The 48,384-nt window shown below is 73.4% G+C and carries 46 protein-coding genes and 3 pseudogenes; 22 read left to right on the forward strand and 27 right to left on the reverse strand.

The features are described 5' to 3' along the window. The first annotated feature begins 145 nt into the window (after positions 1-145). Complete coding sequence (locus tag BN2279_RS02055; RefSeq protein ID WP_059006012.1) at positions 146-1,306, forward strand: MBL fold metallo-hydrolase; 1,161 nt, start codon at positions 146-148, stop codon at positions 1,304-1,306. A 96-nt stretch (positions 1,307-1,402) separates the two neighbouring features. On the opposite strand, the gene BN2279_RS02060 is transcribed toward BN2279_RS02055, so the two are convergent. From BN2279_RS02060 to bioB, 6 genes are all read right to left on the reverse strand, one after another. Next, on the reverse strand, positions 1,403-1,759 hold the full coding sequence (locus BN2279_RS02060; protein ID WP_059005951.1) for a DUF3140 domain-containing protein: 357 nt from the start codon (positions 1,757-1,759) through the stop codon (positions 1,403-1,405). Positions 1,760-1,839: 80 nt separating this feature from the next. Then, on the reverse strand, positions 1,840-2,499 hold the full coding sequence (locus BN2279_RS02065) for an HhH-GDP family DNA glycosylase (protein ID WP_059005952.1): 660 nt from the start codon (positions 2,497-2,499) through the stop codon (positions 1,840-1,842). A 19-nt stretch (positions 2,500-2,518) separates the two neighbouring features. Then, positions 2,519-2,716 (reverse strand): hypothetical protein, encoded by a 198-nt coding sequence (locus tag BN2279_RS02070; protein ID WP_059005953.1) that lies wholly within the window; start codon positions 2,714-2,716, stop codon positions 2,519-2,521. Between the two features lie 52 nt (positions 2,717-2,768). Next, positions 2,769-3,488 carry a dethiobiotin synthase gene (gene bioD, locus BN2279_RS02075; protein WP_234347287.1) on the reverse strand — a complete coding sequence of 240 codons (720 nt, stop codon included), beginning with the start codon at positions 3,486-3,488 and terminating at the stop codon, positions 2,769-2,771. A gap of 44 nt (positions 3,489-3,532) precedes the next feature. Continuing rightward, positions 3,533-4,846: an adenosylmethionine--8-amino-7-oxononanoate transaminase gene (locus BN2279_RS02080; RefSeq protein WP_059005954.1), complete on the reverse strand. Its 1,314-nt coding sequence runs from the start codon at positions 4,844-4,846 to the stop codon at positions 3,533-3,535. Beyond that, positions 4,839-5,903 (reverse strand): biotin synthase BioB, encoded by a 1,065-nt coding sequence (gene bioB / locus BN2279_RS02085; protein ID WP_059005955.1) that lies wholly within the window; start codon positions 5,901-5,903, stop codon positions 4,839-4,841. Before bioB ends, BN2279_RS02080 begins: the two co-directional genes overlap by 8 nt. A gap of 150 nt (positions 5,904-6,053) precedes the next feature. On the opposite strand from bioB, the gene BN2279_RS02090 reads away from it, so the two are divergent. The 3 genes from BN2279_RS02090 to rho all read left to right on the forward strand — a co-directional run bounded on the left by BN2279_RS02090 (position 6,054) and on the right by rho (position 9,436). Continuing rightward, positions 6,054-7,211 carry an 8-amino-7-oxononanoate synthase gene (locus BN2279_RS02090; RefSeq protein WP_059005956.1) on the forward strand — a complete coding sequence of 386 codons (1,158 nt, stop codon included), beginning with the start codon at positions 6,054-6,056 and terminating at the stop codon, positions 7,209-7,211. Between the two features lie 36 nt (positions 7,212-7,247). Next, on the forward strand, positions 7,248-8,066 hold the full coding sequence (locus BN2279_RS02095; protein WP_059005957.1) for an SAM-dependent methyltransferase: 819 nt from the start codon (positions 7,248-7,250) through the stop codon (positions 8,064-8,066). Positions 8,067-8,320: 254 nt separating this feature from the next. After that, complete coding sequence (gene rho / locus BN2279_RS02100; protein WP_059005958.1) at positions 8,321-9,436, forward strand: transcription termination factor Rho; 1,116 nt, start codon at positions 8,321-8,323, stop codon at positions 9,434-9,436. Here rho and ligD read toward each other — a convergent pair. Continuing rightward, positions 9,411-10,478: a non-homologous end-joining DNA ligase gene (ligD, locus tag BN2279_RS02105; protein WP_059005959.1), complete on the reverse strand. Its 1,068-nt coding sequence runs from the start codon at positions 10,476-10,478 to the stop codon at positions 9,411-9,413. The two genes, rho and ligD, sit on opposite strands and share 26 nt — an antisense overlap. 77 nt (positions 10,479-10,555) lie before the next feature. On the opposite strand from ligD, the gene BN2279_RS02110 reads away from it, so the two are divergent. Next, positions 10,556-11,635 carry an ATP-dependent DNA ligase gene (locus BN2279_RS02110; RefSeq protein WP_059005960.1) on the forward strand — a complete coding sequence of 360 codons (1,080 nt, stop codon included), beginning with the start codon at positions 10,556-10,558 and terminating at the stop codon, positions 11,633-11,635. On the opposite strand, the gene BN2279_RS02115 is transcribed toward BN2279_RS02110, so the two are convergent. Beyond that, positions 11,607-12,038, reverse strand: coding sequence for an HIT family protein (locus BN2279_RS02115; RefSeq protein WP_059005961.1), 432 nt, complete (start codon positions 12,036-12,038; stop codon positions 11,607-11,609). The genes BN2279_RS02110 and BN2279_RS02115 overlap by 29 nt on opposite strands. Positions 12,039-12,254: 216 nt before the next feature. Between BN2279_RS02115 and BN2279_RS02120 the strand changes: the two genes are divergently transcribed. Then, a complete protein-coding gene (locus BN2279_RS02120; RefSeq protein WP_059006014.1) occupies positions 12,255-12,767 on the forward strand; it encodes an NUDIX domain-containing protein in 513 nt (170 codons plus the stop codon). Positions 12,768-12,784: 17 nt separating this feature from the next. Here the strand turns inward: BN2279_RS02120 and BN2279_RS02125 are convergent, their stop codons facing one another. The 4 genes and pseudogenes from BN2279_RS02125 to BN2279_RS02140 all read right to left on the reverse strand — a co-directional run bounded on the left by BN2279_RS02125 (position 12,785) and on the right by BN2279_RS02140 (position 18,553). After that, the gene (locus BN2279_RS02125) at positions 12,785-13,894 is read right to left on the reverse strand and encodes a type III polyketide synthase (RefSeq protein WP_059005962.1); all 1,110 of its coding nucleotides are present in this window, start codon (positions 13,892-13,894) and stop codon (positions 12,785-12,787) included. Positions 13,895-13,970: 76 nt separating this feature from the next. Continuing rightward, positions 13,971-15,197, reverse strand: a complete 1,227-nt coding sequence (locus BN2279_RS02130; RefSeq protein ID WP_059005963.1) for a cytochrome P450 — start codon at positions 15,195-15,197, stop codon at positions 13,971-13,973. A 417-nt stretch (positions 15,198-15,614) separates the two neighbouring features. Continuing rightward, the gene (locus BN2279_RS02135) at positions 15,615-16,793 is read right to left on the reverse strand and encodes an ATP-grasp domain-containing protein (RefSeq protein WP_324612805.1); all 1,179 of its coding nucleotides are present in this window, start codon (positions 16,791-16,793) and stop codon (positions 15,615-15,617) included. Between the two features lie 237 nt (positions 16,794-17,030). Beyond that, positions 17,031-18,553: pseudogene (locus BN2279_RS02140) on the reverse strand (MFS transporter). 157 nt (positions 18,554-18,710) lie between these two features. On the opposite strand from BN2279_RS02140, the gene BN2279_RS02145 reads away from it, so the two are divergent. Next, on the forward strand, positions 18,711-19,079 hold the full coding sequence (locus BN2279_RS02145) for a tetratricopeptide repeat protein (protein ID WP_059005964.1): 369 nt from the start codon (positions 18,711-18,713) through the stop codon (positions 19,077-19,079). A 27-nt stretch (positions 19,080-19,106) separates the two neighbouring features. On the opposite strand, the gene BN2279_RS02150 is transcribed toward BN2279_RS02145, so the two are convergent. The 3 genes from BN2279_RS02150 to BN2279_RS02160 form a co-directional block, all read right to left on the reverse strand. Next, positions 19,107-20,969, reverse strand: coding sequence for a transketolase (locus tag BN2279_RS02150; protein ID WP_059005965.1), 1,863 nt, complete (start codon positions 20,967-20,969; stop codon positions 19,107-19,109). Between the two features lie 95 nt (positions 20,970-21,064). Next, entirely contained in the window at positions 21,065-22,237 is a 1,173-nt protein-coding gene (locus tag BN2279_RS02155; protein ID WP_059005966.1) for a baeRF2 domain-containing protein, read from the reverse strand. Positions 22,238-22,286: 49 nt separating this feature from the next. Then, the gene (locus tag BN2279_RS02160; RefSeq protein ID WP_059005967.1) at positions 22,287-22,829 is read right to left on the reverse strand and encodes a type 1 glutamine amidotransferase domain-containing protein; all 543 of its coding nucleotides are present in this window, start codon (positions 22,827-22,829) and stop codon (positions 22,287-22,289) included. A 224-nt stretch (positions 22,830-23,053) separates the two neighbouring features. Between BN2279_RS02160 and BN2279_RS02165 the strand changes: the two genes are divergently transcribed. Further along, positions 23,054-24,982, forward strand: a complete 1,929-nt coding sequence (locus tag BN2279_RS02165) for a Dyp-type peroxidase (protein ID WP_079031744.1) — start codon at positions 23,054-23,056, stop codon at positions 24,980-24,982. Positions 24,983-25,044: 62 nt separating this feature from the next. On the opposite strand, the gene BN2279_RS02170 is transcribed toward BN2279_RS02165, so the two are convergent. From BN2279_RS02170 to BN2279_RS02190, 5 genes and pseudogenes are all read right to left on the reverse strand, one after another. Next, positions 25,045-26,016, reverse strand: coding sequence for a TIGR03557 family F420-dependent LLM class oxidoreductase (locus BN2279_RS02170; RefSeq protein WP_059005968.1), 972 nt, complete (start codon positions 26,014-26,016; stop codon positions 25,045-25,047). A 191-nt stretch (positions 26,017-26,207) separates the two neighbouring features. After that, positions 26,208-26,822 (reverse strand): annotated as a pseudogene (locus BN2279_RS02175) (NAD(P)-binding domain-containing protein); the annotation flags it as partial. Between the two features lie 109 nt (positions 26,823-26,931). Beyond that, positions 26,932-27,759 carry an aldo/keto reductase gene (locus tag BN2279_RS02180; RefSeq protein ID WP_059005969.1) on the reverse strand — a complete coding sequence of 276 codons (828 nt, stop codon included), beginning with the start codon at positions 27,757-27,759 and terminating at the stop codon, positions 26,932-26,934. A 31-nt stretch (positions 27,760-27,790) separates the two neighbouring features. After that, positions 27,791-29,332 carry an MFS transporter gene (locus BN2279_RS02185; RefSeq protein WP_059005970.1) on the reverse strand — a complete coding sequence of 514 codons (1,542 nt, stop codon included), beginning with the start codon at positions 29,330-29,332 and terminating at the stop codon, positions 27,791-27,793. Between the two features lie 71 nt (positions 29,333-29,403). Further along, complete coding sequence (locus BN2279_RS02190; protein ID WP_059005971.1) at positions 29,404-30,159, reverse strand: ZIP family metal transporter; 756 nt, start codon at positions 30,157-30,159, stop codon at positions 29,404-29,406. Positions 30,160-30,309: 150 nt separating this feature from the next. On the opposite strand from BN2279_RS02190, the gene BN2279_RS02195 reads away from it, so the two are divergent. Genes BN2279_RS02195 through BN2279_RS02210 form a run of 4 tightly spaced genes read left to right on the forward strand, consistent with a single transcriptional unit; the run spans position 30,310 to position 32,894 of the window. Then, a complete protein-coding gene (locus BN2279_RS02195) occupies positions 30,310-30,828 on the forward strand; it encodes a hypothetical protein (protein ID WP_059005972.1) in 519 nt (172 codons plus the stop codon). A 1-nt stretch (position 30,829) separates the two neighbouring features. Next, on the forward strand, positions 30,830-31,303 hold the full coding sequence (locus BN2279_RS02200) for a phage holin family protein (protein ID WP_059005973.1): 474 nt from the start codon (positions 30,830-30,832) through the stop codon (positions 31,301-31,303). Next, a complete protein-coding gene (locus tag BN2279_RS02205) occupies positions 31,279-31,956 on the forward strand; it encodes a DUF3618 domain-containing protein (RefSeq protein ID WP_059005974.1) in 678 nt (225 codons plus the stop codon). Before BN2279_RS02200 ends, BN2279_RS02205 begins: the two co-directional genes overlap by 25 nt. After that, positions 31,953-32,894, forward strand: coding sequence for a YihY/virulence factor BrkB family protein (locus tag BN2279_RS02210; RefSeq protein WP_059005975.1), 942 nt, complete (start codon positions 31,953-31,955; stop codon positions 32,892-32,894). Before BN2279_RS02205 ends, BN2279_RS02210 begins: the two co-directional genes overlap by 4 nt. Positions 32,895-32,974: 80 nt before the next feature. Here BN2279_RS02210 and BN2279_RS02215 read toward each other — a convergent pair whose 3' ends face one another. After that, positions 32,975-33,145, reverse strand: coding sequence for a hypothetical protein (locus tag BN2279_RS02215; RefSeq protein ID WP_059005976.1), 171 nt, complete (start codon positions 33,143-33,145; stop codon positions 32,975-32,977). 123 nt (positions 33,146-33,268) lie between these two features. Here BN2279_RS02215 and BN2279_RS02220 point away from each other — a divergent pair, with 123 nt between their 5' ends. From BN2279_RS02220 to BN2279_RS02250, 8 genes are all read left to right on the forward strand, one after another. Continuing rightward, positions 33,269-34,513 carry a DUF4032 domain-containing protein gene (locus tag BN2279_RS02220; protein ID WP_059005977.1) on the forward strand — a complete coding sequence of 415 codons (1,245 nt, stop codon included), beginning with the start codon at positions 33,269-33,271 and terminating at the stop codon, positions 34,511-34,513. A 4-nt stretch (positions 34,514-34,517) separates the two neighbouring features. Beyond that, positions 34,518-34,802 (forward strand): DNA-formamidopyrimidine glycosylase family protein, encoded by a 285-nt coding sequence (locus tag BN2279_RS26980; RefSeq protein WP_079031745.1) that lies wholly within the window; start codon positions 34,518-34,520, stop codon positions 34,800-34,802. A 30-nt stretch (positions 34,803-34,832) separates the two neighbouring features. Beyond that, entirely contained in the window at positions 34,833-35,471 is a 639-nt protein-coding gene (locus tag BN2279_RS26985; RefSeq protein ID WP_234347292.1) for a zinc finger domain-containing protein, read from the forward strand. Positions 35,472-35,490: 19 nt separating this feature from the next. Next, entirely contained in the window at positions 35,491-36,468 is a 978-nt protein-coding gene (locus tag BN2279_RS02230) for an ATP-binding cassette domain-containing protein (RefSeq protein WP_059005978.1), read from the forward strand. Continuing rightward, a complete protein-coding gene (locus BN2279_RS02235; protein WP_079031746.1) occupies positions 36,465-37,304 on the forward strand; it encodes an ABC transporter permease in 840 nt (279 codons plus the stop codon). The genes BN2279_RS02230 and BN2279_RS02235 overlap by 4 nt, the downstream gene beginning before the upstream one ends. A 96-nt stretch (positions 37,305-37,400) precedes the next feature. After that, positions 37,401-37,847 carry an SRPBCC family protein gene (locus BN2279_RS02240; protein WP_059005979.1) on the forward strand — a complete coding sequence of 149 codons (447 nt, stop codon included), beginning with the start codon at positions 37,401-37,403 and terminating at the stop codon, positions 37,845-37,847. Positions 37,848-37,963: 116 nt separating this feature from the next. Then, a complete protein-coding gene (locus BN2279_RS02245; protein WP_059005980.1) occupies positions 37,964-38,911 on the forward strand; it encodes a Rieske (2Fe-2S) protein in 948 nt (315 codons plus the stop codon). A 5-nt stretch (positions 38,912-38,916) separates the two neighbouring features. Next, positions 38,917-39,414 (forward strand): MSMEG_6728 family protein, encoded by a 498-nt coding sequence (locus tag BN2279_RS02250; protein ID WP_059005981.1) that lies wholly within the window; start codon positions 38,917-38,919, stop codon positions 39,412-39,414. Between the two features lie 8 nt (positions 39,415-39,422). Here BN2279_RS02250 and BN2279_RS02255 read toward each other — a convergent pair whose 3' ends face one another. The 4 genes from BN2279_RS02255 to BN2279_RS02270 form a co-directional block, all read right to left on the reverse strand. Beyond that, on the reverse strand, positions 39,423-41,057 hold the full coding sequence (locus tag BN2279_RS02255) for a long-chain fatty acid--CoA ligase (RefSeq protein ID WP_059005982.1): 1,635 nt from the start codon (positions 41,055-41,057) through the stop codon (positions 39,423-39,425). Positions 41,058-41,157: 100 nt separating this feature from the next. After that, on the reverse strand, positions 41,158-42,927 hold the full coding sequence (locus BN2279_RS02260; RefSeq protein ID WP_059005983.1) for an SDR family oxidoreductase: 1,770 nt from the start codon (positions 42,925-42,927) through the stop codon (positions 41,158-41,160). After that, positions 42,924-44,849 carry a M24 family metallopeptidase gene (locus tag BN2279_RS31320; protein ID WP_079031747.1) on the reverse strand — a complete coding sequence of 642 codons (1,926 nt, stop codon included), beginning with the start codon at positions 44,847-44,849 and terminating at the stop codon, positions 42,924-42,926. The genes BN2279_RS02260 and BN2279_RS31320 overlap by 4 nt, the downstream gene beginning before the upstream one ends. 47 nt (positions 44,850-44,896) lie before the next feature. After that, positions 44,897-45,805 (reverse strand): metal-dependent hydrolase, encoded by a 909-nt coding sequence (locus BN2279_RS02270; protein WP_059005984.1) that lies wholly within the window; start codon positions 45,803-45,805, stop codon positions 44,897-44,899. Between the two features lie 80 nt (positions 45,806-45,885). Here BN2279_RS02270 and BN2279_RS31325 point away from each other — a divergent pair. Continuing rightward, positions 45,886-46,041, forward strand: a pseudogene (locus BN2279_RS31325) (TetR family transcriptional regulator); the annotation flags it as partial. A 158-nt stretch (positions 46,042-46,199) separates the two neighbouring features. Here BN2279_RS31325 and BN2279_RS29710 read toward each other — a convergent pair. Beyond that, the gene (locus BN2279_RS29710; RefSeq protein ID WP_234347293.1) at positions 46,200-46,364 is read right to left on the reverse strand and encodes a hypothetical protein; all 165 of its coding nucleotides are present in this window, start codon (positions 46,362-46,364) and stop codon (positions 46,200-46,202) included. Between the two features lie 347 nt (positions 46,365-46,711). On the opposite strand from BN2279_RS29710, the gene BN2279_RS02285 reads away from it, so the two are divergent. Next, positions 46,712-47,383: an AAA family ATPase gene (locus tag BN2279_RS02285; protein WP_059005987.1), complete on the forward strand. Its 672-nt coding sequence runs from the start codon at positions 46,712-46,714 to the stop codon at positions 47,381-47,383. A gap of 58 nt (positions 47,384-47,441) precedes the next feature. Here BN2279_RS02285 and BN2279_RS02290 read toward each other — a convergent pair whose 3' ends face one another. Beyond that, entirely contained in the window at positions 47,442-47,669 is a 228-nt protein-coding gene (locus BN2279_RS02290; RefSeq protein WP_059005988.1) for a hypothetical protein, read from the reverse strand. Between the last annotated feature and the right edge of the window lie 715 nt (positions 47,670-48,384).

The following is a 48,384-nucleotide window of genomic DNA, read 5'->3' on the forward strand; positions in this document are numbered from 1 at the left end:
AGTCACCAATGAGAGACTACACAGCATAGGCATACTGCAGAAAGAGAGATGGAGAAGAAAGCATGAGGCCTGTGTAGCTGGTGGTATTTTTTTAGACAAGCAGAAGACGGCATACGAGATTGCTGCCGGTCTCGTGGGCTCGGAGATGTGTAAAAGAGCCAGCTCCCCGTTCGCCGGGCTGCGCCCCGCCTCCTTCGGCGCCCGCCCCGAAGGCGACCGTCTGGCCCGCGTCCTGCGTTCGCCGCAGTACCGCGACGGAGCCTTCCGCAACGACCGCCCGGTCCACATGGCGACCCCGCGCGAGATGCTGCCGATGCTCCGCGCCATGCTGCGGCGCGAGGACCGGCTGCGCAGGTCGCCCGGGACCGCGCTGCCCCTCGTCCGCCCCGCCGCCCTCGACCCGGCGTCCGCGCCGGAGTCCGGTCTGCGGCTCACCTGGCTCGGGCACGCCACCGTGCTGGCCGAGGTGGACGGGCACCGGGTGTTGTTCGATCCGGTGTGGAGCGAGCGCTGCTCGCCGTTCTCCTTCGCCGGGCCCCGGCGCTTCCACCCCGTCCCGGCGGCGCTCGACGAGCTGGGCCGGCTGGACGTCGTCGTCATCTCGCACGATCACTACGACCACCTCGACATGCCGACGATCCGCCGCCTGATCGCGAGCGAGGCGCTGTTCGCCGTGCCGCTGGGCGTCGGCGCGCACCTGGAGCGCTGGGGCGTGCCCGCCGGGCGCATCGCGGAGCTGGACTGGTGGGAGTCGGCCCGGGTGGGGGAGCTGACCCTGACCGCCACCCCCGGGCAGCACTTCTGCGGCCGGGGCCTGCGCGACCGCTTCCAGACGCTGTGGGCGTCCTGGTCGGTCGCCGGGCCGGCGCACCGGATCTATCACAGCGGCGACACGGGGTACTTCCCGGGCTTCGCGGAGACCGGCGAGCGGCTCGGCCCGTTCGACGCCACGATGATCCAGATCGGCGCCTACAGCAGTGAGTACTGGCCGGACATCCACATGACGCCGGAAGAGGGCGTGCGAGCGCACGTCGACCTCTCCGGCGGCACCCCGCTCGGTGTCATGCTGCCCATCCACTGGGGCACGTTCAATCTGGCGCCCCATCCGTGGGAGGAGCCCGCCGAGCGGACCGTCAGCCGGGCCAAGCACGAGAACGTGACGGTCGCCGTGCCCAGGCCGGGGGAGTCGTTCGAGCCCGCCGTGGGGCTTCCGCTCGACTCGTGGTGGCAGGCCGTCGCGGCGCGTCCGGCGCCCGCGGGCCGCACGCCCGGCCCGGCCCCGATCGCCCGCCCCGCCGACGGCTGAAGCGCGTCGAAGGCTGAGGCGCGTCGAAGCTCGAGGCACGCCGCCCCGCCCGCCTGGAGGTCCGGGCGGGGCGGCGGGTCGGTGGGGCTTCCCGCGTCACGCGAGGCCGTCGCGCTCCGACCGCAGCGGATCGTGCCCCAGGCTCATCAGCCGGTGGCGCCAGGCGGCCTCGGGCCCCTCATCGCGCGGGCCCGCGGTCCTTTCGGCGCGCACCGTGTCCACCACGTCATGCATCAGGCCGATGTCGGCGTCGGTGAGGTCCATCTGCCGCTTGCGCAGGATCGCCAGCACGCCGCGGCCCCGCTCACTGCCCGCCCGCTCGGGCGGCTGTTCGCTCTCCTCGCCCGCGCCGCTCGTCCGCAGCCAGGCGGCCAGCTCCTGGGACGTCATGTTCACCGCGGTGTGGAACTCCGCCCACAGCGCGTCGATCTCGAACGCTTCGGTGTCGGCCATCACGCGCCTCCCGCATTGCTCGTCCTGCCCCCGCCGAGTCCCCCCGTCCGCGCGGGGCAAACGCCGGGGCGGTCGGTCACTCAGCGGCTCGCCATCTCCCGCACGTCCCGGGCGAGCTTCTTGTCCAGGGCCACCCGCACCAGCCCCGCCGTCAGCCGGGTCACCTGGTCCTCCGGCACCAGGCCGCCCAGCGTTCCCGGCGAACGCGGCAGCCCGATCCGTTCGGCGCCGTCCTGCGCCTTCGGGTCGATGTAGGGCGCGTACTCGGGCCACACGGCCTGCGTCTCCCGCAGGAAGATGTCCACGCCCATCGCGCCGATCCCGGGGAACTCGCGCAGCCGGTCCGGCGCCCCCGGGCCGCGCAGCCGACGCAGGTCGCCGCCGTACTCGCGCAGCACCAGCTCGGCGCCCTGCCCCAACTGGGTGGCCGTCCGCTCGTCGTAGCGCCGGTAGTGGCCCGCGCCCAGCGCGTCGACACGCTGCTGCCAGGTGGCCTCGGCCATCCGCTTCGGGTCCCGCATCCCGGCGTCGAACAACGCCCGCGCCGCGGCGACCGCGACATCCGCCCGGATGCGCGCGGAGAGCAGGTGGGACAGGACCAGCACCTGATACAGCGGCCCCGGAGTGTTCCGCAGCCGGATGTCCGCCTGCTCGGCGTACGTCCGCCCGCACCGGTCCAGCAGGGCCCGCGCGGTCCTCTCCCGTTTCTCGCCCGTGTTCGTCGTGCCCGATCGCGCCATGATGCTTCCCGCCACCCCCTCAGTCGGTTCCCGGCCGTTCGCTCTTGGCCCCCCGCCCGCGTTCGGTGCGCGGGCCGCGCGACCGCCACTTCGGGTCCCGCTGGAGGTCGGCGTTCGCCTCGTCGTTGGCGTGCTGATCGGGAACGCCCTGGCGCTCGGCGTCCTTGCGGCGGTGGGCACGGTGGATGTCGTACTTCTTGCTGCCCGGTTCAGGCATGTCTGATCACCTCGCGCCCCGGGTTCCCCACGCCCCTCCCGCGAAACAGCCGCTATCCCGCGAAGTGGCCGCCCAGCGCCGGGGCCAGCCAGGCAGCGGCGCGGGCGCGGAACTCCCCGGGCGGCAGCGCCGGGGCGCCGGCCGGGACGCGGCCGAGGAGCGGGGCGCCGGCCGCCGACGGCAGGTCGGCCAGGTTGCACAGCGAGGCCAGGTCGGGGTCGGCCGGCCAGCTCCCGATGACCACGCGGGGGCAGTCCAGGCCGCGGGCGCGCAGCGCCTCGGCGGTCAGGGCCGTGGCGTTGAGGGTGCCGAGACCGGCCGGGGCGACGACCAGGACCGGCGCGGCGAGCAGGCGCGCGGCGTCGGCCAGCGTCGCGCCGGTCTCGTCGTCGTACCGCACGAGCAGCCCGCCCGCGCCCTCCACCAGCACCAGATCGTGACGGCTCGCCAGGTCCTCGGCCGCCTTGGCGACCTCGGCCGGACGGACCGGCGGCAGCCCGGACCGGCGGGCGGCCGTGGCCGGGGCCAGCGGCTCGGGGAAACGGGCCAGCTCGGCGGTGGTCACCGCCGCCCCGGCCAGCCGCGCCACCTCGGCCGCGTCGCCGGGCTCGCCGGGCGCCACACCGGTCTGGGCCGGCTTGAGCACCGCGACCGAACGGCCCGCGGCGAGCGCCACCGAGGCGACGGCCGCCGTCACCACGGTCTTGCCGATCTCCGTGCCCGTGCCCGACACGACCAGGATCTCCCCGGCCGGTCTGTCGTCCTCCCGCACGTCCTCCGCCTCTCCCTCGCTCGAACCCTCGCTCGAACCCGCGCTCAGGCCACCCGCGCCGCCGCGCACGCCGCCGCGCAGATCAGGGCCACGTCCTCGTCGCCCGTGACATACGGCGGCATGGTGTAGATCAGGTCGTTGAACGGGCGCAGCCACACGCCCTCGCCGACCGCCGCCCGAGTGGCCGCCGCCATGTCCACCGGGTGGTCGAGCTGGATCACGCCGATCGCGCCCAGCACCCGCACCTCCCGCACGCCCGGCAGCCCCGCCGCCGGGGCCAGCCCGGCCCGCAGCCCGGCCGAGACACGGGCCACCTCGCCCGCCCAGTCCCCGGCCAGCAGCAGCCCGATCGAGGCGTCCGCGACGGCGGCGGCCAGCGGGTTGCCCATGAACGTCGGCCCGCGCGCCAGCACCGGCACCTCGCCTTGGGAGATCCCGGCCGCCACCCGCGGCGTGCACAGGACGGCGGCCATCGTCAGGTAGCCGCCGGTCATGGCCTTCCCGACGCACATCACGTCCGGCGTCACCCCGGCGTGCTCCGCCGCGAACAGCGTGCCCGTGCGGCCGAAGCCGGTGGCGATCTCGTCGAACACCAGCAGCACGTCGTGCTCGTCGCACGCCTCGCGCAGGATCCGCAGATAGCCCGGCGCGTGGAACCGCATCCCGCCCGCGTTCTGCACCACGGGCTCCACGATCACCGCGGCCAGCTCGTCCGCGTGCCGCGCGACCAGATCCCGCAGATGACGCTCGTACGCCTCGTCCGGCTCCGCGTCGAAGCCGGCCGGCGGGGCGTCCGCGAACACCTGGCGGGGCAGCGCGCCGGACCACAGGGAGTGCATCCCGCCGTCCGGGTCGCACACCGACATGGGGTGCCAGGTGTCGCCGTGGTAGCCGCCGCGCCAGGTCAGCAGCCGCCGCTTGGCCGGCCGGCCGAGCGAGCGCCAGTACTGGAGGCACATCTTGATCGCGACCTCGACCGACACCGAGCCGGAGTCGGCGAGGAACACGTGCTCCAGCGGCCCGGGCGTGATGTCCACCAGCCGCTTGGCCAGCCGCACCCCCGGCTCGTGCGTCAGCCCGCCGAACATCACGTGGCTCATCCGGTCGAGCTGGTCCCGGGCCGCCGCGTTGAGGACGGGATGGTTGTAGCCGTGGAGGGCCGACCACCACGACGCCATCCCGTCCACCAGCTCCCGGCGGCCCCACGCCGGCTCGGCCAGCCGCAGGCGCACGCCCGAGGCCGACTCCACCAGCAGCGGCTCCTGCCGGCCGGGCATCGGACCGTACGGGTGCCAGACGTGTTCCCGGTCCAGGGCCAGCAGGTCGTCCGCCGAGAGCTTCGCGTGCGGATCAGGCATTGGGCGGCAGTTCCGTGCCCGTTCCCCGGCGGCGGACCGCGACCAGTTCCTCCCTGCGGTGCTCGGGCAGCGTCGTGGTCTCGGCGCCCTCCACCTCGAAACCGGCGTCCGCGATCATGGCCAGGTCGGCCTGCCCGGCCTGGCCCTCGCTGGTCAGGTAGTCGCCCAGGAAGATCGAGTTGACCAGGTGCAGCGCCAGCGGCTGAAGGGTCCGCAGGTGCTGCTCGCGCCCGCCCGCGAGCCGGACCTCGGAGTCCGGGCAGACGAAACGGACCATCGCCAGGATGCGCAGCGCCCGCTGCGGGGTGAGGTTCCACTCCTTGCCGAGCGGGGTGCCCTCGAACGGGATCAGGAAGTTGACCGGCACCGAGTCCGGGTCCAGCTCGCGCAGCGCGAAGGCGACGTCCACCAGGTCCTCGTCGGTCTCGCCCATGCCCGCGATCAGGCCGGAGCACGCCGACAGCCCGGCCGCCTGCGCCTGCTTGACGGTCGAGACCCGGTCGGCGAACTCGTGCGTGGTGCAGATGTCGCCGTACGTCGCCTCGGAGGTGTTGAGGTTGTGGTTGTACGCGTCGGCGCCGGCCTCCTTCAGGCGCTCGGCCTGGCCCTCGGAGAGCAGGCCGAGACAGGCGCACACCTCGACGTCCCCGTGCCGCTCGCGGATCGCGGAGATCGTCTCCGAGACCCGGTCCACGTCACGGTCGGTCGGGCCGCGTCCGCTGGCCACCAGGCAGACGCGCTTGGCGCCGCCCGCGACACCGGCGCTGGCCGCGTCGGCGGCCTCCTGCGGCTTCAGCCACGTGTACTTGAGCACGTCGGCCTGGGAGCCGAGCCGCTGCGAGCAGTAGAAGCAGTCCTCGGGGCACAGCCCGGACTTGAGGTTGACCAGGTAGTTGAGCTTCACCCGCCGCCCGAACCACTGGCGGCGGACCTTGCCGGCCGCCGCGACCACGTCGAGGAGTTCGTCGTCGGAGGTCGCCAGCACGGCCAGCGCTTCCTCGCGGGTGGGCACTTCGCGGCGGAGGCCCTTGTCCACCAGGGCGTTCAACAGGTCCATGGCGCCGATCCTGACGTATGCGCCCCGGCGGGTCCAAGGAGGAAAGCTACAAGAGCGCTTCTGGGACGTGTGTCTATCACCACATGCTCCCAGGACTCGACGGGCACTACGTTTTATGCGTAACCCACAACTGACGGAGGGCGGTCACCGGTGCGCGACGAAACGTACGGCCGGGTTTTCGACTGGCTGGATTCCGCCCGCGACGCGCGCCTGCGCGCCGGGCTGGTGCGCGAGGTACGGCCGAGACCGGCCGACGCGGCGTCCCTGGATCTGGCCGGTAACGACTACCTGGGCCTGACCCGCCACCCGGAGGTGACAGCCGCCGCCGCGGACGCCGCCCGGCGCTGGGGAGCCGGCGCCACCGGTTCCCGCCTGGTCACCGGCAGCACCGCGCTCCACGCCGAACTGGAGGCGGAGCTGGCCGCGTTCACCGGCTTCGAGGCGGCCCTGGTGTTCGCCTCCGGGTACGCCGCCAACCTGGCCGCGCTCACGGCGCTCAGCGGCCGGGGCTCCCTGATCGTCTCCGACGCCGCCAACCACGCCTCCCTCATCGACGGCTGCCGCCTGGCCCGGGCCGAGGTCTCCGTCGTCCCGCACGCCGACCCGGAGGCGTTCCGCAAGGCCCTCGACGGGCACCCCGGGCGTGCCCTGGCGGTCACCGACTCCGTCTTCTCCGTCGACGGCGACGCCGCCCCGCTGGCCGCGCTCGCCACCGTCTGCCGCGACGCGGGCGCGGCGCTCGTCGTCGACGACGCGCACGGCTTCGGCGTGCTCGGCGACGGCGGGCGCGGCGCCGTGGCCGCCGCCGGACTCGCGGGCGCGCCGGACGTCGTGGCCACCGTCACCCTGTCGAAGTCACTGGGCAGCCAGGGCGGCGCCGTGCTCGGGCCCGCCCGGGTCGTCGAGCACCTGCTGAACGCCGCGCGCACCTTCATCTTCGACACCGGGCTCGCCCCCGCCGCCGCCGGCGGCGCGCTGGCCGCCCTGCGGCTGCTGCGTCGCGAGCCCGCGCGGGCCCCGCGCGTCCGGGACGTGGCGACCGAACTGCACCGCCGGCTCACGGCGGCCGGGCTGGCCGCCGCCCGCCCCGACGCCGCCGTGGTGTCGGTGCTCGCGCCCTCGCCGGACGCCGCGCTGCGCTGGGCGGCCCGCTGCGGGGACGCCGGGGTCGCGGTCGGCTGCTTCCGCCCGCCGTCCGTGCCCGACGGCGTCTCCCGGCTCCGGCTGACCGCCCGCGCCGCCCTCACCGACACCGACATCGACCGGGCGGTGGAGGTGATCCCCGCGCGGGCCCCGGGGCGGCACTGACGGGCGGGCCCGCCCCGCCGCGGTTACCGTGGGCCCGTGACCGATGACGCGCCCGCCGACCGCCCGGAGTCGGTGTCCAAGATCGACACCTCGGTGCCGCACTCGGCCCGGATCTGGAACTACTGGCTCGGCGGCACCGACAACTACGAGGTCGACCGCGTGGCCGGCGACCGGTACCGGGAGACGTTCCCCGGCATCGTGGACATCGCCCGCGCCTCCCGGGCGTTCCTGGCCCGGTCCGTGCGCCACCTGGCCGCCGGGGCGGGCATCCGGCAGTACCTCGACGTCGGCACCGGCCTGCCCACCGCGGACAACACCCACCAGATCGCGCAGCGCGTCGCGCCGCAGTCCCGCGTCGTCTACGTCGACAACGACCCGCTGGTGCTGATGCACGCGCACGCGCTGCTGACCTCGACGCCGGAAGGCGTCACCGACTACCTCCAGGGCGACCTGTACGAGCCGGAGGACATCCTCGCCCGCGCCGGCCGCACCCTGGACCTGTCGCGGCCGGTCGGGCTGGTCCTCAGCGGCATCCTGGGCCATGTCGCCGACTACGAGGAGTCCCGCGCCCTGGTCCGGCGGCTGATGGCCGGGCTGCCCCCCGGCAGCCACCTGTCGCTCAACGAGGGCGCCGACATCGACGAGACGTACAACCGCGCCCAGCGCGCCTACAACGAGTCCGGCGCGCTCCCGTACCACCTGCGGACCCCGGAACAGATCGCCGGGTACTTCGAGGGCCTCGAACCGGTGGAGCCCGGCGTCGTCCCGGTGCAGCGCTGGCGCCCGGACGTCGCTCCCGCCGCCGGGCGCCGCCACGACCTCGGCCAAATCGGCGGCGTTGCGCGCAAGCCCTGAACTCCCGTCGGCCTCCCGGCCGCCAATCCCCGGGTGTATAGTCGGTCACAGCACGTCTGAACGCCCCCTCAGCGCGGCGTCCGTGCCAGTTCCCTTCCACCGGCCTCCCGGTGCGTTCTCACACCCGGAAGAGCCCGTCCGCGCCGAGCCGCTCCACGGCACGGCCCGGTCCGAGCCTTTCCTCAATCCCTTTCCCGCTGTTCCCCGCTGTTCCCGCTGTGCCCATCCTTTCCCTCCCACGCCGAGGACCACGTATGACGTCCACCGCAGACCACCTGGCCGAATCCGTCACCGGCATCGTCGATGTCGTCGGCGGCAAGGCCCATCTCCGCCGCGACGGCTATCTCCCCGGGCCGCGCGACATCCCGCTGTCCCCCGCCCTGGTGCGCCGGTACGGGCTGCGCCGGGGCGACCACATCGAGGGCGCCGGCGACCGGCGCGGCCTGGACCGGCTCGACACCCTCAACGGCATGGCACCCGAACGGGCCGCGGGCCGCCCCGACTTCGCCGACCTCGTGCCCATCCACCCCAACCGCAGGCTGCGCCTGGAGACGACGCCCCACCAACTCGTCACCCGCCTCATGGACTTGCTGACCCCCATCGGCAAGGGACAGCGCGGCCTGATCGTCGCGCCCCCCAAGACGGGCAAGACCACCATCCTGCGCGCCATCGCCGAGGGCATCACCCGCAACCACCCCGAGTGCCACCTGATGCTGGTGCTTCTGGACGAACGCCCCGAGGAAGTCACCGACTTGAGCCGCTCGGTGGACGCCGAGGTCATCGCCTCGCACTTCGACCACCCGGCCGTGGAGCACACCACCGCCGCCGCCCTCGCCGTCGAACGCGCCAAGCGCCTGGTCGAGGCCGGCCGTGACGTGGTGATCCTCCTCGACTCCCTCACCCGGCTGTGCCGCGCCCACAACACCACCGGCCGCTCCACCGGGCGCGTCCTGACCGGCGGCATCGACGCCGCAGCGCTGCACCCGCCCAAGCGCCTGTTCGGCGCGGCGCGCGCCGTCGAGGACGGCGGCTCGCTCACCATCCTCGCCACCGCCCTGGTCGACACCGGCTCGCGCGCCGACGACTTCTACTTCGAGGAGCTGAAGGGCACCGGCAACATGGAGCTGCGCCTGGACCGCACGCTCGCCGACCGCCGGGTCTTCCCCGCCATCGACATCGACCCTTCCGGCACCCGGCGCGAGGAGTTCCTCTTCGCGCCCGCCGAACTCGCCCTCGTGCACCGGCTCCGCCATGCCCTGGGCGACCGGGACCCCCGGCAGGCAGCCGAGATGCTGCTGGAGCGGATGCGGCAGACCGGCAGCAACGCCGAGTTCCTCACCCGCGTCAGCCAGCGGGCGGCTCCGGTGTAGCCTTCGGGCGCTTCGCCCGGCTCGGCTGGACCCGCGTTGGCTCACCGGCCGCCTTGGGATGGTCCGGCGGGTAGGGCAGGTCGCCCAGGCCGTGCTCGCGTTCGTCCCGTTCCGCCAGCTCCAGCACCGCCTCCAGCCGGCAGGGATGGTCCGCCATCTCCGCGTGCACGTCGCCCACGTCCGCGAACCGGCCCGGCATCGTCGCCAGGTCGAAGTCCTCGGGCACGGCGTCGGGCACCTCCTCCCACCGCAGCGGCGCCGACACCGGCGCCCTCGGGCGCGGCCGGACCGAGTACGCGCTGGCGATCGTCCGGTCCCGGGCCATCTGGTTGTAGTCCACGAAGATCTTCGCCCCCCGCTCCTCCTTCCACCACGAGGTGGTGATCCGCTCCGGCGCCCGGCGCTCCAGCTCCCGGCCGATCGCGATCGCCGCCCGCCGCACCTGCGGGAACGTCCACTCGGGCACGATCGGCACGAAGACGTGCAGCCCGCGCCCGCCGGACGTCTTCGGCCAGCCGCGCAGGCCCAGCTCCTCCAGCAGCTCCCGCAGCTCGATCGCCGCCCGCACCGCGTCGGCGTACCCCGTCCCCGGCTGCGGATCGAGGTCGATCCGCAGCTCGTCCGGGTGATCGGTGTCGTCGCGCCGCACCGGCCAGGGGTGGAACGTCAGACAGCCCAGATTCGCCGCCCACACCACCGCCGCCGGCTCGGTCGGACAGATCTCGTCGGCGTACCGCCCGCTGGGGAACGCGATCCGCCCGGTGGGGATCCACTCCGGCAGGTTCTTCGGCGCCCGCTTCTGGAAGAACGACTCGCCGGTCACGCCCTCCGGGAACCGTTCCAGCGTCGTCGGCCGGTCGCGCAGCGCCCGCACCGCGCCCTCGCCCACCGCGAGGTAGTACCGGGCGACGTCCAGCTTGGTGAAGCCGCGCTCCGGAAAGTACACCTTGTCGGGACTCGACAGCCGCACCGTCCGCCCACCCACGGTGAGCTCCAGCGCACGCTTCCCGTCGCCCGCGCGGCTCTTGTCAGCACCGGCCATGACGCCACCGTAGGCCGCCGCACCCGAACGCGCCCGCCGGCGGGCGCCGCGCGGGGCCCGCGCCCAGAATCCGGGACATGGACCTCCCGGTGATGCCGCCCGTCAAACCGATGCTCGCCAAGCCGCAGGCACGCATCCCCGCCGGCATGCACTACGAAGCCAAATGGGACGGCTTCCGGGCCGTCGTCTTCCGCGACGGCGACGAGATCGAGATCGGCAGCCGCACCACCAAGCCCCTCACCCGGTACTTCCCCGAGCTGGCCGACGGCCTGCGCGCCCACCTGCCCGCGCGGTGCGTCGTGGACGGCGAGATCGTCATCGCCACCGGCGGCCGGCTCGACTTCGACGCCCTGCTGGAACGCATCCACCCCGCCGCCTCGCGGGTCCGGCAGCTCGCCGAGCGGACCCCCGCGAGCTTCGTCGCCTTCGACCTGCTCGCCCTCGGCGACGACTCCCTGCTGGACACACCGCTGCGCGAGCGCCGCGCCGCCCTCACCACCGCCCTCGCCGACGCCCGGGCCCCGCTCTTCGTCGCCCCCGCCACCCGCGATCTCGCGGTCGCGCAGGACTGGTACGAGCGGTTCGAGGGCGCCGGACTCGACGGCGTCGCCGCCAAACCCCTCGACCTGCCCTACCGCCCGGACGAGCGCGCGATGGTCAAGGTCAAGCACGAGCGGACCGCCGCCTGCGTCGTCGCCGGACTGCGCCACCACAAGTCGGGCCCCGTCGTGGGCTCGCTGCTGCTGGGCCTGCGTGACGCGTCCGGGCGCCTCCAGCACGTCGGTGTCTGCGCGGCCTTCCCCATGAAACGGCGGCAGGAGCTGATGGCGGAGCTGGAACCCCTGGTGATGGACGGCGTGGCGGGCCACCCGTGGGCCGACTGGGGACGCGAGGAGGCGCACGCGGACAGCCGGATGCCGGGCGGGCCCAGCCGCTGGGCCGGCGGCAAGGACCTGTCCTGGGTGCCGCTGCGCCCGGAACGGGTCTGCGAGGTCGCCTACGACCACATGCAGGGCGACCGCTTCCGGCACACCGCGCGCTTCCGCCGCTGGCGGCCCGACCGGACTCCGGAGGACTGCACCTACGCGCAGTTGGAGGAGCCGGTCCGGTACGACCTGGACGAGGTCCTCACCCCGGGTCACCGTCACCGGCGCTGACGGCCGCCCGGAGCCGGGCCGCCACCGCCGCGGCCTCGGCGTCGTCGGCGTAGCGGGTGCGGGGCCAGAAGAAGCCGCGCAGCCCGTCCTTGCGCCGCCGGGGCACCACATGCGCGTGGAGATGCGGCACCGACTGGCTGACCCGGTTGTTCATGGCCACGAACGACCCGTCCGCCCCCAGAGCGCTCTCCACGGCCGCCGCGCCCCGCCGCACCCGCAGGAAGAACGGGCCCACGTCCGGCCCGGGCAGCTCCGTCAGCGTCCCGGCGTGCGCCCGGGGCACCACCAGCACATGGCCGGGGAACAGCGGCCTGGTGTCGAGGAACGCCACCGCCCGCTCGTCCACCAGCACCCGGTGGGCCGGGGCGTCACCGGCCGCGATCGCGCAGAAGAGACAGTCCACGCCCCCAGTCAACCGCCGGAGCACCGCCAGGACGCGTCACGGCACGGGTACGGGAGAGTTCGTCCCGGCGCCCCGCCACGCGGTCCGCCGGCTCCGGCCAGGCGCCGGCCGCCCTCGGCGGCGCCGGCCGCGGGCCCTGAGCCGGTCACGCCCTCGCGCGGCCTTTCGATAAGCTCGCAGGCCGGGTCGACGAGAATGGTGGGGTGCGAGCTGCCGATGGCGTACACATACGGCCGTACTGTCAAACACTGCCCGTACTGCGGCACCGGCTACGCCGCCCTCCGGGGATGGCCCAGGGACTGCCCCGGCTGCGGCGAGACGCAGTGGGCCAACCCGCTGCCCGTCGCGGTGGCCCTGCTTCCGGTGTTCGACGACACCGCCGGGCGAGGACTCGTCGTGGTACGGCGCGACATCGAGCCGTGCCGTGGTGAACTCGCCCTGCCCGGCGGCTACATGGAACTCGGTGAGACCTGGCAGCAGGCCGCCGTCCGGGAGCTCCGGGAGGAGACCGGACTGACCGCGACGGCGGCGGAGGCCACGCTCTTCGACGTACTGAGCGCGGACCGGACGCTGAACCTCTTCGCCCTGCTGCAGGCCAGGGACGCGCGCTCCCTGCCGGCTTCCTCCGCCACCGCCGAGGCCACCGAGTGGCTGGTTCTACGGGAGCCGACGGAACTGGCCTTCCCCACCCACACCGGGGTGGTGTCGGCCTACTTCGCCCGCCGCTGACCCGCGGATCCGGGTCGTCAGGCCACGCCGGCCTGCTGCTCGCTCCTGCGCTCCGAGGTCTCCTCGCCCAGGGTCGGGCTCTCGGAGACCCACCGGCCGAGGGCCATCTCGGCGGTGATACCGGGGCCGAAGCCCGCGATCAGCCCCTTGGAGCCGTCGGCGACACCGCCGGCTTCGAAGAGGCGGTCGAGGGCGTCGAAGACCACGCAGCTCGCGATGTTCCCGCGTTCGGTGAGCGTGGCCCTGCTGAAGCGGAACATCTCCGGGTCGACGTTGAGGAAGTAGCACAGGTCGTCGAGAATCCGGGGACCGCCGGCGTGCACGATGTGGAAGTCCAGGCCCGACACGTCCCAGTTGTGCTGGGTGGCGAGCGTGCGCAGCGCCGGGGCCAGCATCTTCATGGTCGTCGGGACCCGCTTGTCGAGCTGGAAGTGGAAGCCCGTGTCCCGCACCGCGTAGGAGATCCAGTCCTCGGTGTCCGGCACCAGGTGCGAGGCGTTCCGCTCCAGGGCCATCCCGGTGCCGCCCTGACCGCGCACAACGGCGGCGGCCACGGCGTCCCCGAAGAGACCGTTGGACAGCAGGTTCCCCACGCCCAGGTCCGTCGGCTGGTAGCACAGCGAGCAGAACTCGCAGGCCACGATCAACACGTTGGAGTCCGGGTAGGCCAGGCAGAAGTCGTGCGCGCGGTTGATCGCCGCGCCACCGGCCGCGCAGCCGAGCTGGGCGATCGGCAACTGCCTGGTCTCGGGCTTGAACCCCAGGGTGTTGATCAGCCAGGCCGTCAGCGAGGGCATCATGAACCCGGTGCACGAGACGTACACGATGAGGTCGATGTCCTCGACGGTCACGCCGGCGTTGTCCAGGGCCCCGTAGACGACGGGGGGGACGCGGCGCTTGGCCTCAGCCTCGTAGACCTTGTTGCGGGTTTCGAAACCCGGGTGCTTCAGCGTCTCCTCGATCGGCTGGACGAGGTGCCGGGTCATGACCCCGGTGTTCTCGATCAGACGCAGCGCGAGACGGAGCTGCGGGTGGTCGGCGTGCATGGTGCGCGCCAGCTCCAGGGTTTCCTCGTTGGTGAGCACATTCTCCGGGACCGCGATAGACGGTCGGCACAGCGTTGCCATGATCCCCTCCCCTGACCGTGGGCACTCCCCATGGAGTGCGCCCCGGCATCGATGGCTGTCTCAGTGTTAAACCCGGTCACCAAGAGACCGGGAGCTCATACGGGTAACGCCAGATGGACTCGGTGTTCCAGCGCACTTCCTCGACCGGGACGGCCAGCTCCAGGTTCGGGAACCGCCTGAGCAGGGTCCCGATGGCCAGCTCGATCTCCATGATGGCCAGCGGAGAGCCGACGCAGTGGTGCGCACCCCACCCGAAGGTCATGCTCGGCTGCGCGGGCCGGTCGAAGTCGAGCTCGTCGGGCCGGTCGTAGCGCTGCGGGTCCCGGTTCGCGGCGAGGTACGACACGTGCACCGTGTCGCCCGCCTTGATGGTCACTCCGCTGAGCTCGACATCCTCCGTCGCGATGCGCGGGATGCCGACGCCCTTGCGGAACGGGATGAAACGCAGCAGCTCTTCCAGCGCCTGCGGAAGCATCTCCGGCCTGGCCCGCACCTTCGCGAGCTGATCGGGATGCGTGAGCATGGTGTACGTGATGTTGCTGAGCTGGTACGTGCTGGTGTCGTGCCCGGTCATGAGCAGCACCATCGCCATGACGGTCAGCTCGTCGGCGCCGAGGATCTCGTCGCCGTCCCTGGCGGTGGCCAGGGAGCTGATCAGGTCCTCCCCCGGGTTCTGCCGGCGGGCCTGGGTGAGGTCCGCGAAGTAGGCCCTGAGCTCGGCCTTGGCCTCGGCGGCCGTCTCGCGGGTCGCCGCCCCGATGGTCATCATCTCCATCGCGCGGCGCCGCAACTCCGGTCGGTCGGTCTCCGGAATGTCGAGGACCTCGCAGATGGTGGTCAGGGGCAGCCGTGCGGACAGGTGCTTGACCAGGTCCGCGGGCGGGCCGTGGTCCGCCATCTCGTCGAGCAGAGCGTCCACGATGCGCTGCGTCGCCGGCTTCATCGCCTCGACGCGGGGTGCGGTGAACGCCTGGGAGACCAGGCGCCGCAGCCGGCTGCTCTCCGGCGGGTCCAGCAGGTTGATGGACTCGGTCTGGACGATCGGTTCCGGCGTCATGCGCGGGAAGTCACGCCCGGCCACCGCCGCCCGGCTGAAGCGCCGGTCGGTCGTCACGGTCCTGATGTCGTCGAACCTGGTGACCAGCCACGCCTCACCCTGGCCGTAGGCCATCGTGATGCGGCTGATCGGTTCCTCGGTCATTAGTTGCCTGAGCAACGGATCGAATTCGATGCCTTCAGCGAAATCGAACGGGCAAGCCCGTACGGCGTCGGAGGTTCCCACCCCAGTACTCCAATCGGTCATCCTCCTGGACTCAAGAGTCGTCCCCGGTGGTTGCCAGTCCCATGCGTATGCGCACGAAATTAACCCTTTCGTGGAAGCATTCCCCAAAGCTTCTTTCCGGATGTGAAGTATTGAGCACAGGATGATGATCTGGATATGCCTGCGGCATGGGCCGAGCGGCTTCCGGGCGCGGCTCCGGGGGCGGGAAGCGGGCGGCCCACGGGAGGCGTGAGGGCGCGTCACCGCGGCGGTGGGGGCATCGCGGGGAGCCGGTACGGGTGTTCGGCTGCCCGGTTCCGGGGCGCGTACACGGGAATGTCAAACCCGGCTCCCGGCTCCCGGCCAGGTGACGGCGGCGCGGCACTCGACGGTGCCGGACGGAAGGAGGCGGGCGTCCGGTGGCCGGCGCCCGCCTCGTAGGTCACTTCGGACCGGGTCCTAGACCAGTTCCCCCGCCGCCGCGAGGGCCCCGGCGTCCAGGCCGGCGGCGACCTCGGTGACGGTCTCGGTGACCGCCACCCGCCCGCCGAGGCGCAGCGGGGTCAGGGGCCCCGGGTCGCCGGTCAGCAGCAGACGCACGGCCGCCCAGGGCAGGTTGACCCCGGTGAACGCGGTCTGGAAGATGCCGGCCGAGGGCCGGGGGTTGGCCTCCAGCAGCACCGGCTCCCCGTTGCGGTGGCGCAACTGGACGTTGGAGAGGTAGGCCAGCCGGAAGTGGCCGACCAGCCGTTCCGCGATCGCGGTGAAGGCGGGATCGTCCAGCAGCAGCCGGTAACGGCCCTGTTTGGCCCGGGATATGCCGGCCAGCAGCGTCCCCTGGGGGGTGGAGAGGCAGTCCACGCTCACCTCGGGCCCTTCGAGATAGGGCATGACGATGAACTGCGGGACGTTCTCCTCCTCGTCCGCCGCCCGTTTCAGCGCCGCGGCCACGGCGTCGACGGAGACCAGCGGCCGGGCCGGGGCGAGCAGGTCCCTCATGCTGAGAGGGCTGTCGTCCAGGATGCGGAACCCGAAGGCCGAGTACTCGCCGGCGGGTTTGATGCAGACGGTGTCGCCGGTCCTGGAGAGTTCCTCCACCGCCGCGCGCAGTCCGTCGGCGTCGGACACCACGCGCCACTCGGGCACGGGCACGCCGATGGCGCGGGCCGCCTCGTAGGTGCGGCTCTTGCTCGTGAGCACGTCGACCGCCATGGGCGAGGAGCACATCAGCCGGGTGCCCAGGGCGGCGAACGCGTCGGCGTGCGCGGCCAGGGCGTCGAGCCTCCTGGGAGGGACGAGCACGTCGATTCCGTGCCTGCGGCAGAAATCGAGCGCGAAGGCGGCGTAGTCGTCGTTGCCGACGCGATGGGGCTCGACCTCTCCCACATCGCATGCCGCCAGTGCGGGCGCGGCGGGGTCCACGTTCGTGCCGTAGAGGCGGACGTGGGCGCCATCAGGGTTGTCGCGCAACATCCGCATCACCTGAGTCGTGGCTGCCCCGGCGCTGCTGAGCCAAATACGTAGTGCTATCGCGACGCTCCCCTCATCATCGATGCCAACACACGTGTCGTCACGTACGCCGTCGGGGATCGGGCAGGCGGGAAGTGCCCACGCCATATACCACGGTCGCCGGGCCATGCATGATCATGTGTGAAGCGGATCATAGCCCCTCGGCGTGACGGTGATGTTTCTCACCGGGACGGGACGTCCCCTCATTCGGTCACGCGCCCGAACTCCCTTTCGGGCGGCGGCGATACGCGCGTTACGGGGGAGCGCCGCGGCCGGTCTCCCGGCGTGACGCCGGGGGCCGCCGGAGGCTGCCGGTGCGGGCGTTCCGGGGGCGGCCGGGGACCGGCGCGGACGGACGTTGGCGCGTTATCGACGGGTCGGGCCTGCGGTCCGCCTCCGCCCCTCCCGCGGCCCGCCCGCCGGAGTCCGCGCCGCGCGCGCCGCCGTCGCCAGGGCGCGCCGGCCGGTCGTCGCGACGCCCAGCAGCAGCACGACCGCGCCGCAGCCGGCGATCACCCACCAGCCCAATCATTGTTGTTCATGACGTGATGCAAGATCCAGTTCGAGTCGTGCTATTCCATTGGTAATGTGTAGTGTTTGTTAGTGGAGACGGTGCCACCATTACCTCCGCCTCCCCCCTCCGTCGGCAGCGTCAGATGTGTATAGGAGCCGACCTGCCGCCCGGTGGACGCGATCCCGGCGGCGACACCGGCCCGCGACGCCGGCATGCCGGTGACGGCGGTGTTCGTGATCGGGGCGTTGACCAGGCCGAACCCAGCGCCGAACGCCAGGTACGCGGCGAACAGCAGCGGCGCCGGGGTGTCCGGCTCCAGTCCGGTCAGCAGGACGCCGCTGACGGCGATGGCGGCGCCCGCGAGCAGCATCGGCGCCCGGGCGCCGTGGCGGCCCACGAGGTAGCCGGAGAGCGGCGAGAAGACGAGGGTCGCCGCCGCCATCGGCAGCAGGAACAGCCCGGCGTGGAGCGCGGACAGACCGCGCTCGTCCTGGAGATACAGCGTGTTCAGGAAGAGGAAGCCGCCCAGCGCCGCGAACGCCGCGATGGCGCAGGCGAACGCGCCGCTGAACGGCACGCTCCGGAAGAACCGCAGCTCCAGCAGCGGGTCCTCGCGGCGCGGTTCGTACACCAGCAGGCCCGCCAGCGCGCCCAGGGCGACGGCGCCGGAGACCAGCGTGGCGGGCGAGCCCCAGCCGGTCCCGCCGCTCTCGATGATGCCGAACGTCAGCGAGCCCAGCAGCACGATCACCAGCACCTGCCCCACCGGGTCGATCCGGCGCGGCCGGGGCGCGCGGGACTCCGGCACATAGCGCGCGGTCAGCAGCAACGCGGCCAGGCCGACCGGGAGGTTGAGCCAGAAGATGGCGCGCCACCCGAAGGAGTGCACCAGCGCCCCGCCCACCACGGGGCCGACCGACATGGAGATGCCCAGCACCGCGCCCCAGGCGCCGATCGCGCGGGCCAGCTCCCTGGGGTCGTCGAAGGTGTTCCTGATGATCGACATCGCCACGGGGTTCAGCATGGAGCCGCCCAGCGCCTGGACCGCGCGGAAGGCGATCAGCCAGCCCAGGCCCGGCGCGAGGGCGCACAGCACCGAGCACACGGTGAAGACGAGGAGCCCGGACCTGAAGACGCGTCGCCGGCCGATCCGGTCCGCCATGGAGCCGGAGAGCATCAGGAACGACGCCAGCACCACCGTGTAGACGTCGATCGTCCACTGGAGGCCCGCCACGTCCGCGCCCAGCTCCTGCCGGAGCGAGGGCAGGGCCACGTTCAGCGCGGTCACGTCCAGGCTGACCATCAGCAGGCTCATGCAGCAGATCGCGAGCACCACCCGCCGGTGCGCGCGTGTCGTCGTCCCGGAATCAGCCATGCCTCATGGTCACACCCGGGCGCCGCCCGCGGCCGGGCGGCCCCGGGGCCGGGCGGGAAATCCGTGGCGGAACACGGGGGAATACTGGCCTCGGCCCCGGTGTTGGGCCCACCCTGGAACACGTGCCGACGCCTCGACCTGCTCGCAAGGAGGGCCCGTGCCCGAAGCCACACCGGAAACCCATGTCATCGCCTATCGCGCCGCCGAACAGCTCCTCCAGGCCCGCGATCCGCGCGGCGCGCTGAAGCTGCTCGACCCGCTGATCACCGCGCACCCGGAGAACACCGCCGCCCGGCTGCTCCGCGCCCGCGCCTTCTTCCTCGCCGCCCAGCTCCGCTCCGCCGAGCTGGAGTTCCAGCTCGTCGTGGAGCGGGAGCCCGACAACGCGTTCGCCCACTTCGCCCTGGCCCGCACCCTGGAACGCGCGGGCCGTGACGCCGAGGCCACCCGCCACTTCCGGCTGGCCGCCGCCCTCGACCCGCGCCCGGACTACCTGGCCGCGGCCCGTTTCGAAGAAACCCCCTGAGCGGGCGGGCCGCGAAAGCGCCCCCTCTCAAGCCGCCGCCGCGTTCGTCGCGCCCGCTTCCGCGACGTGCCGGCGGGCGGCGGTCGCGATCGCCCGCGCGTCGATCCCGGCCTCCCTGAGCTGCTCCTCCGGGGTCGCCGAACCCGGCATGTTCCCCACGGCGAGCCGCAGCAGGCGCGGCACCGGCCGTCCGTCCGTGAAGGCGTCCAGGACCGCGTCCCCCAGCCCGCCCTCGGGCCGGTGGTCCTCGACGGTCAGCAGACAGCCGGTCTCCTCGGCCGCCGCCCACAGGGCGCGCGCGTCCACCGGCTTCACCGAGTACAGGTCCAGCACCCGCACCGGGATGCCGTCCGCCGCCAGCTCGTCGGCGGCGGCCAGCGCCTCGTGCACGGTCACCCCGGCCGCGACGATCGTCAGCCGGTCCGCGTCCGAGGAACGCAGGACCTTGCTGCCGCCCACCGGGAACTCCTCGTCCGGCCCGTAGATCACCGGGGTCTTGCCGCGCGAGGTGCGCAGGTACCGCACCCCGGCGCCGTCCGTCATGCCCGCGACCAGGCGCGCGGTCTGGTTGGCGTCGCACGGGTACAGCACGGTGCTGCCGTGCACCGAGCGGAGCATCGCCAGATCCTCCAGACCCATCTGCGACGGCCCGTCCTCGCCGATCGCGACCCCGGCGTGCGAACCGGCGACGCTGATCCCGGCGCGGCTGACCGCCGCCATCCGCAGGAAGTCGTGCGCCCTGGTCAGGAACGCCGCGAAGGTCGACACGAACGGGGTCCGGCCGCGCACCTGCATCCCCACGGCGGTGGCGATCAGCTCCTGCTCAGCGATGTAGCACTCGAAGAACCGGTCCGGGTGCTCCTTGGCGAAGAACTCCGAGCGGGTCGAGTCGCCGACCTCGCCGTCCAGCGCGACGACGTCGGGCCGGTCGGTGCCCACGGCGGCCAGGGCCTCGCCGTAGGCGTTCCGGGTGGCGACACGGTCGCCGACCCGGTACCGCGGCAGGTCGGCGTGGACGCCGTGGGCCTGCCGCGGCGCCATGGCGGCGGGCGGGCGCCGCACCTCGACGGTCAGGTTCCGCACGCCGCCCAGCTCCTCGACGGCCTCCCGCGTGTCCGGCAGCGGCTTGCCGTGCATGCCCTCCCGGTCCTGCGCCGCCGCGACGCCCCGGCCCTTCACTGTCCGGGCCAGGATCGCGGTGGGCCGGTCCTGGACGCCGATCGCCTCCGCGTAGGCCGTGTCGATGGCCGCCGGGTCATGGCCGTCCACCTCCACGGTGTGCCAGCCGAACGCCCGCGCCCGCCGCGCGTAGGCGTCCAGGTCCCACTGGTGCCGTGTCGGGCCGCGCTGGCCCAGCCGGTTGACGTCGACGATCAGCGTGAGGTTGCCCAGCTTCTCGAACCCGGCGTGTTCGAACGCCTCCCAGACCGAGCCCTCGGCCATCTCGCTGTCGCCGCACAGCACCCACACCCGGTACGGCATCTCGTCCAGGCGCTGCCCGGCGAGCGCTATGCCGACGCCGATGGGCAGCCCCTGCCCGAGGGAACCGGTCGCGACGTCCACCCACGGCAGCCGGGGCGTCGGGTGCCCCTCCAGACGGCTGCCGTACTCGCGGAACGTCAGCAGCTCCTCGTCGGTGATCACGCCCGCGGCCTTGTACGCGGCGTACAGCAGCGGCGAGGCGTGCCCCTTGGAGAGGATCAGGTGGTCGTTGCCGGGGTGGTCCGGCCAGTCGAAGTCGTAGCGCAGGTACCTCGCGAACAGCACGGCCATCAGGTCCGCCGCGGACATCGAGGAGGTGGCGTGGCCGGAACCCGCGGTCGAGGTCGCGCGCACCGCGTCCACCCGGAACTGCTGGCCGAGTTCGGCCAGGTACTGGTCAGTGGTCATGCGTGCCTCCTGGGGGGAAGATGCGCGTGCGGGTACCCCGGTGCCCCGGCGCGTAACGGCGCCGGGGCGGACCGGAGTCGGGGCTGCCGCCGGCGTCAGGCCGGAGAGGGGTGACCGCCGCCGGGCACGCCGTCCGCGTAGGGCCAGCGCAGCAGCGCGCCGAGGCCGCCGGCCGGTACCGCGCCGGTCCCGGCGCCGGCCGGGGCCGTCGGCAGCGCCACCACGTCGGCGCCGGTCGCGGCGGCGGAACGCAGCAACGCGTCGTCGGCGCGCGCCGGTTCGGGCGCGGGCTCGCCGAGGTACCGGGAGTCCGAGCGGCGCAGCGCCACCTGATCGGGCTCGTGGCCCACCCACACGTCGCGGTGCAGGTCGGGGCCGTCGTGCCGCACCAGCAGGGTGTCGATGCGGTGTTCGCGCGCGGCGTCCACCAGCGCGGGCACGCCCTCGGCGGCGTCGAGGCGGCCGTCCGCCGGTGCGCGTCCGGCCTCGAACCGCTCCAGCGCCTCGGCCGTGCGCTCCCGCGCCAGTCGCTCGCGCGCCTCCTCGATGTCGGCGTCCAGCAGCCTGGCCGAGGAACCGGCGGCCCGGCCGCCGTGTTCGGACTCGACCGTCACCTCGCGCAGCGATTCGGGCAGCCGCTCGCGGACCGCGCGCCGCTGCCGGGGGTCGCCGGCCAGCATCACCATCGCGGCGTGCGCCCGTTCGGCGTCGGTGGCCAGGGTCTCGGCGATCCGCGCCGCGTTCTCGTCCCAGGTGTTCTGGACGGCGAGCTGGAAGTGCCGCTCCGACCAGTCGGCCCGGCCGGTGCGGTGCATCGGCCACTGCCGGCCCCGGACCTCGTCGGCCGGCGCGGGCCGGCCGTGGGTGCCGCGCAGTTCCAGGTCGGCGCCCCTGCGATCGACGTAGGCGACCAGGCAGGTGGGGTCCCGCTCGCCGTAGTCGAGGAGCGGCGCGAGGCGCGGCAGCACGGCCCAGCTCGTCAGCGGCGGCGAGGGCGGCGGTGCCGCGAGGGGCACGTCGAGGACGGCCTCGCCGTCGGTCGCGAAGACCGCCCGGCCCGCGTCGTCCGGCGCCAGGCCGCTGAGCCTGTCGTACACCGCGCGGCACGTCGCCGGGTCCGCCCCCAGGCCGGCCAGCCGGTCGCAGGCGTCGCGCGCCTGCAACTCCCGGACCTCGGCGGAGTTCTCCGTCGCGTCGGAGGTGTCGAAGTACACCGAGGCCCAGGGCCCCGGCTTGTGCAGCAGCGGGTCGAGGAACGCTAGGTTCATGGCTTCCTCCGGTGCGTCCGGCAGTTCTCGGGAGCGCGGGGCACGGCCGTCACACGGCGACCTTCCCGAACTCCCGCAGCATCGCGTCGTCGAAGTACTCCAGGTCGTCCGGCTTGCGGCTGGTGACCAGCGTGCCGGGGCCGTCGTGGCAGATGACGACCCGGTCGTCGATCCAGGTGGCGCCCGCGTTGCGCAGGTCCGTGCGCAGGCTCGGCCAGGACGTCAGGGTCCGGCCGCGCACCACACCGGCCTCGATGAGGGTCCACGGCGCGTGGCAGATCGCCGCGACCGGCTTGCCGGCGTCGAAGAACGACTTGACGAACGCCACCGCCCGTTCGTCCATCCGCAGCGCGTCCGGGTTGGCGACACCGCCGGGCAGGACCAGCGCGTCGTAGTCGCCGGGGTCCGCCTCGCCCACCGTGGCGTCCACAGGGAAGGTGTCCGCCTTGTCCAGGTGGTGGAACGCCTGGACGCTGCCGGGCCGGGTGGAGATGAGCTGGGGCGTCTCGCCGGTCTCCACGAGCGCCTCCCAGGGCGACGTGAGTTCGATTTGCTCGACGCCTTCGTGTGCCATCACAAATGCGATCCGCATATTCTCACCGTTCCTTGTCGTGCGGCGTGGCCATATCCGGCCCGCGCCCCGGGTAGCCGCTGTGGCGCGAAGGGAAACATCGGTAGGCTCAATGCCACAACTGCCCTCTGTTGGGTGGTTTGGTGCACGAACGGCCCCCTGCTGTCGGGCGGGCCTATAGGTTCCGAGCGCGCCGGGCGAATCCGCGCCGGCGCGTTCCCATTCGCATCGAATTCGGAGAATTCATGACCCGAATCGCCGCAGATCCCGCGGCCGTGAACCCGGTCGTTCCGGGGCAGACCACGGCCGCCGCGGCCGCGTTGCCGCTCCGGGAGAGCGCCGAGATCCAGGGCGACATCCTCGCGGGGTTCAAGAAGGACTACGTTCAGCTTCTCTTCCTCACCATCGGGGACCCGGTCCAGGCCAGGCGCTGGCTGGCCAGGCTCCGCCACCGGATAGCGACCACGCGCGATGTCGCGGCGTTCAACGCCACCTTCAGCGCCGCCCGCCGCAACGCGGCCGGCACCGACCCGGCGAGCCTGCGGACCGTCTGGCGCTCGGTCAGCTTCACCTACCCCGGGCTGGAGCAGCTCGTGGGCGGCCCGCCCATCGCGGACGTGCCGAACGGCACCACGCAGGACGCGTTCGTCCAGGGCGCCGCGGCCCGCAAGGAACTGCTCGGCGACACCGAGGCCAACGATCCGTCGCAGTGGCTCTTCGGGGCCCAGCACAGCGACCCGGTGCACGTGGTCCTCACCGTCGCCGCCGACCGCGCCGCGGACCTGGGCACGGCGCTGGCCCGGGAGCGCGAGGAGATCGCCGCCCACCGGCTGGCCATCGCCTTCGAGCAGGCCGGCGCCACGCTGGAGGGCCACCGGCGGGGGGAGGAGCACTTCGGCTTCAAGGACGGCATCAGCCAGCCCGCCGTCGCGGACTTCGACGAGCCGGACCCGGCCCGTCCCGAGTACCAGAAGGACAAGCCCGGGACCCGGATCATCCCGTCCGGCGAGTTCGTCGTGGGGCATCCGACCGACCACCGCAGGTCGGCCTCGCTGCCGGACTGGATGGCGGACGGCTCGTTCCAGGTGGTGCGCCGGCTGGCGCAGGACGTACCGGGCTGGTGGGCGCAGGTCGCCGACCAGCTCAAGGTCCTCAAGGACGCCAAGGCCGTGCCGGACACCGCGACCACCGAGTGGCTGGCGGCCCGCCTGTTCGGCCGCTGGCGGTCCGGCGCCCCGGTCGCCAAGAGCCCGGACGTCGACGTGCCGACGCTGCCCGGAGCGGACGCGGACAACGACATCAGCTACCGGGACGACCCGGACGGCCGGATCACGCCGCTGTGCTCCCACGCGCGGAAGGTCAACCCGCGCGACGGCCTCAAGGTCCGCACGACCGATCCGGAGCCGCTGGCCGAGAAGGGCGCGCTGGACGGAAGGCGCCTGATGCGCCGGGGGATCCCCTACGGTATGCCGTTCGACCCGGCCGGCGGGGAGGCGAACGGGCCGGACGCGCCGAGGGGTCTCGTCTTCGTCAGCTACCAGGCCGACCTGGTCCAGCAGTTCGAGTTCGTGCAGCGGACGTGGATCGAGGGGGCCGACTTCCCCGAGCGTTCCCCGCAGGTGGGCCGGGACGCGGTGATCGGCAGGGGAGGCCAGGTCGCCTTCCCCTCCGGCGGCACCGAGACGCCCACGGCGAGCGTGGAGCTGAGCCTGCGGCAGTTCGTCCGCACCGAGGGCTGCGTCTACGCCTTCACGCCGTCGCTCCCGGCACTGAAACAGCTCGCCGACGGCACGATCCCGCCGGGCGGGGGGCCGGCCAAGGAGCAGGTGCTCACCGCGCCCGAGCTGATCCAGCGCGGGGATGTGATCAGCTCGCACAAGGCCCGTCTGCGGTTCAACGACCTGACCGGCAACCTCGTCGTGCACGACGAGAACGAGCGGGAGATCTGGAGCACGGGCCTCGACCCGGCACTGGAGTTCAAGGCGGTCCGCGCCGAGTTCACCGCGGACGGGGAGCTGCTGCTGCCCAACACCGACGGCGAGGTGCTGTGGCCGCCGGAGGGGGAGCGGCTCGGTTCGCACCCGGGGGCCGTGCTCGTGGGCCAGACCGACGGGGACGGGGTGATCCGCGCCGCCGACGGCAGCGTCCTCTGGCACACCGGCACCGCGCACTGACGCGCCCCGGCGGGACCCGGCCGCCCGGCCGGGTCCCGCCGGGGACCCGGTCCGCGCGGGGATCAGTCCCGCGGCTTCAGGGCGCGCAGCCGGTGGTCCAGCTCGCGCTGGTAGAAGTCGATGAAGCCGTCGGGGTCGGGCCCCGCGTTCTGCGTGACCAGATGGTCGAAGCCGGCGTCGACGAACTGCTGGGCGACCTCGACGAACCGCTCCGGGTCCGAACCGCAGGCGAACTGCTCCAGCACGTCGGACTCCCGCACGGTGGACGACGCGGCGTCGAAGTTCACCGGGTTGGGCAGCTCGCTCATCACCTTCCAGCCCAGCAGGGCCCACCTGCTGGTCTCCAGCACGGCCCGGGCCGCGGTGTGCTCGTCGGGGGCCCACGCCATGGGCATCTCGGCGTACCGCGGGCCGGTGCCGCCGGCCTTGCGGTAGGTGGCGACGATGTCGCCCTTGGGCTCGGTCGCGAACAGCCCGTCGCCGAGGTCGGCGGCGATGTGCGCCGCGTCGGCGCCGCCCGCGGCCACCGCGATCAGGGGCGGCTCGGCGGGCAGGTCGAAGATCCGGGCGTCCTCGATCCGCAGGTGCTTGCCCTCGTACGAGCGGTACCCGCCCTGCCACAGCAGGCGGATGATGTGCAGGGCGTCACAGAGCCGTTCCTGCCTGACCCGCACGGAGTCGGGGAAGCCGACGCCCACGACGTGCTCGTTGAGCCGCTCGCCGGAGCCGACGCCGAGCGTGAACCGGCCGTCCGAGACCAGGGAGAGGGTCGCGGCGGCCTGCGCGATGATCGCCGGGTGGTAGCGGACCGTCGGGCAGGTGACCCCTGTGGCCAGCCCGATCCGTTCGGTCTTCGCCGCGATCGCGCCCAGCACGGTCCAGGCGAACGGTGAGTGGCCCTGGTTGTCCAGCCACGGATGGAAGTGGTCGCTGATCTCGACGAAGTCGAAACCGGCCCGCTCGGCGAGCTGGGCCTGGCGGATCAGCTCCTTGGGGTCGAACGCCTCGGCGGCCAGCTTGTATCCAATGCGCATCTCTGCCTCTTTTCCCATGGTTTGCGCACCATGTTCCTCCGGTGGCGGAGGGGCTGCCACCTGTCTCTTTATACACATCTGACGCTGCCGACGAAGGGGATAGGGTAGATTGTAGGGGTCGCTGTGGGCTTGAAGAACAAACAGAAGATCCACACAGGTCGTGAACGGATATCATCGAAAGAATACTAGAGAAGCAGGTCGTACGCCTCGGCGATGAGCTGCATGTCGGCGTACTCGATGCCGTTGGGCACCATCTTCACGAAGTGGCCCGCGCCGTCGGGGCCGATGTGGGTGCAGCACGGCTCGCCGTCGACCCGCGCGGCGATGCTCTCCAGCAGCGGGCCGAGCGCGTCGTAGGACTCCTTGGAGCCGCCGGGCATGATGCTCGGCCCGTGCAGCGCGCCCTCCTCGCCGCCGGAGATGCCGCAGCCCACGAAGTGCAGGCCGCGCTCGCGCAGCGCGGCCTCGCGGCGCCGGGTGTCCTCGAAGTGCGCGTTGCCGCCGTCGACGATCATGTCGCCGGGCTCCAGCAGCGGGGCGAACTCGTCGATCACGGCGTCGGTCGCCGCCCCGGCCTTCACCATGATCACCAGCCGCCGGGGGCGTTCCAGCGACGCGACGAACTCCTCGGCGGTCTCCGCGGGCAGGAAGTCGCCCTCGTGGCCGAACTCCTCGACCAACTGCCGCGTCCTGGCCGCGGTCCGGTTGTGGAGCGCCACGGTGTGTCCGTGCCGGGCGAAGTTGCGGGCCAGGTTCCGGCCCATCACCGCCAGCCCGGTGACACCGATCTGTGCCTGCCGCCCCATGCCATCATCTCCCGTCGCTCACCTGAAACGCTGATCCCGGGTCCCGGCCGTCCGGCCGGCGGGCCCGTCGCGCGAGCGTATCCGACGCGCCGTGCGCCGCTCCGGCCGGTCAGAACTCCTCGTGCCGGTCCGGGTCCCCGCCCAGCCTGCGGGACGGCCGGCCGGCGACGGCGGCCATCTCGCCGGGGTCGAGGGCGAACCCGAACACGTCGAGGTTGGCGCGACGCCGCGCGGCGTCGCCGGACTTGGGGAGCGGTACGGCGCCGAGCTGGACGTGCCAGCGCAGGATCACCTGCGCGCTGCTGACGCCGTGGGCCGCCGCGATCCGCGCGATGCCCTCGTCCTCCAGCAGGGTGCTGCCCCGGCCGAGCGGGCTCCAGCTCTCGGTGACGATGCCGTGCCCGGCGTGGAAGGCGCGGGTGTCGTCCTGGGGGAGCAGGGGGTGCAGCTCGATCTGGTTGACGGCCGGCAGCACGCCGGTCTCCTTCTCCAGCCGCCGGATGTGCTCGGGGGTGAAGTTGGAGACGCCGATGGACCTGACCAGGCCGTCGTCCCTGAGCTTGATCATCGCCCGCCACGAGTCGACGTATTTGTCGACCCGGGGGTTGGGCCAGTGGATGAGGTACAGGTCGACGCGGTCGAGGCCGAGGCGGGCGCGGGACTCCTCGAACGACGCCAGTGTCTCCTGGTAGCCGTGGTGGCGGCCCGGGAGCTTGGTGGTGACGACGATCTCCTCGCGCGGCACGCCGGAGGCGGCGATGCCCCGGCCCACTCCGGACTCGTTGCGGTAGTTCACGGCCGTGTCGATCAGCCGGTATCCCAGGCCCAGGGCGTCGGCGACCGCGCGTTCGGCCTCGGCGTCGTCCATCGGATAGGTGCCGAAGCCGGTGGCGGGCAGGCGGTGGCTGTCGTTGAGGGTGTGGATGGGTGCGGCCACTGCTCCTCCTTGATCGTGGCTGATCGTCCCGTCAGCGTGGCGGCTGTCCGGGGGGCTCGTCGGGTTCTGCCGACAGCGGCGTGGCGATGCTCTCCAGGCCCCGGCGTTCGGCCTTGACGCCGAGGAACAGTTCCACGACCCCGGCCGCGACCATCAGCGTGGCACCGAGGCCGAAGGCCAGCGCGGTGTCGCGCGGAACGCCGCTCTCGGTCAGCGAGGCGAAGACGAGCGGGCCGCTGATGCCGCCCGCGGCCGTGCCGACCGCGTAGAAGAAGGCGATCGCCATGGCGCGGGTCTCCATGGGGAAGATCTCGCTGACCGTGAGGTAGGCGGAGCTGGCGCCGGCGGAGGCGAAGAACAGGGCGACGGTCCAGCAGGCGGTGAGCGTGACGGCGGAGAGTGCCTCGCGGTCGAAGAGGAAGGCGGTGACGAACAGCAGCAGCCCGGACAGGATGTAGGTGCCCGAGATCATCGGCTTGCGGCCGACCGTGTCGAACAGCCGGCTCAGCAGCAGCGGGCCCAGGAAGTTCCCGAAGGCGATGACGGCGTAGTAGTAGCCGGTGCTGTCGTCGGGCACGTCGTAGAAGGTGACCAGGATTGTGGCGTAGCCGAACGTCACCGCGTTGTAGAGGAACGCCTGCCCGATGAAGAGGGACAGGCCCAGCGCCGTGCGGCGCGGGTAGCGGGTGAAGACCGTCCTGGCGATGGTGACGAAGCCGATGGTGTGGCGCTGTCTGATGGTGATCTCGCCCGCGGGCGGGGGCAGCTCGCGGCCGGTGGCGTGCCGGGCCGCCTCCTCGGCCTGGCCGGCGACGGACTCCGCCTCCTCGGCGCGGCCGTGGATGAACAGCCAGCGCGGGCTCTCCGGCACGTGCCGCCGCACCAGCAGGATGACGAAGCCGAGGATGACGCCGAGCCCGAACGCCAGCCGCCAGCCCACGCCGACGGGGAAGAACGCGGTCCGCAGGAACACCATGGACAGCAGCGATCCGGCGAACGCGCCGATCCAGAAGCTGCCGTTGATGACGATGTCGATCCGGCCCCGGTAGGCGCTCGGGATCAGTTCGTCGATGGCCGAGTTGACGGCCGCGTACTCGCCGCCGATGCCCAGGCCGGTGCAGAAGCGCATCGCGTAGAAGAAGCCGGGGGTCCAGGCCAGGGCGGTCAGTCCGGTGGCGGCCAGGTAGACCGCGAGGGTGATCAGGAACAGCTTCTTGCGGCCGAATCTGTCGGTGAGCCAGCCGAAGAACAGGGCGCCGGTGCACGCCCCCGTCACATAGAGCGCGGCGCCCAGCCCGGAGACCTGGGAGGCGGTGATGTCCAGGCCGCTGCCGGGCTCCGCCAGCCGGGCCGCCATGTTGCCGACCAGGGTGACTTCGAGCCCGTCGAGGATCCAGACCGTGCCCAGGCCGATGACGATCCGCCAGTGCCAGCCGGACCACGGCAGCCGGTCGAGCCGGGCCGGTACGGCGGTGCGCACCAGGGCGGTGGTCGCGCGGTCCGCCGCCGTGCCGGTACCGCCGCCCGGCCTCGCGGGTTCGTCCGGGTCGCCCCTTTTCGCCCCTGTGCGCATTCACCCATTCTGCGGTCGCGCCCCCGGCCGCGCATGTGGGCGCGGGGCGCGGCGCGGGCTCAGGCGCGCGTTCAGGCGTGGGAGAGCGCGAACGAGACCAGGAAGCCGGAGACCAGGATCAACCCGATGGCCAGGTGCGCCCGTTCGAACGCCTCGGGGATCATCGTGTCGGCGATCATCGCCAGGATCGCCCCCGCCGCGACCGCCGTCACCCCGGCCACCACGGCGTCGGGGAAGCCGCCGACCACCGCGTAGCCCAGCACCGCGGCGGCCGTGCTCGCGGCGGCGATGGCGCCCCACACGCCGAAGACGTACCCCCGGCCGCGTCCTGCCGCCCGCATGCCCGCCGAACTGGACAGCCCCTCGGGCACGTTGCTGATGAAGACCGCCACCACCGTGACCAGGCTGACCGCGCCACCGTCCAGCAGGCTGACGCCGATGACGGCCGACTCGGGCACGCCGTCCAGCAGCGCCCCCAGGGCCAGCGCCAGGCCCGAGCCCTCCTGCTCGGACTCCGACGGCTGGGAGCGGACATGTCCGGAGCGTTTACGGTTCCGCGCGCCGCGGTACGCCAGCCAGGCGTTGCCCGCCGTGAACGCCACGGCGCCGCCGATCGTTCCGGCCACCGCGGGACCCAGGCCCGCCTGCTCGTACGCCTCGCCCACCAGCTCGAAGGAGACGGCGGAGATCAGCACCCCGGCGCCGAACGCCATCACGGAGGCCACCAGCCACTGCGGCACCCGCACCCCGTACCCGACGACCGCGCCCAGCAGCAGCGCCGATCCCGCGACCAGTCCCCACATCCCGGCCAGTACGACTTCCGACATGTCTCCTCCTCTACCCCGCCCGGGAGAGCGGAAGCGGCGCTATGCGGGGAAAGAAAGGGAACACGATGAATGCGTGGAATGCGGGGTTTCGTGCGGAAGCCGGCGGTTACCCGAGGACGAGCAGGGCGTCTCAGAGGTAAGGAGAGACCCATGAGCCAGAGCACGGAGCGTGCTCAGCAGGAGATGTCGGCCACGGCCGGGCAGGCCGGTCAGGCCGCCCGCGGGCTCGCCGGCGACGCGCGGCGACAGGCCAGATCCGTCACGGACCAGGCCAGGGACCACGCGCGCACCACCGCCCACGATCTGCGGGGCAGGATGGCGGACGAGGCCGATAGCCAGACGCACCGCACGGCGGGCGCCGTCCGCCAGTGGGCCGACGACCTCGCCGGGCTCGCCGACAACGCTCCCGCCGACTCCTCGGCCCGCGGCTTGGTGGCGCAGGCCGCCGACCGGGGTCACCGCGCCGCCGACTACATCGACGAGCGCGGCGTCAACGGGATGATCGAGGACGTGCAGGGGTTCGCCCGCCAGCGTCCCGCCGCGTTCCTCGGCGGAGCCGCGCTCGCCGGGTTCGCCATCGGACGGCTCGTCAAACTGGGCCGCGCCGACGGGGACTCGCCGGACGGCCACAGCCCGCCGCCCGGCGGCGGCACAGCGCCGGAGGTGTGACATGGCGCTCACAGCACACCGCGCCGGCCGCGCCGACCCGGCCAGGACCGGGGACCCCACGGCCCCCGCCCGGCACCAGCACCGGCATGAGCACGGGCACGACGAGTCGATCGGGCAGATGCTGACCGAGATCACCTCGGACACGCAGCTTCTGTTCCGGCAGGAAGTCGAGCTGGCCAAGGCCGAGATCCGCGAAGAGGTCGCCACGGCGGGCAAGGCCGCCGGGATGTACGGCGGCGCCGGTTTCGCCGGGTACATGGTCGCCTTCTTCCTCTCCCTCGCGGCCGTGTTCGGACTGGCCAACGTCATGGACGGCGGCTGGGCCGCGCTGATCGTCGCCTGCGTGTGGGCGGCCATCGGTGCCGCGCTGTTCGTCATGGGCCGCTCCCGCATGCGGAGCGTGTCCCCCAAGCCCCAGCAGACCATGGACACCCTCAAGGAGGACGCGCGATGGGCACGTCACCCGACGACATAAGGGCCGACATCGAGGCCACCCGGGCGAAGCTGAGCGACGATCTGGACCGGCTGGCGGAACGCACCAGCCCCCGCCGCATGGCCCACCACCGCGGCGAGCAGATGCGCGGCGGCCTGACCCAGCTCAAGGAGCGGGTCATGGGAGGCGCCTCCGACGGCATGGGCCAGGCGAAGGACCAGGCCAAGGGCGTGCGCGGCCAGGCAGGCGACCAGGGCAGGCGGGCCGCCGAGTCCACCCGTGACAGCGCCCGGCACGCCCGCGAGGCGGCCGGCAAGGCACCCGGGCAGGCCATGCGGCAGACGCAGGGCAATCCGCTGACGGCGGGCGCGGTCGCGTTCGGCGCCGGGCTGATCGCCGCGTCGCGGGCGCCGAAGACCGAGACGGGACAACGGGTCGCGGGCCGGATCACCGACCGCGCGGGCCGGATGGCCGAGCCGGTGAAGAGCGCCGCGATGGAGTCCGCGCAGCACCTGAAGGACGACGCCACCGAGCACGCCCGGCAGGCGGCCAAGGACATCAAGGAACAGTCCGCCCAGGCCGCCCGCGACACCGGGCAGCAGGCCCGCGAACGGGCCGGCGGCGTCGCGGGACAGGCCAGGGAATCCGCGCGCGGCGTGTCCGGCGAGGTCCAGCGGAACGACGGGCGGCGATGAGCGCCCCGCACCACGGGCAGGCGCCGGCGCGTACGCCGGGCGACCTGCCCAAGCGCTCGTGGTGGGAGGTCCTCAAGGGCACGGTCAGGGAGTTCAAGGACGACAACCTCACGGACTGGGCTGCGGCCCTGACGTACTACGGGGTGCTGTCGATCTTCCCCGCCCTGCTCGCCCTGGTCTCGGTGCTGGGCCTGATCGGCAGCTCCGCCATCGACCCGCTCATCGACAACGTCGCCGAACTGGCCCCCGGATCGGTGCGGGACGTCCTCACCGACGCCCTGAACCACCTCAAGGGCGGCGCGGGCGGCGCCGGGATCTCGTTCGTCATCGGCCTCGCGCTCGCCCTGTGGTCCGCCTCCGGGTACATCGCGGCGTTCATGCGGGCGGGCAACGTGGTCTACGACATCGGCGAGGGACGTCCCGTCTGGAAGACCCTGCCGATCCGGTTCCTGATCACGCTGGCCACCGTGGTGCTGCTGGCCGCGATCGCGGTCGCGGTCGTCTTCACCGGCGCCCTGGCCAAGGAGGCCGGGGACGTCCTGGGCCTGGGCAGCACCGCCGTCACGGTCTGGGACATCGCCAAGTGGCCCGTGATGGTGCTGCTGGTCGGACTCGTCATCGCGCTGCTGTACTGGGCCGCGCCGAACGTCAAGCGGGGCTTCCGCTGGATCACGCCCGGCAGCTTCCTCGCCGTCGGCATCTGGATCATCGCCTCGGCCGCGTTCGCGTTCTACGTGGCCAACTTCGGCAGCTACAACAAGACGTACGGCAGCCTCGCCGCCGTGATCATCTTCCTGGTGTGGCTGTGGATCTCCAACACGGCCATCCTGCTCGGCCTGGAGTTCGACGCCGAGCTGGAGCGGCGCCGCGCCATCGAGAGCGGTCACCCGCCGGAGGAGGAGCCCTACGCCGAACCCCGGGACACGCGCAAGCTGTGACCGGACGACGGCCCGGGCCCGGCACGGTGGGAACCGTACCGGGCCCGGGCCGTCGCCGGGGGCGCCGGGGTCCGTCCCGGCTACCAGCGGTACCAGCGGGACCGCGTCCCGTGCGACGTCGTCCCGCGCATCACGAATCCGAGCAGCCAGACGATCAGCACGGCGACCGCCAGCCACCAGAGCACCTTCAGCGCGAAACCCGCCCCGAACAGCACCAGGGCGAGCAGCAGGACAAGAAGCAGTACGGCCATCGTCGGCCTCCATTCGTACCGGTGAGGCACTGCGTACCGGTGGAGCACCGGTAGAGCCGTGTACCGGGTTACCGGAACCGCGGCATCGGAAACCTGGGCGTTCCCGGGCGCAGACTGGGAGCCATGGAGCTTCAGATCACCGCCACCGACCCCGGGCACCCGACGACCCTGCTCGATCTGCCCTGGGACGTGCCGCTGGCCGCCTGGCCGGAGCGGCATCTGGTCGCCCTGCCGCGCGGCATCTCGCGGCACGTCGTCCGGTTCGCCAGAGCCGGGCACGACGTCTTCGCGGTCAAGGAGGTCGGGGAGGGGGCCGCGGTCCGCGAGTACCCCCTGCTGCGCGCCCTCGCCCGGCTCGCCGTCCCCGCCGTGGACCCCGTGGCCGTCGTCCCCGGCCGCGCCGACGCCCACGGCGAGCCCCTGGAACCGGTCCTCATCACCCGCCAGTTGAAGGGCTCGCTGCCGTACCGCTCGATGTTCGAGACGACGATGCGGCCCGGCACCATCCAGCGGCTGCTGGACGCGCTCGCCGTGCTGCTGGTCCGTCTCCACCTCACCGGCTTCGCCTGGGGCGACTGCTCGCTGTCCAACACCCTCTTCCGCCGCGACGCCGGCGCCTACGCCGCCTACCTCGTGGACGCCGAGACCGGGCAGCTCCAGCCACGGCTCACCGACGGGCAGCGCCACTACGACCTCGACGTCGCCCAGGTCAACATCGTCGGCGAGCTGATGGACCTGGAGGCCGGCGGCTCACTCCACCCCGCCGTGGACCCGGTGCCGTTCGGGCGGGAGCTGATCGACCGGTACGGCGCGCTGTGGCACGAGCTGACCCGCACCTCGGTCTACCCGCGCGACAAGCGCCACTACATCGACCGCCGCATCCGCCGGCTGAACGACCTCGGCTTCGACGTCGCCGAGATGCAGATCCAGCGCTCCCCGGACGGCGACCACGTCACGTTCCTGCCGAAGGTCGTGGACGCGGGCCACCACCAGCGGCAGTTGCTGCGGCTCACGGGCCTGGACGCCGAGGAGAACCAGGCGCGCAGCCTGCTGAACGACCTGGAGACGTGGATGGCGTCCCAGGAGGACTTCGTCCCGGGCGATGCCTCACCGGATGACGAGGCGCCGGGCGCCCGCCCGGAGGTGCTGGCCCACCGCTGGGTCCGCGACGTCTTCCGCCCCGCCGTCCGGGCCGTCCCCGCCGAGCTGCGCGAAGGGCTGGACACCGCGCAGATCTACCACGAGCTGCTGGAGCACCGCTGGTACCTGTCGGAGCGCGCCCAGCGCGACGTCGGCATGGCCGCCGCCGCCGACGACTACATCGCCACCGTGCTCGCGGGCCGTCCGGACGGCACCGACGTACCGTGAGGGCATGCCCGAACTGCCCGATGTGGAGGCGTTCCGCCGGGTCCTGGCCGACCACGGCCGGGGCCGCCGCGTCGAGCGCGTGGATGTGGCCGACCCCGGGGTCCTGCGTGGCGTGACCGCGTCCCGGCTGCGCCGGGCCCTCACCGGCCGCCGCCTGGCCGAGCCCGAGCGCCACGGCAAATGGCTGCTCGCCCGCACCGACGGACCGTCGCTGCTGCTGCACTTCGGCATGACCGGACGGCCTGCCTCTTATACACCTCGGCCGCAGCCGCCGAAGCGGATAGTCTAGTCCTCCGTGGTCCGCGCACCGTTCGGCATATTGACACCCTCATGCCACGTATCTTTACACCTACATACTCGCCAGCGTTTAGCCCCACCCACAAGACCCGCACCCCCACGACCGGGTCACTTCACCCTGGAGGGCGAACGCCGGCTGCGCTACCGCGACCAGCGCAAGCTCCAGGGCCTGCGGCTCGCCACCACCGACGCGGACCTGGCGGAGGTGCTCGGCGGCCAGGGGCCGGACGCGCTGACCGTGGACCGCTCCGGGCTCGACCGGCTCCCCGCCGGCCGCCGCGCCCGCGTCAAGGCCGGCCTCATCGACCAGTCCGTCGTGGCCGGGCTCGGCAACCTGCTCGGCGACGAGATCCTGTGGCGCGCCCGCGTCGACCCGGCCCGCCCGGCCCGCGACCTGGACGCCGGCGAACGCGACCGGCTGGCCGACGCGCTGCGCGGCGTGCTCCGCGACGCGGTCCGCGCCGGGTGCGTGCCCGCCCGCCCGTCCTGGCTCACCGGCCACCGCGACGAGCCGGACCCGGCGTGCCCCCGCTGCGGCGGGCCGCTGCGCCCGGACCGGATCGCGGGCCGTTCCACCCCCTGGTGCCCGCACTGCCAGGCCGGACGCGACCCGGCGCCCCCGGGCGCGGGGGGCGGGGGCCGCCCGCATAGTGGGAGCTGACCGGAAGGGGAGCGAGCGCATGAGTCACGCGATCCTGGCCGAGGGGCTGTCCAAACGGTTCGGCGCCACCACCGCGCTCGCCGGGGTGGACCTGGAGGTCCCGCCCGGCACCGTGCTCGGGCTGCTGGGCCCCAACGGCGCCGGCAAGACCACGGTCGTGCGGGTCCTGGCCACCCTGCTGCGGCCGGACGCCGGACGGGCCACGGTCGGCGGGCACGACGTGCGGCGCGACGCCCACCGGGTGCGGCAGCTCATCGGGCTGACCGGCCAGTACGCCTCGGTGGACGAGCAGCTCACCGGCACGGAGAACCTGTTGCTCATCGGCCGCCTCCTCGGCATGAGCCGCCGCGACGCGCGGCACCGGGCCCGGGAGCTGCTGGAGCGTTTCGGCCTGGCCGCGGCGGGCGGGCGCGCGGTCGGCACGTTCTCCGGCGGCATGCGCCGCCGCCTGGACCTCGCGGCGAGCCTGGTCGGCCGACCGCCGGTGCTGTTCCTCGACGAACCGACCACCGGCCTGGACCCCCGGGCCCGTACCGAGCTGTGGGACCTCATCCGGCGGCTGGTCGCCGACGGCGCCACCGTGCTGCTGACCACCCAGTACCTGGACGAGGCCGACGAACTCGCCGACCGGCTCGTCGTCATCGACCGCGGCGAGGTCATCGCCTCGGGCGCCCCCGAGGAGCTGAAGGCCCGGATGGGCGCCAGGACCCTCGCCGTGCGGCCCATGGAGGCCGACCGGGTGCCGCTGGTGCGGACGGTGGTGACGGAGCTGACCGGCTCCGAGGCCACCGAGAAGAGCGGCCTGGTCACCGCGCGGGTCGCGGACCCCGCCGTCCTGCCCGCCGTGGTGCGGCGCCTGGACGACGCGGGCGTCCTGGTGACCGAGCTGGCGCTGCGCGGCTCCAGCCTCAACGAGGTCTTCCTGACCCTGACCGGCCGCCCGGCGGACGCCGGGACCTCCGGGGACCCGGCCGACCAGGAGGCGGCTCCGGCATGAGCGGAATCGGTGACGACGCGCGCTCCGCGGTCGCGCCGGCCGCGGCGGACCGGGAACTCGCCCCCCGCCTCGGCCTGTTCCAGGGCATCCGGCAGACCATGACCCTGGCGTGGCGCACCGTCGTCCAGGTGCGGCACAACCCGGCGGAGCTGACCGACTTCAGCATCCAGCCGATCATGTTCGTGCTGCTCTTCACCTACGTCTTCGGCGGCGCGATCGCGGGCTCGGTCAAGGAGTACCTGACGTTCATGCTGCCCGGCATGATCGTGATGAACATGCTGTTCGTGACGCTCTACGTCGGGCAGGGACTCAACACCGACGTGAACAAGGGCGTCTTCGACCGGCTCCGGTCGCTGCCCATCGCCCGCTGGGCGCCGCTGGCCGGCCGGATCGCCGCCGATCAGGTGAAGCAGGCGTGGTCGATCGTGCTGGTGCTGGCGGTCGGCGTCATCCTCGGCTTCCGCCTCGGCGACCCCGGGGTCCCGGGTCTGCTGGGCGCCGTCCTGCTCCTGCTGGCCTTCGCGCTCGCCTTCTCGTGGGTCGCGGTGCTCGTCGGGCTGCTGGCCAAGGACGCCGAGCGGGTGCAGATCTTCGGGTTCACCGCGCTGTTCCCGCTCACCTTCGTCAGCAACGTCTTCGTGCCGGCCGACACGATGCCCGGGTGGCTCCAGGCGTTCGTGGACGTGAACCCGGTGAGCGTGCTCGCCGAGGCGTGCCGGGGGCTGATGCTGGGCGGGGAGGTGGCCGCCCCCGCCGCCAAGTCACTGGCCTGGGCCGCCGCCATCGCCGCCGTCTTCGCGCCGCTGTCCGTGTGGGTGTTCAAGCGCAAAGTGTGAAACCCGTCCGACCCCAGGGCGTTTCCGCCCCGGATGCGGGGGTACCCCACCACATCGTCCCCTCAGACAAGAGGCAGGAAGGAGCGGACGTCACACATGTCGCACATCGAGGAATCCATCGAAGTCGCTGTTCCCGTGACCACCGCCTACAACCAGTGGACGCAGTTCGAGTCGTTCCCCGAGTTCATGGGCGGCGTCGAGCGCGTCGACCAGCTCGACGACACGCGCACCCACTGGGTGACCAGCATCGCCGGGGCCGAGCGGGAGTTCGACGCGGACATCGCCGAGCAGATCCCCGACGAGCGGATCGCGTGGACCAGCACGAACGGCCCCAAGCAGGCGGGCGTGGTCACGTTCCACCGCCTGGACGACCGGCACACCAAGATCATGCTCCAGCTGGAGTACGCGCCGGAGCTGTTCACCGAGGCCGTCGGCGACAAGCTGGGGTTCGTGCGCCGGCAGGCGAAGAGCGATCTGAAGCACTTCAAGGAGTACATCGAGTCCCGGGGCGCCGCCACCGGCGCCTGGCGCGGCAAGGTCTGAGCCCGCCCGCCGGGCCGGGTCCCGACCCAGCCCCCGGTGGCCGCCCGGCCACCGGGGGGCTTCGCGTTCGCGACGAGGGTAATGTTTGCGTTCCGGGGAGCGGGGCACCGGACGGCATGGCCTTCTTCGAGAGAATCCCCGGCGGTTTCCCCGCCGCCGCCTCCGCCGCCCGCGCCCTGCGGCCCGACCCCGCCCGGCCCGGCCGGACCCTCCCCGCCGTGGAGAAGCTGGAGGGCCCCCGCCGGGCCGATCCCCTGCTGGGCCCGTTGCGCGGCGCGGTCCGCGCCACGCTGCCCGAGGGAGCCCGCGACGCGCTGCACGGCAGATGGCTCGGCCATCCCGCGCACCCGCTGATGGTGCAGGTCCCGATCGGGACCTGGCTGTCCGCCGCCCTGCTGGACCTGCTGCCGGGCCGCCGCGGAAGCGCCGGGGCGCTCGTCGCGGTCGGGCTGGCCGCCGCCCTGCCCGCCGCGCTGGCGGGCCTGAACGACTGGGCCGAGCTGCGGAAGCCGCAGATGCGGGTGGGCCTGGCGCACGCCGCGACCAACACCGCCGCCGTCGCCCTCTACACCGCTTCCCTCACCGCCCGGCTCCGGGGCCGGCGGATGGCCGGGCGCGGCCTGGGCTTCGCCGGGCTCGTCACGGTCGGCGTCGGCGGCGCGCTCGGCGGTCACCTCGCCTACCGGCAGGCGGCGGGCGCCCAGCACGCCGACGGGGTGGCCGCCGCCGTGGAGCCCGGCTGGCACCCGCTGGGCCGCCTCGCGGAGTTCCCCGTCGGCGTCCCCGTCCGGCACCTGCTGGGCGACGTCCCGGTCCTGGTGTACCGGGAGGGCGGGGAAACGGTACGGGCGCTCGCCGACCGGTGCGGCCACATGGGCGGCCCGCTGTCCGGGGGCACGGTCGAGGGCGGCTGCGTGCGGTGCCCCTGGCACGGCAGCACCTTCCGCCTGACGGACGGCTGGAACGTCCACGGCCCGGCCACGGCGCCCCAGCCCGCCTTCGAGTGCCGGGTGACCGGTGGGCGGGTCGAGGTGCGCCTCCCGGCGGCGGAGAAGGAGGTCTAGCGGCCGTGCAGACATTTCTCCCGTACCCCGACTTCGCCCGGTCCGCCGAGGCGCTGGACGCGCGGCGGCTGGGGAAGCAGCGGGTCGAGGCGTTGCAGGTGCTGCGCGGGCTCACCGTGCCGGGCTACGGGTGGCGGCGCCATCCGGCGGTGCGGATGTGGGCGGGCTACGAGGAGGCCCTCGTCCGTTACGGCCTGGAGGTGTGCCGGGTGTGGACGGCCGGCGGGCGGCAGGACACCTGCGCCGGATCGCTGGCCGCCGACTTCGCCGCCCTGGACGCCCGGCGGCACGTCCGGCGCCAGGACCGGCTGGCCGCCGGGGGCGAGCTGCCGCCCTGGCTCGGCGACGAGGCGTTCCACCGCAGCCACCGGTCGGCGCTGGTCCGCAAGGATCCCGCCTTCTACGCCGACCGCTTCCCCGGCGTGCCGGACGACCTGCCGTACGTGTGGCCCGCCTCCGACCGCGCGGGACACATCCCGCGCGGTCTGGACGGCGTCGCCTGACCGGTGGCCTACGCCAGGGTCGTCACGGCGAGGGCGCCCTCGGCGTGCTGGGCGCGGAGCAGCTTCTTGTCGAACTTGCCGACCGACGTCTTCGGCACCGCCGCCACCGTCGTCCAGTGTTCGGGGAGCTGCCACTTGGCGACCCGTTCGGCCAGGTACGCGCGCAGCGCGGCGAAGTCCGGGACGACGCCCTCGCGCGGCACCACCACGGCCAGCGGGCGTTCGTCCCAGCGCGGGTCGGGGACGGCGATCACGGCGGCCTCGACCACGTCCGGGTGGCCCATCAGCTTGTTCTCCAGGTCCACGGAGGAGATCCACTCGCCGCCGGACTTGATGACGTCCTTGGCCCGGTCGGTGAGCGTCAGGTAGCCGTCCGGGGTGATGGTGCCGACGTCGCCCGTCCGCAGCCAGCCGTCGTGGAACTTGTCCTTCGGCGTGTCCGGGTCGCCGTCCGCGCCGCCGTAGTAGGCGCCGGTGATCCAGGGGCCGCGCACCTCCAGCTCGCCCGCCGACTCGCCGTCGTGCGGCAGCAGTTGGCCGTCCGGGCCGGTCAGCCTGGCCTGCACGGAGGCGGGGAAACGGCCCTGCGTCTGCCGGTAGGACCACGCCTCCTCGTCGCTGATCCCGGCGGGCGGATGGGCGACGGTGCCCAGCGGGGACGTCTCGGTCATGCCCCAGGCGTGGACGACGGGCACGCCGTGGCGCTCCTCGAAGGCCCGCATCAGGGACGGCGGGCAGGCCGCGCCGCCGACGATGACCCGGCGGAGGCTGGAGATGTCGCGCGGGCGCTCCGCCAGCTCCATCAGCAGCCCGTTCCACAGCGTCGGGACCGCGCCCGCGATGGTGGGCCGCACGGCGGCGATCATGTCGGCGAGCGGACCGGGCTGGAGGAACCGGTCCGGCATCAGCAGCGACGCGCCGGACATGAAGGCGGCGTGCGGCAGCCCCCAGGCGTCCACGTGGAACATCGGCACCACGGGCAGCGCCGTGTCCTGCCAGCTCAGGCCGAACGACTCGGCGCCGTTCACCTGGAGGGAGTGCAGGTAGAGCGAACGGTGGCTGTAGGCCACGCCCTTGGGGTCCCCGGTGGTGCCGGAGGTGTAGCAGAGGGCGGCGGCGGACCGTTCGTCCAGCTCGGGCCACGCGTAGTCGGTGGGCCGGTCCGCGATCAGCTCCTCGTACTCGTGCACGGCCGGGCGGCAGCCGTCCAGCACGGAACGGTCGCCCTCGCCGACGACCACGATGTGCCGGACGCTCTCCAGCCGGGGCAGCACGGCGGCCAGGATCGGCAGCGTCGTGCCGTTGACCAGGATCACGTGGTCGGCGGCGTGGTTGATGATCCACGCCAACTGCTCCGGGGGCAGGCGGAGGTTGAGGGTGTGCAGCACCGCGCCCATGGCGGGGACGGCGAGGTACGCCTCCAGGTGCTCGGCGTTGTTCCACATCAGGGTGGCGACCCGCTGGTCGCCGTCCACGCCGAGTTCGTCGCGCAGCGCGTGCGCCAGCCGGGCCGCGCGGTCGCCGATCTCGCCGAAGTCGGTGTGGCGCGGACCGTTCGCGGTCCAGGTGACGACCTGGGCGCGGGCGTGCACGGTTCTGCCGTGCTCCAGGATTCTGGTGACGGTCAGCGGGACGTCCTGCATGGTGCTCAGCCTCGGAAGGTGCTCCAGGGGCGAGTCGGTGGTGCGGTGCGAGATTCAGGGGTCGGGGTCGGAGTCGGGGGTCGTGCGGGGGGATGGGCGTTCAGCCGAGGAAGCGGGCGGCCCGGCGCAGCAGGCCGGGGGAGACGCGGCCGAGCAGGTACCCGGCCCTGGCCTCGGGCGTGACCGGGACGACGGCCCGGTTGTCCCGCACGGCCCGCAGGATGCGGTCGGCGACCTTCTCCGGCGGGTAGTTCCGCCGGGCGTAGGCGCGGGCGGCGCGGCGGCGCCGCTCGTCCTGCTCCGCGCCGTCCCCGCCGGAGAACGTCGTGGTCCGGGGGATGTTCGTCTTCACCACGCCGGGGCAGATCGCGGTCACCCCGACGCCCGCGCCGGCCAGTTCGGCGCGCAGGCTCTCGGAGAGCGACACGACGGCGGCCTTGCTGGTGCCGTAGGCGGCCAGCGCGCGGGACGGCAGGTAGGCGGCGGCGGAGGCGATGTTGACGATGTGGCCGCCCTCGTCGCGCGCGGCGAGCAGGGCGCCGAAGGCGCGGCAGCCGTGGATGACGCCCCAGAGGTTGACGTCGAGGACGCGCTGCCACTCCTTCTCGGTCGTCTCCAGGAACGACCCCGCGTGGCCGACGCCCGCGTTGTTGACCACGATGTCCGGCACGCCGTGCCGGGCCGCCACCTCGGTGGCGAACGCGTCCACGGCGGGGCCGTCGGAGACGTCCACCCGGTACGCCGCCGCGTCGGCTCCCAGCAGCCGGGCCAGCTCCGCGGTCCGCTCGGCGGCCTCGGCGTCGATGTCGCAGACCACCACGTCCGCGCCCTGCTCGGCGAAGGCCAGCGCGGTGGCCCGCCCGATGCCGCTGCCCGCGCCGGTGACGACCGCGAGCGGCCCGGAGACCGGCCGCGTCTCGTCGGCGTCCCGCCTGCGGCGCGCCCGGTCGAGCTGCGGCGCGGCGGGCGCCCCCTCGTGGTGGCCGACGAACTCGCGGACCATGCGGGCCACGGTCGCGCCCTTGTTCAGCAGCGCCGACCAGTGGGTGGCGGGGATGGTGCGCCGCCACAGGTTCGGCGCCCAGGGCGCGGCGCCCTCGGCGAGGGCGGGGCTCACGTAGTGGTCCTTGGACAGGGTGATGAGCTGCACCGGCAGCGGGGTGGGACGGCTGCGGGGGGCCCGCAGGCGCGGCAGCATGTTCGCGCGGTACAGCTCGATGCCGTGCACGGCGTCGGCGGCCAGGCCGGGCTGCGGGTGCCCGGGGCGCGGCCGGACGCCCTCCGCCTTGTGCAGCACCGTGCCCCAGCGCTTGGCCAGGCCGAGCCGCCACACGGCCGGGGCGAGCGCGGGCACGTGGAAGGCGGCGATGTACCAGGAGTGGGCGGCCTGGTTGAGGAGCTGCGCGACGTGGCGGGGGGTGGGGTTCCGGTAGCGGTCGCGCATCCAGTGGGCGACGTGGTCCAGGCAGGGCCCGGACAGCGAGGTGTAGGAGGCGATGCGGCCGGGCGCGGCGGAGTCGGTGACCGCCTCCCAGGACTGGATGGAGCCCCAGTCGTGGGCGACGACATGGACGGGGCGGCCGGGGCTGGTGGCCTCGGCCACCGCGAACAGGTCGCGGGCCAGGGCCTCCAGGGCGTAGTCGTCGCGCCGGGCGGGCCGGTCGGAGTCGCCCGCGCCGCGCACGTCGTAGCGGACGACGTGGTGGTCGGCGGCGAGGTCGGCCGCCACGTCGTCCCACACCTGGTGGGTGTCCGGATAGCCGTGGACCAGGAGCACGGTGGGGTGCGCGGGGTCGCCCTGCTCGTAGACGGCGAGCGACACGTCGCCCGACGTGACCGTGCGGCGGCGCAGTGCCTCGGTGGTGTTCATCGATCGGCCCCTTCCGTTTCCGTGGTGTGCCCGGTGTGTCGTGCGGTGGTGCGGTCCCGCCGGCGGTGGACGTGCGGCAGGTCGTCGTCCAGCCAGTAGGCGTCGTCCTCGGTGACCACGAGCAGCTCCTCGAACTTCAGGCCCACGTCGCGGAACCCGATGTGCGGTTCCACGGCCCACAGGCCCGGCGTCGGCGCGTGACGGGAGGCGCGGCCGTCGGCCCACAGCGGGGAGCGGCCCGCCAGCCGTTCGCCGATCAGCTCGCGGCCCAGCGTCTGGAGGGTCCGCACCCCGAACCCGAACATGGTCACGCCGGCCGGTCCCCGTCCGGTGAGCCGGGTGACCTGGTGGCCGATGACCCGCCCGGGGTAGACGCGGTGCCGGTTGTCGTAGCCGTGCCGGTCGATGAGCGCGTCCACCGCCGCGTACACCTCGTCCAGCGGCCTGCGCGCCCTGACCTCGCGCAGGATCAGGTCCCGGTACGCGCCGAGGTCGCGGTCGAGCGCGTCCCAGACGGGGTTGTCGCCGAGCGTGCCGCCGTAGCCGATGTCGGCGGTGTAGCCGTCCACGACGGGGGCGCAGTCCAGGACGTACGGCATGCCCTCGGCGAGCCGGCGCCCGGTGGGGAAGAACTGGAGCGGGGTGCGGAAGCCCCGGAACGCCGTGCGGTCCCCGAACCACGCGAACGGCACGTGGAAGAAGTCCCTGACCCCGGCGTCGGTCAGCGCGCGGCGCAGCCGGGACGCGGCCTCGCGCTCGGTGACGCCGGGCGCCAGCCAGGCGGCGACCTCCCCGGCGCAGCGGTAGGCGAGCCGCTGCACCTCGCGGAAGCGGGCGAGGTCCCGGTCGTCGAACGGGAAGGCGGGCGGCTCTGGCCGGGCGGCGCGTTCGTCCGGCGTGAGCCTGCGGTCGCGGTGCTCGGCGGTGCCGTCCGTCACGCGCTGCCGGCACACGCCGCAGAAGCCCTGGCGGCAGGAGTACGGCGTGGCGGGGTCGCGGGCGCGCAGCACGTCGAGCGCGGAGCGGTCGGCGGGCACCGGCAGCGTCTCGCCGGTGCTCCGCAGCCGCAGGGTGAACGGCCGCCCGTCGACGACGGGCGGGGGCGCGAACCGTTCGAAGTGCAGCGCCGTCACCCGTCCGGCGGTGATCGCGGTGGCGGTGGCGGCGCGGACGGATTCCAGCATCGGCGCCGGGCCGCAGCAGTACACGGCGGCGCCCGCCGGGGCGAGCGCGAGGAGCCGTTCGCCGTCCGGCACGCCGTGCTCGTCGTCGGGCAGCGTCACCACCCGGCCCGGGTGCCGCCCGGCCAGCTCGGCGAGGCGCCCGGCGAACGGCAGGGAGGCGCGGGTGCGCCCGGTGTGCACCAGGCGCCAGTCCAGCCCGCGCCGGGCCGCCTCGGCGGCCATCGGCAGGATCGGGGTGATGCCGATGCCGCCCGCGATCAGCAGGACGGCGGGTTCGGCGGCGAACGGGAACGCGTTGCGCGGGCCGCGCGCCGTCAGCGCGGGGCCCTCCCGCAGGTCCCGGTGCACCTCGGCGGAGCCGCCGCCTCCCGCTTCCACGCGGCGGACCGCGATCCGGTAGGTGTGGCGGTCGGCGGGGTCCCCGCACAGCGAGTACTGGCGGGTGCGTCCGGACGGCAGCCGCCGGTCGAGGTGGGCGCCGGGCTGCCAGGCGGGCAGCGGCCCGCGGTCGGGGGCGGCGAGCAGCAGCGACACGACATCCCCGGCGTCTCCGGCGTTCCCGGTGACGGACTCGCGGGCGGTCACGACGAGGTCCAGCGGCGGCACCGGGCGGCGGCGGGTGTACCGGTCGGACCTGGTCGCGGGGGACAGGTACACATCGACCAGCCGGGTCAGCAGCCGCAGGTAACGGGCGTCGCGCCGTCTGCCGTACAGGTCGGGCGGCAGGGTGTCGCTCATGGGCGTGAGGTCCTCGGGTCGTGACGCCGGGCGGTGGCGGGGTGCTGTCAGTGGGCGGCGGCGCGGGCCGCGGGGGAGGCGCCGAGGTAGGCCACGGCCTGCCGGGTGGAGCCCTCCTGGGTGGGGTGGTAGCCGGGCAGCAGGTAGCGCGAGGCCGAGCGGAGGGTCCTGCCCGCCCGGGGCAGCAGCCCGCGCCGGGCGGCGGTCGCGTAACCACGCCAGGTGGGCCGGGTGCCGGCGGGGAGTTCGGGGGCGGCGGCCATGAGGTAACGCGTGCCGCGCACCCAGAGCTGGAGCATGGCGGGCCCGGTCATCGCCATGGCGCGGACCCGGCGGACGTAGCCCGGGTCGAGGTGCCGGAGCAGGTCGTAGGCGACGCTGCGGTGCTCGACCTCCTCGGCGCCGTGCCAGCGCAGCAGGTCCAGCATGGTGGGGTCGGCGCCCACCCGGTCGAGGCCGTCCGCGTTGAGGATCCAGTCCCCGAGGAACGCCGTGAAGTGCTCGATGGCCGCTATCGCCGCCACCCGTTCGATCAGGTGCTCGCGGGCCCGCGTGGGGGAGAAGCCGGGCCGTTCGCCGAGGAGGTTCCGGAAGAGGTACTCGACCTGCCGGACGTAGGGGAGGGGGTCGAGGCCCTGGGCGCGGAGGTGGTCCTGGACGCCCTGGTGCGCCTCGGCGTGGAGGGCCTCCTGGCCGATGAACCCGAGGACCTCCTCCCGCAGTTCCTCGTCCGTGATCAGCGGCAGGACCTCGCGGAAGGTCCGGACGAACCAGCGCTCGCCCTCGGGGAGCAGCAGATGCAGCACGTTCAGCACGTGCGTCGTCATCGGATCGCCAGGGACCCAGTGCATCGGCAGCCGGGACCAGTCGAACCGGACGTCCCGGGGCTGGAGCACCAGATGGTGGTGCTCATCCGATATCGGGCGGGCCTCCCGAGCCCGCGGTGCCTCCGGCATGATGGCCTCCTTCGTCGGAGCCCTTATTGAGGGTTACTCAACGGTAGAGGCTGTTGAGGCGAAGTCAATAGGATGGACACATGTCTCGTACAAGCGGTGCCCGGCTCGCCCCGGCGGAGCGCAAGGCGCAGATCCTCGCCGCCGCCCGTGCCCTGCTGGAGGAACGCGAGCTGGACACCCTCTCGGCGGACTCCGTGGCCAAGGAGGCGGGCGTCTCGCCCGGACTGCTCTTCCACTACTTCGGCTCGCTGCGGCGCCTGCGCAGCGCCGTCGTCCAGTCCGTCGCCGAGGAGCTGCTCGAACACGTCGCCCCCGACCCCGCGCTCAGCCCCGAGGAGCAACTCCGCAACGGCATCGGCGCCTTCATCGACCAGGTCGCCCTGCGCCCCTCCGTCTACCTCGCCGTGGTCCGCCTGACCCACAGCAGCCCCGAGATGCGCAGGCTGCACAGCTCGGTCCGGGCCGCGTTCATCGAGTGGATCATGGCGGGCCTGGCCGCCGCCGGGGCGCCGCACACCCCGGCCCTGGCCCTGACGGTCAAGGGCTGGCAGGCGTTCATGGAGGAGGGCGTGGTGACCTGGCTCGACCGCCCCACGCTGAGCAGGGACGCCCTGGTCGAGATGTGCGAACGGTGCTGCTACCAGCTCGTGGCGGCGGCCCTGGGCGACCCGGAGCTGTGGGAACGGGTGCGGCAGGGGCTCGCCGTACGGCCGGGAGGCGCGGCGCCCGCCGCTATGGCGCCCGGCGTGCGCGGGCGTGCGCCCGGTGTTCAAGTGGCGGCGCCGGGCGGCCCGTTGCGTGTGGTGTCCGGGGCCCGTTACGGTGACTCGCGTCCGCACGCGCCGCGCATGGCGGGCCGGGTGCGGGAGCCGACAGCGCGGGTGGACAGTGTCGGGGGGAGACAGCATGCCGCGGCGCGACGCCGCCGGGTCACCGGCCGCCGGGTCACGGGCCGTTCCGGACGCGCCCGGCGCGGCGCTCGTGTTCGACCTGCGCGGGACGGCGGCGGACGGCGACCGGCTGGAGCTGCGGTGGCCGGCCGGGCACCGGGTCGTCGTGTCCGGGCTGCCGGGCAGCGGCAAGTCCACGCTGATGCGGCGGGCGGTGACGGCCGTGCCCGGCGCCCCGCTGATCAGGATCGACTCCCAGGACATGCGGGAACGGTGGGCCCGCCGGCTGCCCGGCTGGGTCCCGTACGCCGTCTACCGGCCCGCCGTCCGGCTCGCGCACTACCTGCACCTGGGCCGCGCGCTGCGCTCGTCCGCCAGCGTCATCGTGCACGACTGCGGGCGCACCGCCTGGGTGCGCCGCTGGCTCGGCTGGGACGCCAGGCGCCGGGGCGGGCAACTGCACCTGGTGGTGCTGGACGTGCCCCCGGGAACGGCGCTGGCCGGGCAGCGCGGACGCGGCAGGACCGTCTCCGGGTACGCCTTCGCGCGCCACCGGCGGGCGGTGGCCCGGCTCGTCGCGCAGGTCGCGGCGGGACACCTGCCCGAGGGCTGCGCGTCGGCGGCGCTCCTCGACCGGGCGTCGGCGGGAGCGCTGCGCGGCATAGGGTTCGGCTTCGGCGACGGCTGACCCGGCGCGGCGCACGGCGGTGTCAGGTCCGGCGGGTCCCCGGGACCGGGTGCCGGTCTCACATGCCGCGTGACTCCCGGACGGAACGCTTGAGCGCGATCCGGGCGGCGACACCCGCGGTGGCGCGTGTCTCCCAGTAGGGATGCCCCGCGATGTACAAGGACAGCTCCTGGAGCCGCGACCGCAGGCGGCGTTCGCGCTCTCCGGCGGCGCTGAGCTGCTCGTCGACGTCGTACCACTCGTGCTGGGCCGTGATCAGGTCCTCGGGGAAGCTCGTCGTATCCACCCCTGAATAGTACGCCTGTTCGATTCTGAGTTCGAGTGGTCGCCGGCGCGCGGAGTATGCGGTCCGTTCCGGGAGGCGTGCCGACCGCGGGGACGGTGGGTAGAAGTTCATCCGTGGTTCGCCCGGGGTGTCGATCCCCGGGTATATTCGAACAGTTGGCCGAAAGAGATCGCCGTGCGTGGAATGCCTCGCGGGCCACGCCGGGTTTCCACGCCGGAATCCGTCCACGATGGGGAAGTGGAGCGCATTCGCGATGGATGGCTGTCTGACGCTGGAGGAAGCCGAGGCATACGTCAAGGGCGTCTGCTTCAAGACCGGCCCCCCGACCCGGGTGGGCGTCGAACTGGAATGGCTGGTGCACGATCGCGCCGACGCGCGGCTCCCGGTGGCCGCCGAACGACTGGCCGAGGCACTCGCCCCCTTCGAGACACCGGGCACGCTGCCGCACGACGGCGGCATCAGCCGGGAACCCGGCGGCCAGGTCGAGTTGAGCACCGCGCCGGCCGACTCGCTCGCCGGCTGCGTCGAGGCGGCGCTGGGCGACCTGGCCGTCCTGCGCGAGGGCCTCGCCCGCGCGGGGCTCGAACTCCGCGGACGCGGCCTCGACCCGCACCCGTCTCTTATACCCATCTCCGAGCCCACGAGACAGGCAGAACTCTCGTATGCCGTCTTCTGCTTGAAAAAAAAAAAACCCTTATCCATACCACCCCCTCCA

Origin of the sequence: Streptomyces specialis (assembly GCF_001493375.1) — a bacterium.
GTDB classification, from domain to species: Bacteria; Actinomycetota; Actinomycetes; order Streptomycetales; family Streptomycetaceae; genus Streptomyces; species Streptomyces specialis.

Coding starts and splice junctions, on each gene's coding strand:
- BN2279_RS02055 (WP_059006012.1), top strand. CDS start 146: ATGTGTAAAAGAGCCAGCTCCCCGTTCGCCGGGCTGCGCCCCGCCTCC.
- BN2279_RS02060 (WP_059005951.1), bottom strand. CDS start 1,759: ATGGCCGACACCGAAGCGTTCGAGATCGACGCGCTGTGGGCGGAGTTC.
- BN2279_RS02065 (WP_059005952.1), bottom strand. CDS start 2,499: ATGGCGCGATCGGGCACGACGAACACGGGCGAGAAACGGGAGAGGACC.
- BN2279_RS02070 (WP_059005953.1), bottom strand. CDS start 2,716: ATGCCTGAACCGGGCAGCAAGAAGTACGACATCCACCGTGCCCACCGC.
- BN2279_RS02080 (WP_059005954.1), bottom strand. CDS start 4,846: ATGCCTGATCCGCACGCGAAGCTCTCGGCGGACGACCTGCTGGCCCTG.
- bioB (WP_059005955.1), bottom strand. CDS start 5,903: ATGGACCTGTTGAACGCCCTGGTGGACAAGGGCCTCCGCCGCGAAGTG.
- rho (WP_059005958.1), top strand. CDS start 8,321: ATGACGTCCACCGCAGACCACCTGGCCGAATCCGTCACCGGCATCGTC.
- ligD (WP_059005959.1), bottom strand. CDS start 10,478: ATGGCCGGTGCTGACAAGAGCCGCGCGGGCGACGGGAAGCGTGCGCTG.
- BN2279_RS02110 (WP_059005960.1), top strand. CDS start 10,556: ATGGACCTCCCGGTGATGCCGCCCGTCAAACCGATGCTCGCCAAGCCG.
- BN2279_RS02120 (WP_059006014.1), top strand. CDS start 12,255: ATGGCGTACACATACGGCCGTACTGTCAAACACTGCCCGTACTGCGGC.
- BN2279_RS02125 (WP_059005962.1), bottom strand. CDS start 13,894: ATGGCAACGCTGTGCCGACCGTCTATCGCGGTCCCGGAGAATGTGCTC.
- BN2279_RS02130 (WP_059005963.1), bottom strand. CDS start 15,197: ATGACCGATTGGAGTACTGGGGTGGGAACCTCCGACGCCGTACGGGCT.
- BN2279_RS02135 (WP_324612805.1), bottom strand. CDS start 16,793: ATGGCCCGGCGACCGTGGTATATGGCGTGGGCACTTCCCGCCTGCCCG.
- BN2279_RS02150 (WP_059005965.1), bottom strand. CDS start 20,969: ATGACCACTGACCAGTACCTGGCCGAACTCGGCCAGCAGTTCCGGGTG.
- BN2279_RS02155 (WP_059005966.1), bottom strand. CDS start 22,237: ATGAACCTAGCGTTCCTCGACCCGCTGCTGCACAAGCCGGGGCCCTGG.
- BN2279_RS02160 (WP_059005967.1), bottom strand. CDS start 22,829: ATGCGGATCGCATTTGTGATGGCACACGAAGGCGTCGAGCAAATCGAA.
- BN2279_RS02165 (WP_079031744.1), top strand. CDS start 23,054: ATGACCCGAATCGCCGCAGATCCCGCGGCCGTGAACCCGGTCGTTCCG.
- BN2279_RS02170 (WP_059005968.1), bottom strand. CDS start 26,016: ATGCGCATTGGATACAAGCTGGCCGCCGAGGCGTTCGACCCCAAGGAG.
- BN2279_RS02185 (WP_059005970.1), bottom strand. CDS start 29,332: ATGCGCACAGGGGCGAAAAGGGGCGACCCGGACGAACCCGCGAGGCCG.
- BN2279_RS02190 (WP_059005971.1), bottom strand. CDS start 30,159: ATGTCGGAAGTCGTACTGGCCGGGATGTGGGGACTGGTCGCGGGATCG.
- BN2279_RS02195 (WP_059005972.1), top strand. CDS start 30,310: ATGAGCCAGAGCACGGAGCGTGCTCAGCAGGAGATGTCGGCCACGGCC.
- BN2279_RS02200 (WP_059005973.1), top strand. CDS start 30,830: ATGGCGCTCACAGCACACCGCGCCGGCCGCGCCGACCCGGCCAGGACC.
- BN2279_RS02205 (WP_059005974.1), top strand. CDS start 31,279: ATGGGCACGTCACCCGACGACATAAGGGCCGACATCGAGGCCACCCGG.
- BN2279_RS02210 (WP_059005975.1), top strand. CDS start 31,953: ATGAGCGCCCCGCACCACGGGCAGGCGCCGGCGCGTACGCCGGGCGAC.
- BN2279_RS02215 (WP_059005976.1), bottom strand. CDS start 33,145: ATGGCCGTACTGCTTCTTGTCCTGCTGCTCGCCCTGGTGCTGTTCGGG.
- BN2279_RS02220 (WP_059005977.1), top strand. CDS start 33,269: ATGGAGCTTCAGATCACCGCCACCGACCCCGGGCACCCGACGACCCTG.
- BN2279_RS26980 (WP_079031745.1), top strand. CDS start 34,518: ATGCCCGAACTGCCCGATGTGGAGGCGTTCCGCCGGGTCCTGGCCGAC.
- BN2279_RS02230 (WP_059005978.1), top strand. CDS start 35,491: ATGAGTCACGCGATCCTGGCCGAGGGGCTGTCCAAACGGTTCGGCGCC.
- BN2279_RS02235 (WP_079031746.1), top strand. CDS start 36,465: ATGAGCGGAATCGGTGACGACGCGCGCTCCGCGGTCGCGCCGGCCGCG.
- BN2279_RS02240 (WP_059005979.1), top strand. CDS start 37,401: ATGTCGCACATCGAGGAATCCATCGAAGTCGCTGTTCCCGTGACCACC.
- BN2279_RS02245 (WP_059005980.1), top strand. CDS start 37,964: ATGGCCTTCTTCGAGAGAATCCCCGGCGGTTTCCCCGCCGCCGCCTCC.
- BN2279_RS02255 (WP_059005982.1), bottom strand. CDS start 41,057: ATGCAGGACGTCCCGCTGACCGTCACCAGAATCCTGGAGCACGGCAGA.
- BN2279_RS02260 (WP_059005983.1), bottom strand. CDS start 42,927: ATGAACACCACCGAGGCACTGCGCCGCCGCACGGTCACGTCGGGCGAC.
- BN2279_RS31320 (WP_079031747.1), bottom strand. CDS start 44,849: ATGAGCGACACCCTGCCGCCCGACCTGTACGGCAGACGGCGCGACGCC.
- BN2279_RS02270 (WP_059005984.1), bottom strand. CDS start 45,805: ATGCCGGAGGCACCGCGGGCTCGGGAGGCCCGCCCGATATCGGATGAG.
- BN2279_RS29710 (WP_234347293.1), bottom strand. CDS start 46,364: ATGAACGCCTGCCAGCCCTTGACCGTCAGGGCCAGGGCCGGGGTGTGC.
- BN2279_RS02285 (WP_059005987.1), top strand. CDS start 46,712: ATGCCGCGGCGCGACGCCGCCGGGTCACCGGCCGCCGGGTCACGGGCC.